The sequence below is a fragment of the Chelatococcus albus genome (genome assembly GCF_030067675.1).
GTDB lineage: Bacteria > Pseudomonadota > Alphaproteobacteria > Rhizobiales > Beijerinckiaceae > Chelatococcus_A > Chelatococcus_A albus.
Genome location: NZ_JASJEV010000017.1, coordinates 1 through 55,739, shown reverse-complemented (window position 1 = coordinate 55,739; position 55,739 = coordinate 1). Strand labels below are relative to the sequence as shown.

The 55,739-nt window shown below is 68.7% G+C and carries 52 protein-coding genes and 2 pseudogenes (1 of these 54 running past the window's edge); 33 read left to right on the top strand and 21 right to left on the bottom strand.

The genetic code is table 11. The features are described from left to right. The 3 genes from QNA08_RS18070 to QNA08_RS18060 form a co-directional block, all read right to left on the bottom strand. Positions 1-473 carry the 5' portion of a carbohydrate ABC transporter permease gene (locus QNA08_RS18070; RefSeq protein WP_283742120.1) on the bottom strand. The gene continues 412 nt to the left of window position 1, outside the view, so 473 of the gene's 885 nt are visible here — the first part of the coding sequence; the start codon lies at positions 471-473; the stop codon falls past the left edge of the window. A gap of 98 nt (positions 474-571) precedes the next feature. Further along, on the bottom strand, positions 572-1,957 hold the full coding sequence (locus QNA08_RS18065; RefSeq protein ID WP_283742119.1) for an ABC transporter substrate-binding protein: 1,386 nt from the start codon (positions 1,955-1,957) through the stop codon (positions 572-574). Between the two features lie 105 nt (positions 1,958-2,062). Further along, positions 2,063-2,830, bottom strand: a complete 768-nt coding sequence (locus tag QNA08_RS18060; protein WP_283742118.1) for an SDR family oxidoreductase — start codon at positions 2,828-2,830, stop codon at positions 2,063-2,065. 145 nt (positions 2,831-2,975) lie between these two features. Between QNA08_RS18060 and QNA08_RS18055 the strand changes: the two genes are divergently transcribed. The 3 genes from QNA08_RS18055 to QNA08_RS18045 are packed head-to-tail and all read left to right on the top strand — an operon-like array spanning position 2,976 to position 5,458. Then, a complete protein-coding gene (locus tag QNA08_RS18055; RefSeq protein ID WP_283742117.1) occupies positions 2,976-4,013 on the top strand; it encodes an L-idonate 5-dehydrogenase in 1,038 nt (345 codons plus the stop codon). A gap of 38 nt (positions 4,014-4,051) precedes the next feature. Next, the gene (locus QNA08_RS18050) at positions 4,052-4,378 is read left to right on the top strand and encodes an EthD domain-containing protein (RefSeq protein ID WP_283742116.1); all 327 of its coding nucleotides are present in this window, start codon (positions 4,052-4,054) and stop codon (positions 4,376-4,378) included. 39 nt (positions 4,379-4,417) lie between these two features. Continuing rightward, positions 4,418-5,458 carry a LacI family DNA-binding transcriptional regulator gene (locus QNA08_RS18045; protein WP_283742125.1) on the top strand — a complete coding sequence of 347 codons (1,041 nt, stop codon included), beginning with the start codon at positions 4,418-4,420 and terminating at the stop codon, positions 5,456-5,458. A gap of 24 nt (positions 5,459-5,482) precedes the next feature. Here the strand turns inward: QNA08_RS18045 and QNA08_RS18040 are convergent, their stop codons facing one another. After that, on the bottom strand, positions 5,483-6,286 hold the full coding sequence (locus QNA08_RS18040) for a helix-turn-helix domain-containing protein (RefSeq protein ID WP_283742115.1): 804 nt from the start codon (positions 6,284-6,286) through the stop codon (positions 5,483-5,485). Positions 6,287-6,443: 157 nt separating this feature from the next. On the opposite strand from QNA08_RS18040, the gene QNA08_RS18035 reads away from it, so the two are divergent. The 7 genes from QNA08_RS18035 to QNA08_RS18005 all read left to right on the top strand — a co-directional run bounded on the left by QNA08_RS18035 (position 6,444) and on the right by QNA08_RS18005 (position 12,705). Further along, positions 6,444-6,818, top strand: a complete 375-nt coding sequence (locus QNA08_RS18035; protein ID WP_283742114.1) for a nuclear transport factor 2 family protein — start codon at positions 6,444-6,446, stop codon at positions 6,816-6,818. Between the two features lie 24 nt (positions 6,819-6,842). Beyond that, the gene (locus QNA08_RS18030) at positions 6,843-7,244 is read left to right on the top strand and encodes a hypothetical protein (RefSeq protein ID WP_283742113.1); all 402 of its coding nucleotides are present in this window, start codon (positions 6,843-6,845) and stop codon (positions 7,242-7,244) included. A 203-nt stretch (positions 7,245-7,447) separates the two neighbouring features. Next, positions 7,448-9,043: an ABC transporter substrate-binding protein gene (locus QNA08_RS18025; protein ID WP_283742112.1), complete on the top strand. Its 1,596-nt coding sequence runs from the start codon at positions 7,448-7,450 to the stop codon at positions 9,041-9,043. A gap of 15 nt (positions 9,044-9,058) precedes the next feature. Then, positions 9,059-10,120: an ABC transporter permease gene (locus QNA08_RS18020; RefSeq protein ID WP_283742111.1), complete on the top strand. Its 1,062-nt coding sequence runs from the start codon at positions 9,059-9,061 to the stop codon at positions 10,118-10,120. A gap of 1 nt (position 10,121) precedes the next feature. Further along, a complete protein-coding gene (locus tag QNA08_RS18015; protein ID WP_283742110.1) occupies positions 10,122-11,054 on the top strand; it encodes an ABC transporter permease in 933 nt (310 codons plus the stop codon). Beyond that, complete coding sequence (locus QNA08_RS18010) at positions 11,051-11,890, top strand: ABC transporter ATP-binding protein (protein WP_283742109.1); 840 nt, start codon at positions 11,051-11,053, stop codon at positions 11,888-11,890. Before QNA08_RS18015 ends, QNA08_RS18010 begins: the two co-directional genes overlap by 4 nt. Positions 11,891-11,919: 29 nt before the next feature. Continuing rightward, positions 11,920-12,705, top strand: a complete 786-nt coding sequence (locus QNA08_RS18005; RefSeq protein ID WP_283742108.1) for an ABC transporter ATP-binding protein — start codon at positions 11,920-11,922, stop codon at positions 12,703-12,705. A 222-nt stretch (positions 12,706-12,927) separates the two neighbouring features. Here QNA08_RS18005 and QNA08_RS18000 read toward each other — a convergent pair whose 3' ends face one another. Further along, complete coding sequence (locus QNA08_RS18000; protein WP_283742107.1) at positions 12,928-13,050, bottom strand: hypothetical protein; 123 nt, start codon at positions 13,048-13,050, stop codon at positions 12,928-12,930. Between the two features lie 342 nt (positions 13,051-13,392). Between QNA08_RS18000 and QNA08_RS17995 the strand changes: the two genes are divergently transcribed. Then, on the top strand, positions 13,393-13,611 hold the full coding sequence (locus QNA08_RS17995) for a hypothetical protein (RefSeq protein ID WP_283742106.1): 219 nt from the start codon (positions 13,393-13,395) through the stop codon (positions 13,609-13,611). Then, entirely contained in the window at positions 13,608-13,826 is a 219-nt protein-coding gene (locus QNA08_RS17990) for a hypothetical protein (RefSeq protein ID WP_283742105.1), read from the top strand. The genes QNA08_RS17995 and QNA08_RS17990 overlap by 4 nt, the downstream gene beginning before the upstream one ends. 26 nt (positions 13,827-13,852) lie before the next feature. On the opposite strand, the gene glnA is transcribed toward QNA08_RS17990, so the two are convergent. Then, entirely contained in the window at positions 13,853-15,280 is a 1,428-nt protein-coding gene (gene glnA / locus QNA08_RS17985) for a type I glutamate--ammonia ligase (RefSeq protein WP_283742104.1), read from the bottom strand. A 438-nt stretch (positions 15,281-15,718) separates the two neighbouring features. Between glnA and QNA08_RS17980 the strand changes: the two genes are divergently transcribed. The 12 genes and pseudogenes from QNA08_RS17980 (at position 15,719) to QNA08_RS17925 (ending at position 27,830) form a co-directional block, all read left to right on the top strand. Beyond that, positions 15,719-16,639, top strand: coding sequence for a helix-turn-helix domain-containing protein (locus tag QNA08_RS17980; protein ID WP_283742103.1), 921 nt, complete (start codon positions 15,719-15,721; stop codon positions 16,637-16,639). A gap of 66 nt (positions 16,640-16,705) precedes the next feature. After that, positions 16,706-17,737 (top strand): TRAP transporter substrate-binding protein, encoded by a 1,032-nt coding sequence (locus QNA08_RS17975; RefSeq protein WP_283742102.1) that lies wholly within the window; start codon positions 16,706-16,708, stop codon positions 17,735-17,737. Positions 17,738-17,770: 33 nt separating this feature from the next. After that, positions 17,771-18,280, top strand: coding sequence for a TRAP transporter small permease (locus QNA08_RS17970; protein WP_283742101.1), 510 nt, complete (start codon positions 17,771-17,773; stop codon positions 18,278-18,280). A gap of 9 nt (positions 18,281-18,289) precedes the next feature. Further along, a complete protein-coding gene (locus QNA08_RS17965) occupies positions 18,290-19,570 on the top strand; it encodes a TRAP transporter large permease (RefSeq protein WP_283742100.1) in 1,281 nt (426 codons plus the stop codon). Positions 19,571-19,580: 10 nt separating this feature from the next. Then, positions 19,581-20,423 (top strand): dihydroorotate dehydrogenase electron transfer subunit, encoded by an 843-nt coding sequence (locus tag QNA08_RS17960; RefSeq protein ID WP_283742099.1) that lies wholly within the window; start codon positions 19,581-19,583, stop codon positions 20,421-20,423. Next, on the top strand, positions 20,417-21,355 hold the full coding sequence (locus QNA08_RS17955) for a dihydroorotate dehydrogenase (protein WP_283742098.1): 939 nt from the start codon (positions 20,417-20,419) through the stop codon (positions 21,353-21,355). Before QNA08_RS17960 ends, QNA08_RS17955 begins: the two co-directional genes overlap by 7 nt. After that, the gene (locus QNA08_RS17950; RefSeq protein ID WP_283742097.1) at positions 21,352-22,632 is read left to right on the top strand and encodes a hydantoinase/carbamoylase family amidase; all 1,281 of its coding nucleotides are present in this window, start codon (positions 21,352-21,354) and stop codon (positions 22,630-22,632) included. Before QNA08_RS17955 ends, QNA08_RS17950 begins: the two co-directional genes overlap by 4 nt. Positions 22,633-22,634: 2 nt before the next feature. Next, a complete protein-coding gene (pyrC, locus tag QNA08_RS17945) occupies positions 22,635-23,699 on the top strand; it encodes a dihydroorotase (RefSeq protein ID WP_283742096.1) in 1,065 nt (354 codons plus the stop codon). A 29-nt stretch (positions 23,700-23,728) separates the two neighbouring features. After that, a complete protein-coding gene (locus tag QNA08_RS17940; protein WP_283742095.1) occupies positions 23,729-24,400 on the top strand; it encodes an orotate phosphoribosyltransferase in 672 nt (223 codons plus the stop codon). A 73-nt stretch (positions 24,401-24,473) separates the two neighbouring features. Then, positions 24,474-24,788: a hypothetical protein gene (locus tag QNA08_RS17935; protein WP_283742094.1), complete on the top strand. Its 315-nt coding sequence runs from the start codon at positions 24,474-24,476 to the stop codon at positions 24,786-24,788. Between the two features lie 670 nt (positions 24,789-25,458). Continuing rightward, positions 25,459-26,172, top strand: a pseudogene (locus tag QNA08_RS19085) (TonB-dependent receptor plug domain-containing protein); the annotation flags it as partial. A 476-nt stretch (positions 26,173-26,648) separates the two neighbouring features. Then, on the top strand, positions 26,649-27,830 hold the full coding sequence (locus QNA08_RS17925; protein ID WP_422679950.1) for a TonB-dependent receptor: 1,182 nt from the start codon (positions 26,649-26,651) through the stop codon (positions 27,828-27,830). Between the two features lie 129 nt (positions 27,831-27,959). On the opposite strand, the gene QNA08_RS17920 is transcribed toward QNA08_RS17925, so the two are convergent. From QNA08_RS17920 to QNA08_RS17895, 6 genes are all read right to left on the bottom strand, one after another. Further along, positions 27,960-28,322, bottom strand: coding sequence for an SPW repeat protein (locus QNA08_RS17920; protein WP_283742092.1), 363 nt, complete (start codon positions 28,320-28,322; stop codon positions 27,960-27,962). A 230-nt stretch (positions 28,323-28,552) separates the two neighbouring features. After that, positions 28,553-28,804, bottom strand: a complete 252-nt coding sequence (locus tag QNA08_RS17915; RefSeq protein ID WP_283742091.1) for a hypothetical protein — start codon at positions 28,802-28,804, stop codon at positions 28,553-28,555. A gap of 33 nt (positions 28,805-28,837) precedes the next feature. Beyond that, positions 28,838-29,302 carry a M35 family metallo-endopeptidase gene (locus QNA08_RS17910; protein WP_283742090.1) on the bottom strand — a complete coding sequence of 155 codons (465 nt, stop codon included), beginning with the start codon at positions 29,300-29,302 and terminating at the stop codon, positions 28,838-28,840. Positions 29,303-29,731: 429 nt separating this feature from the next. After that, complete coding sequence (locus QNA08_RS17905) at positions 29,732-29,935, bottom strand: MoaD/ThiS family protein (protein WP_340322333.1); 204 nt, start codon at positions 29,933-29,935, stop codon at positions 29,732-29,734. Between the two features lie 125 nt (positions 29,936-30,060). Further along, complete coding sequence (locus QNA08_RS17900; RefSeq protein ID WP_283742088.1) at positions 30,061-31,155, bottom strand: WD40/YVTN/BNR-like repeat-containing protein; 1,095 nt, start codon at positions 31,153-31,155, stop codon at positions 30,061-30,063. A 66-nt stretch (positions 31,156-31,221) separates the two neighbouring features. Continuing rightward, on the bottom strand, positions 31,222-31,635 hold the full coding sequence (locus tag QNA08_RS17895; protein WP_283742087.1) for a VOC family protein: 414 nt from the start codon (positions 31,633-31,635) through the stop codon (positions 31,222-31,224). A gap of 94 nt (positions 31,636-31,729) precedes the next feature. Between QNA08_RS17895 and QNA08_RS17890 the strand changes: the two genes are divergently transcribed. From QNA08_RS17890 to QNA08_RS17870, 5 genes are all read left to right on the top strand, one after another. After that, complete coding sequence (locus tag QNA08_RS17890) at positions 31,730-32,176, top strand: MarR family winged helix-turn-helix transcriptional regulator (RefSeq protein ID WP_283742086.1); 447 nt, start codon at positions 31,730-31,732, stop codon at positions 32,174-32,176. 198 nt (positions 32,177-32,374) lie between these two features. Further along, positions 32,375-33,304, top strand: coding sequence for a metal ABC transporter substrate-binding protein (locus QNA08_RS17885; RefSeq protein WP_283742085.1), 930 nt, complete (start codon positions 32,375-32,377; stop codon positions 33,302-33,304). Beyond that, positions 33,301-34,206, top strand: a complete 906-nt coding sequence (locus QNA08_RS17880; RefSeq protein WP_422679949.1) for a manganese/iron ABC transporter ATP-binding protein — start codon at positions 33,301-33,303, stop codon at positions 34,204-34,206. Before QNA08_RS17885 ends, QNA08_RS17880 begins: the two co-directional genes overlap by 4 nt. After that, entirely contained in the window at positions 34,203-35,063 is an 861-nt protein-coding gene (locus QNA08_RS17875; RefSeq protein ID WP_283742122.1) for a metal ABC transporter permease, read from the top strand. Before QNA08_RS17880 ends, QNA08_RS17875 begins: the two co-directional genes overlap by 4 nt. Beyond that, positions 35,060-35,911 carry a metal ABC transporter permease gene (locus tag QNA08_RS17870; protein ID WP_283742084.1) on the top strand — a complete coding sequence of 284 codons (852 nt, stop codon included), beginning with the start codon at positions 35,060-35,062 and terminating at the stop codon, positions 35,909-35,911. The genes QNA08_RS17875 and QNA08_RS17870 overlap by 4 nt, the downstream gene beginning before the upstream one ends. A gap of 197 nt (positions 35,912-36,108) precedes the next feature. On the opposite strand, the gene QNA08_RS17865 is transcribed toward QNA08_RS17870, so the two are convergent. After that, positions 36,109-37,995 (bottom strand): sigma-54-dependent Fis family transcriptional regulator, encoded by a 1,887-nt coding sequence (locus QNA08_RS17865; protein WP_283742083.1) that lies wholly within the window; start codon positions 37,993-37,995, stop codon positions 36,109-36,111. A gap of 267 nt (positions 37,996-38,262) precedes the next feature. On the opposite strand from QNA08_RS17865, the gene adh reads away from it, so the two are divergent. The 3 genes from adh (at position 38,263) to QNA08_RS17850 (ending at position 41,406) form a co-directional block, all read left to right on the top strand. Continuing rightward, positions 38,263-39,783 (top strand): aldehyde dehydrogenase, encoded by a 1,521-nt coding sequence (gene adh, locus QNA08_RS17860; RefSeq protein WP_283742082.1) that lies wholly within the window; start codon positions 38,263-38,265, stop codon positions 39,781-39,783. A 139-nt stretch (positions 39,784-39,922) separates the two neighbouring features. Further along, complete coding sequence (gene adhP / locus QNA08_RS17855; protein WP_283742081.1) at positions 39,923-40,951, top strand: alcohol dehydrogenase AdhP; 1,029 nt, start codon at positions 39,923-39,925, stop codon at positions 40,949-40,951. Between the two features lie 77 nt (positions 40,952-41,028). Continuing rightward, positions 41,029-41,406, top strand: coding sequence for a DUF779 domain-containing protein (locus QNA08_RS17850; protein ID WP_283742080.1), 378 nt, complete (start codon positions 41,029-41,031; stop codon positions 41,404-41,406). Positions 41,407-41,416: 10 nt separating this feature from the next. Here the strand turns inward: QNA08_RS17850 and QNA08_RS17845 are convergent. The 5 genes and pseudogenes from QNA08_RS17845 to QNA08_RS17825 all read right to left on the bottom strand — a co-directional run bounded on the left by QNA08_RS17845 (position 41,417) and on the right by QNA08_RS17825 (position 49,833). Further along, a pseudogene (locus QNA08_RS17845) lies at positions 41,417-42,383 on the bottom strand (enoyl-CoA hydratase/isomerase family protein). 716 nt (positions 42,384-43,099) lie between these two features. After that, positions 43,100-44,539, bottom strand: a complete 1,440-nt coding sequence (locus QNA08_RS17840; RefSeq protein WP_283742079.1) for an FAD-binding oxidoreductase — start codon at positions 44,537-44,539, stop codon at positions 43,100-43,102. Positions 44,540-44,892: 353 nt separating this feature from the next. Continuing rightward, positions 44,893-46,071, bottom strand: a complete 1,179-nt coding sequence (locus QNA08_RS17835; protein WP_283742078.1) for an ABC transporter permease — start codon at positions 46,069-46,071, stop codon at positions 44,893-44,895. 1 nt (position 46,072) lies between these two features. Next, positions 46,073-48,820 carry a ribosome-associated ATPase/putative transporter RbbA gene (gene rbbA / locus QNA08_RS17830; RefSeq protein ID WP_283742077.1) on the bottom strand — a complete coding sequence of 916 codons (2,748 nt, stop codon included), beginning with the start codon at positions 48,818-48,820 and terminating at the stop codon, positions 46,073-46,075. After that, positions 48,817-49,833 carry an HlyD family secretion protein gene (locus QNA08_RS17825; protein WP_283742076.1) on the bottom strand — a complete coding sequence of 339 codons (1,017 nt, stop codon included), beginning with the start codon at positions 49,831-49,833 and terminating at the stop codon, positions 48,817-48,819. The genes rbbA and QNA08_RS17825 overlap by 4 nt, the downstream gene beginning before the upstream one ends. Positions 49,834-49,988: 155 nt before the next feature. On the opposite strand from QNA08_RS17825, the gene QNA08_RS17820 reads away from it, so the two are divergent. Further along, positions 49,989-51,797 (top strand): PHA/PHB synthase family protein, encoded by a 1,809-nt coding sequence (locus tag QNA08_RS17820; protein WP_283742075.1) that lies wholly within the window; start codon positions 49,989-49,991, stop codon positions 51,795-51,797. 720 nt (positions 51,798-52,517) lie between these two features. Here the strand turns inward: QNA08_RS17820 and QNA08_RS17815 are convergent. Genes QNA08_RS17815 through hutW form a run of 3 tightly spaced genes read right to left on the bottom strand, consistent with a single transcriptional unit; the run spans position 52,518 to position 55,034 of the window. Continuing rightward, positions 52,518-53,201, bottom strand: a complete 684-nt coding sequence (locus QNA08_RS17815; RefSeq protein WP_283742074.1) for an NAD(P)-dependent oxidoreductase — start codon at positions 53,199-53,201, stop codon at positions 52,518-52,520. A 1-nt stretch (position 53,202) separates the two neighbouring features. Next, positions 53,203-53,733 carry a heme utilization cystosolic carrier protein HutX gene (gene hutX / locus QNA08_RS17810; protein WP_283742073.1) on the bottom strand — a complete coding sequence of 177 codons (531 nt, stop codon included), beginning with the start codon at positions 53,731-53,733 and terminating at the stop codon, positions 53,203-53,205. Beyond that, on the bottom strand, positions 53,730-55,034 hold the full coding sequence (gene hutW, locus QNA08_RS17805) for a heme anaerobic degradation radical SAM methyltransferase ChuW/HutW (protein ID WP_283742072.1): 1,305 nt from the start codon (positions 55,032-55,034) through the stop codon (positions 53,730-53,732). The genes hutX and hutW overlap by 4 nt, the downstream gene beginning before the upstream one ends. Positions 55,035-55,739 lie beyond the last annotated feature (705 nt).

Sequence of the window (55,739 nt, the reverse complement as noted above, 5' to 3'; positions counted from 1 at the left end):
AGCCGCGGGTCGGTGAGCCAGGGCGGCCCGTCGAAGATGCCGAAGAGGCGGAAGAGCTGCTGGTTGATCATGCCGTTCTCCGGGTTGAGCATGACCCGGAACGACAGGATCGTGGGAATGGAGGGCACCGCCCACGGCAGGATGAAGAGGACGAGCAGCACCCTCACCCAGGCCCTGTCGACGACGAAGAAGCCCGAGAGTGCGAGGGCGATCGCGAGCTTCAGATTCACTGCGATCGTCAGGAAGAGGATCGTGTTGACGGCCGTGCGGTAGAAGATCGGGTCCTGGAAGAGCTTGCGGTAACTCTGCGTGTCGAGCCCCAGATAGAGGCCGTAGGCCACTGGATAGAGCACGAGCCCGAGGAAGACGAGGAGATAGGGCGCGAGCATGAGGGCACCCCAATACGCACGCCCTCCCGGACGGCTCCGTCCGGGCGCATAGGCGGGCGCGCTGCCCAGTGTCGTCACGCTCATCGGCATCCCCTCCGCGGATTGTCGCCGCCCGCCTTGCGGGCGGGCTGGGCCTGCGGGCGGTCCCCCGCGGCCTTCGTCGGGCCGCGGGGGAGAACGCATCACCCGGCGATCTGCTTGATCCGCACGATCATCTCGTCGACCGCCTGCTCGGGCGCGACCTTGTCCTGGATGATCCGGTTGATGGCCTTGGCCCAGACGTTCTCCGCGTTCACGGCTGTGAACTTGTAGTTATAGACGAAGGGGAACGGGATCGTGCCGTCGGAGAACTGCTTGTGCACCACGGCGCGATGCGGGTCCTTGCCGTCCGTCCAGAAGGGGCTCTGCGCGCCGGAGACCGTCACCGGATACCAGCGGCCCACGGAGCCCTCGACGAAGGGCTTCAGGTTCTCGTCCTTCATCATGAAGGCCATGAACTCCCTGGCGCGCTTCTTGTTCTTGGCGTCGGCGAAGATCACGGCCGTCTTGACGGCGGCGAGATTGGGCAAGGTGCCGCCGTCCGGCTTCTTGGGGAAATAGGCGGTGCGGATGTTCTCGTAGTAGTTCTTCTTCGCCTGCTCGCGCTGCTCGGCGGTCAGCGCGGGATTGTTCATGTCGTCGAGATGCTTGGCCGCGATAGAGATCGTGGCGTTGTGGGTCATAGCCGTCGTGCGGTTGTGGAAGTTGACGTTGTTGTCGGGGTCGAGCCAGTTGACGGACGACGGCGGCGTGCAGCCGCGCTGGAAGATCGCGGCATAGGCCTTCACCGCCTTGATCATCGCCTCGCGGTTGGCGGGCTGATCGAGGATCACCCGGCCGCGGTCGTCCACGATCTTGACGTCGTAGGCATTGGCGAAGGTCAGGAAGCTGTAGAAGGTGTCGGAGGCGGCGACGCCGAGCGGGTGACCGATGCCGAAGACGCGCTTGCCCTTGGCGCGCAGGCCGCCCTGCACCTTGTCGCACCAGAAGTCCCAGTAGGCGTCCCAGGTGGCGGGGATGTCCCCTTCCTTGAAACCCGCCTCCTCGAGCATGTCCTTCCAGTAGGTGATGTGCATCGTCTGCTGCTCGACGGGGAAGGCGTAGTAGGCCTTCTTGCCCGTCTTGCCATGCATCAGATAGGTGGTGGCGAGCGCCTGCGGCTGGAAATTCTCCTTCAGGGGCTCGATCACGTCCGTCACGTCCTCGAGCTTGCCCTCCCAGGCCCATTGGCCCGTGGTGCGGAAATCATAGGTCGTGCAATAGCCGACGTCGGGCGGCGTGCCCGCCTCCACCGCGCCGACCGACTTCGTGACGCAGTCCTCCGTGGAATAGAGCGAGAGGTCGACCTTCACCCCGGTCGCCTTCTGGAACTTGTCGATCATCTGCAGGAGCGCGTCGTCTTCGCCCTTGTAGAAGCCCTTGGTGAACCAGACGGTGAGGGTTTCCTGCGCCGCGACGGGGCCGGCGAGGACGAGGCCCGCCGCCGAGGCGAAGCCGAATGCGATGCTGCGGATGGCGTTTGTCGGCATGTTTCCGTTCCCTTCCCTTCTGTATGCGCCGTTTCCGGCTTGTCGTTTCTTGTCGTCGACCCTTGCTCAGCGGCCGTGCCGGCACGAGCCGCCTGCCCTCGGGCGTCAGAGGGTGGCGAGCACGCCCCCATCCACGTAGATGACCTGGCCATTGATGAAATCGGACGCGGCGGAAGCGAGGAAGATCGCTGCCCCCTGCAGTTCCTCCACGCGCCCCCAGCGGCCCGCCGGCGTGCGCGCCTTGAGCCAGGCGTCGAAGCGCGGGTCCTCGACGAGCGCCTGGTTGAGCGGGGTCACGAAATAGCCCGGACCGATGGCATTGACCTGCAGGCCGTGGCGCGCCCAGTCCGCGCACATGCCCTTCGTCAGGTTCTTCACGGCCCCCTTGGACGCCGTGTAGGGCGCGATGGAATAGCGGGCGGCCTCGCTCTGCAGGCTCGCGATGTTGATGATCTTGCCGCGGCCGCGCGGGATCATGCGGCGGGCGACCGCCTGGCCGACGTAGAACACACTGTCGAGATTGGCGCGCATAAGCTCATGCCAGGTCTCGACGGAATAATCCTCGAGCGGCGCGCGCCGCTGGATGCCGGCGTTGTTGACCAGAATGTCGATCGGCCCGACGCCCTCCTCGATGCGGGCCACGCCCGCCGTCACCGCCGTGGGATCGGTAACATCGAAGAGCTCGCCGGACGCTTCGATGCCCTCCGTCCTCAGTTCGGCGACCGCCCCGGCGAGCCGATCGGCATCGCGGCCGTTCAGCACGATGCGGGCGCCCGCGGCGCCGAGGCCGCGCGCGAGCGACAGGCCTATCCCCTGACTGGACCCCGTGACGAGCGCCAGGCGTCCGCTCAGATCGAAGAGTCTGACCGACATCGTTCCTCCCGAAAGAAGACGCCTTCTGTCACGCGCCGCTGCCGCGCCGCGCCGTGCGCTTTCCCTCTTGTGCCCGCGATCATGCATGTTATCGGTAACAAGACAAGAGGCCGGCACAAGAGACGGCCCGCGAGGGGGAGGAGACATGCGCGCCGCAGTCCTGCACGCCGCCAGGGATCTGAGGATCGAGACCGTCGCCGAGGCCGCCCCCGGGGCGGGCGAGGTGAAGCTGCGCATCGGTGCGGGCGGCATCTGCGGCTCGGACCTCTCCTACTACTTCAAGGGCCGCGTCGGCGATTTCTCCTTGCGGGAGCCCCTGATCCTCGGCCACGAGGTGGCGGGCGAGATCGAATGCGTCGGCACGCGCGTCGACGGGCTCGCGCCGGGTGACCGGGTGGCGATCAACCCGAGCCGGCCTTGCCGTTCCTGCGACTACTGCCGCACCGGCCGGAGCAACCTGTGCCGGCACATGCGTTTCTTCGGCAGCGCCGCGATCTTCCCCCACGTCCAGGGCGCCTTCAGCGAGACGGTCGTCGCCCGCGCCGACCAATGCGCCAAGGTGCCGCCGACGATGCCCATGCGCGTTGCGGCCTCAGCCGAGCCGCTCGCCGTGGCGGTGCACGCCGCGCGCCGCGCCGGCGACCTCCTGGGCCGCCGCGTGCTGATTGCCGGCGCCGGGCCGATCGGCATGCTCTGCGCCCTCGTGGCGCGCCGGGCGGGCGCGGCCTTCATCGCCATCACCGACCTCGTCGACGAGCCACTTGCGGTCGCCCGCGCCTGCGGCGTCGACGAGGGAATCAACGTGGCCGGCGAGCCGGAGCGGCTCGCCCGCTACGAGGTCGACAAGGGTTTCTTCGACGTCGCCTTCGAGGCGACGGGGGCGCCGTCGGCGCTCGCCTCCCTGTTCAGGGTCGTGCGCCCCGGCGGGCGGATCGTCCAGCTCGGCATGATGCCGCCGGGCGAGGTTCCGGTGCCGGTCAACCAGCTCATGGCGCGCGAGATCGACCTCGTCGGAGCCTTCCGCTTCCACGAGGAATTCGCGACCGCGGTCGATCTCCTGGCGAAGGGGCTCGTCGACGTCGGGCCAATCCTGTCGGCGGAGCTGCCGGTGAGCCGCGCCGACGAGGCCTTCGCGCTCGCCGCTGATCGCCGGCGCTCGCTCAAGGTGCACCTGCATTTCTGAGAGGCGCGACGCCGCCTCGTCCCATGCGAGAGGATGCCATGTTCACCCGTTGCGCCGTCTTCGAGGGCAAGATTCACGCGGGCCGCGAAGAGGAATTCTTCCGCGTCGTGGAGGAGCGCCTCCTGCCCCTGTGGCGGCAGATGCCTCACGCACGGGCCGTGCGTGTCCTGCGCGCCGTGCGGCCGGACGGCGATGCGCCGCCGATCGCCATGATGCAGGAGATCGACTATCCCTCGCTCGCGGCGATCGACGAGGCCCTCGCCTCGCCGATCCGCACGAAGGCGCGGGCCGAGACGGACGAACTCATGAAGATGTTTGAGGGCCGCTTCTACCACGTGGTCTACAGGCGGGCGGAAGCGGCCTGAGGGGGCTCGATCGTGACGTCCATGCTGCGCAAGCCGACCATGCGCGACGTCTCGCGTCTCGCCGGCGTGTCGACGATGACGGTCTCGCGCGTGCTTGCCGACCCGGAGCTCGTCTCCGAGGAGACGCGCAGCCGCGTGCTCGCCGCCATCGAGCAGCTCGGCTACCTGCCGAACCGGATTGCCGGCAGCCTGTCGTCGCAGCGCACGAACTTCGTCACGGCCATCCTGCCGACGCTCACGAACGTCAACTTCGCCGACACGGCACAGGGGCTGACGGAGGCGCTGCGCGCGGCTGACTACCAACTCCTCATCGGCTACACGACCTACCGCATCGAGGAGGAGGAGCGGCTGATCCGCGCCATGCTGCCGCGCCGGCCCGACGCCATCGTCGTCGCCGGCACGGTGCACACCAAGGCAGCGAGCCAGCTTCTCCTGCGCGCCGACGTGCCCGTCGTCGAGATCTGGGAGACGCCCGCTCATCCCATCAACCATGCCGTCGGCTTCTCCAACTATGAGGCCGGCCGTGCCGCCGCCCGCTATCTCCTGTCGCTCGGCCATCGCCACATCGCCGCCGTGGGGCCGAGCACCACCGGCGAGGCGCGCGATTTCCGCGGCGAGGACAGGCTCGCCGGCTTCGCTGCCGTGCTGCGGGAGGCCGGGATCGGCGGCGGGCTCGTCGTCCAGCACGGCGACGTGCCCGCCTCCTTCGATCATGGCGCGCGGGCGCTCGGCGTCCTCCTCGACCGTGCTCCGGACGTCGAAGCCGTGTTCGCCGTGTCCGACCTCTCGGCCGTGGGCGTGCTGATGGAATGCCACCGCCGCGGCATCCGCGTGCCTCAGGATCTCTCGCTCGTCGGCTTCGGCGATTTCGACATCGGCCGCCAGGTCGTGCCGGCGCTGACCACCATCCGGGTCGACGCCCATCTCATCGGCCAGCGCACCGGCGAGCTGTTGGTGACGCTTCTGGACGAGGCGGCCGCGGGGGCCGAGCCGGCAGTGGTCGACGTCGGCTTTTCGCTGGTGGAGCGCGGCACCACGGCGCCCGCCGCGCCGCGGCGCAGATCCAGGCGAGATCACTGAAGGCGACCGGCCCCGCCCTCGCCCTCACCGCCTCGCCGCGCGCCGCAGCGCCTCGGCGGTCACCGCGTCGGCCGGGAAGAAGGCTTCGATGGCGAGCTCGGACAAGGTGATGTCGACGGGCGTGCCGAAGACCGTCGTCGTGCTGAAGAAGGCGAGCACGCCATCGTCGGTTTCGAGCCGCAGCGGCACGACCACGCCGGCATAGCCGTCCGCCGGCGCCAGCAGGCCGGATCTGCGCGCAGCCGGCGTCGGATAGCCAGCAAGCTCGTGCATGAGAGCCGCGAGCACCGCGTCTCCAGTCAGCTCGATCTGGCGGCGCAGGCGATCGAGGAGATGCCCCCGCCATTCCCCCAGATTGGCGATGCGTGGCGCGAGACCTGCGGGATGCAGGCTGAGGCGCAGCACGTTGACAGGCGGCGCGAGGAGCTCCGGGGCGGCGCCGGCGAGGAGCGGCGGCACGGCGGCATTGGCGGCAACGAGGGTCCAGTGCCGGTCGACAGCGAGCGCCGGATAGGGCTCGTGCCCGGCAAGCACGAGGTCGACGGCACGCCGCGCCGCCTGCAGCGCCGGGGCGTCGAGGGGCCGTTCCGGAAAGGCCGGCGCATAACCCGCCGCCAGCAGGAGCTGATTGCGCTCGCGCAGCGGCACGTCGAGCCGCTCGGCGAGATGCAGCACCATGTCCCGGCTCGGCTGGGCGCGCCCGGTTTCGAGAAAGCTCAGATGCCGCGTCGATATCTCGGCCTCGCAGGCGAGCTCGAGCTGGCTCATGCGCCGGCGCTGCCGCCATTCGCGCAGGTGCTCGCCGATCGGTCGTGCGGATTGCGTCATGTTCCCGACCTTACCGGGGCGCGACAGCGGCTCCAATTACCTCGGAGGTAATCGACCACGGGTCGCAGGCTGCGTGATCCTGCGTCCAGGCAGCGGGAACGTCCGATGCCGGGACGAGCCCACTGCCCCGCATCCCCCGCCCGATATGGAGCCGCACATGACCGCGCTCGACAATCTCGCCGACCGTTACATCGCCGCGTGGAACGAGACCGACGCCGCGCGCCGCCGCGAGCTCATCGCCGGCATCTGGACCGAGGGCGCGCGCTACCGCGATCCCCTGATGCAGGGCGAGGGCCCGTCGGGTATCGACGCCCTGATCGCCGGCGTGCAGGAGCGCTTTCCCAACCACCACTTCCGCCGCACGAGCCCGGTCGAGGCCGTCGCCGACCACATTCGCTTCTCCTGGGAACTCGCGCCGGCCGACGGGCCGGCGCTCGTGAAGGGCACCGACTTCGCCATCGTCGCCGATGGCCGCCTGCAGGCCGTCACCGGCTTCCTGGACGAGGCACCCGCCTCGCCTTCCGACCAGTGAACCGCCAGACGAGGGACCCTCGCCATGTCTTTCTTCGACACGCCGAACTTCCTGCGCCGCGTGCTCTTCGCCGACGCCGCGACGAGCACCATCGCCGGCCTCGTCATGCTCGCCGGCGCCGATGTCCTCGCCGGCCCGCCCGGCCTGCCGGCGGCACTCCTGCGCCACGCCGGGCTCGCACTCCTGCCCTTCGCGGCGTTCGTCGCCGTCGCCGCGGCGCGGAGGCGTCTGTCACGCGCCGCCGTCTGGGTCATCATCGCCTGCAACGGCCTGTGGGCGGCGGAGAGCCTTCTGCTCATCGCCGGCGGATGGATCGTCCCGAACATCTGGGGCCAGGCCTTCGTCGTCGCCCAGGCGCTCGTCGTGGCGCTCTTCGCCGAGGCCGAGTTTATCGGGCTCAGGCGTTCCGCACCGGCCGCAGCATGAGCCCCCTGCCCTCGCACGGCGCGCCGCCCGGGCGCTGCGCCGTGCGAGGCGAGGACGGCGAGGTATGCAGCCACCAAGGGGCTTCGTCCTCACGCATCCGCGCCGGCGGACTCGACATCCCCCGATCCGCTGCGCCAAGCTCGCCCGCTGATTTGCCGCGCGCATCATCCGCGTCGCGGCAGGGGCAGAGGGGAGTATAGCGCATGAAACTCTTGCGGAGCGCAGCCGCGGCGGCGCTGTTTGTCGCCGTGGCGGGAGTAGGTCTTTCGGCTGAGGCCGCGACGCCGAAGGACACGCTCGTCATGGCCTGGCAGATCGACGACATCATCACGCTCGACCCCGCCGAGGCCTTCGAGTTCTCGACCGCCGAGATCAACGGCAACGTCTACGAGCGCCTGATCGGCTACGACTACAACGACGTGTCGAAGGTCTTCGGCGTGGTGGCCGAGTCCTGGACCATGTCCGAGGACGGCAGGACCATGGCGTTCAAGATCCGCGAGGGCAAGAAGTTCGCCTCCGGCAATCCCATCACGGCCGAGGACGTGGTCTTCTCCCTGCAGCGCGCCGTCCTCCTCGACAAGTCGCCCGCCTTCATCATCGGCCAGTTCGGCCTGAACAAGGGCAACGTCAAGGACAAGATCAAGGAGACAGGGCCCATGAGCTTCTCCATGGAGCTCGACAAGCCCTACGCGCCGTCCTTCGTGCTCTACTGCCTCACCGCCACCGTCGCCTCCGTGGTCGACAAGAAGCTCGTGATGGCGCACGAGAAGGACGGCGACCTCGGCAATGGCTGGCTGAAGACGAACTTCGCCGGTTCCGGTCCCTTCAAGATCCGCGAGTGGCGGCCGAACGAGGCGGTCGTGCTCGAGCGCAACGACAATTACTCCGGCACGAAGGCGCCGCTCGCGCGCGTCATCTATCGCCACCTGCCCGTGACAGCGACCCAGCGCCTCCTCCTCGAGAAGGGCGACATCGACATCGCGCGCAACCTCGGCCCGGAGGAGCTCTCGGCGGTCTCGGCCAAGGCTGACATCAGGCTGCAGAAGGCGCCGAAGGGCACGCTCTATTATTTCGGCCTCAACCAGAAGAACCCGAACCTCGCCAAGCCCGAGGTGCGCGAGGCGCTCAAGTATCTCGTCGACTACGACGCCATCGCCGACACGATCATGAAAAACCTCGGCGTCGTGCACCAGGCCTTCCTGCCCAAGGGTTTCCTCGGCGCGATCGACGGCAAGCCCTATAAGTTCGACCCCGTGAAAGCCAAGGAGCTCCTCGCCAAGGCCGGCCTGCCGGACGGCTTCAAGGTGACGATGGATGTGCGCTCCACCCAGCCGATCACCGGCATGGCCGAGGCGATCCAGCAGAGCTTCGCCAAGGGCGGCGTGAAGCTCGAGATCATTCCGGGCGACGGCAAGCAGACCCTGACCAAATATCGTGCCCGCACGCACGACATCTACATCGGCCAGTGGGGCGCGGACTATCAGGACCCGCACACCAACGCCGACACCTTCGCTGCCAACCCGAACAACGCCGACGACGCCAAGGCGAAGCCGCTGGCCTGGCGCAACGCGTGGGACATTCCGGAGCTGACCAAGCGCACGGAGGCCGCGGTGCTGGAGCGCGACGCGGCCAAGCGCGCCGCGCTCTACGGCGACCTGCAACAGGATGTGCTGAAAACCGGCCCCTACGTCGTCATGTTCCAGCAGACGGAGGTGGCGGCCGTGCGCAAGAACGTCGAGAACTTCGTTCTCGGGCCGTCCTTCGACACGAACAGCGTCGCCACCGCGACCAAGAACTGATCCGTGGCCTGTTCCATGGCTACGTCGCAGGCCGTGCAGGGCGGGGACGGGCGTTTCGACGCCCTTCTCCGCCTGGCGAGGGCCGCCGGGCGCTTCGTCGCGATGGTGACGGTGACGCTCGCGGGCCTTCTCGCCGTCACTTTCCTCATCGGGCGCGTGGTGCCGATCGATCCCGTGCTCGCCGTAGTCGGCGACCGGGCCCCGCCCCACGTCTACGAGCGCGTGCGCCAGGAGCTCGGCCTCGACCTGCCGTTCCTGCAGCAGTTCCTCATCTATTGCCGCAAGGCGCTGTCGGGCGACTTTGGCACCTCGGTGCTCACCACCAACCCGGTGATGACCGACATCGCGCGCGTCTTTCCCGCGACCGTCGAATTATCGACCGTGGGCGTCCTGATCGGCATCCTCACCGGCATCCCGCTCGGGGTGCTCGCCGCAGTCAAGCGCGGCAGCGTCGTCGACCAGTTTGTGCGCGTGCTCGGCCTCGTCGGCTACTCCGTGCCCATCTTCTGGCTCGGCCTCATGGGGCTTCTGCTCTTCTACGCCAGGCTCGACCTCGTCTCCGGGCCGGGTCGGCTCGACATCACCTACGACTATCTGGTGACACCGGTCACCGGCATGATCCTCGTCGACAGCATCATGCAGGGGCAGTGGGAGGTGTTTCGCAACGCCTTCTCCCACATCATCCTGCCGGCGGCGATGCTCGGCTATTTCTCGCTCGCCTACATCAGCCGCATGACGCGCTCGTTCATGCTCAGCGAGCTCGCGCAGGAATATGTGACGACGGCCCGGGTCAAGGGCCTCTCGGAGGCGCGGATCATCTGGCGGCACGCCCTGCGCAATGCGGCCGTGCCGCTCGTGACCGTCGTCGCCCTGTCCTACGCGCATCTGCTCGAGGGATCGGTGCTCACCGAGACGGTCTTCGCCTGGCCGGGCCTCGGCCAGTACATCACCCACTCGCTGCAGAACGCCGACATGAACGCGGTGCTCGGCGGCACGCTCATCATCGGCACGGTCTTCGTCTTCCTCAACCTCTTCTCGGACCTCATCTACCGCCTGCTCGACCCGAGGACCCGCTGACATGGCCGAGACGTCCCTCTCGAACCCTGCTGGCCTGCGTGCCTGGCTGCTGTCCGCCGAGCCCGGCTCGCGCCTGCAGGCGCGCCTGGGGCGCGCCTATCTCGGCTGGCGCGCCTTTGCCCGCAATCCGCTCGCCATGCTCGGGCTCGCCGTCGTGCTGTTGCTCGTGCTGGTGGCCCTCCTCGCCCCCCTTCTCGAAACGCATCCGCCGCTGTCCGGCGGCGACCTGCGCACGGAACGCCTGCTGCCGCCTAGCACTGCCGGACACTGGCTCGGCACCGACGACCAGGCGCGCGACATCTTCTCGCGCATCGTCGCGGGGGCGCGCATCACGCTCGGCGTCGTGCTGCTCGTGTCGATCATCGCCATGCCCGTCGGCCTCCTCGTCGGCACCGTGGCGGGCTATTTCGGCGGCCTCGTCGATACGGCGCTGATGCGCCTCACCGACATCTTCCTCGCCTTCCCGCGGCTCGTGCTGGCGCTCGCCTTCGTGGCGGCGCTCGGGCCGGGCATCGAGAACGCCGTCATCGCCATCGCCATCACGGCCTGGCCGCCCTACGCGCGCATCGCGCGCGCCGAGACGCTGACGATCCGCAACAGCGACTTCATCGCCGCGGTACGTCTGCAGGGCGCATCGCCCATGCGCATCATCGCCAACCACATCGTGCCCCTGTGCATGTCCTCCGTCATCGTGCGCGTGACGCTCGACATGGCGGGCATCATCCTGACTGCCGCCGGCCTCGGCTTCCTCGGCCTCGGGGCGCAGCCGCCCTTGCCGGAATGGGGCGCCATGATCGCCACCGGACGCCACTACGTCATCGACCAGTGGTGGGTCGCGGCCTTCCCCGGCCTTGCGATCTTCGTCGTCAGCCTGGGCTTCAACCTGCTCGGCGACGGCCTGCGTGACGTCCTCGATCCGAAGGCGGCGAAATGACCGGCAAGCCCCTGCTCGAGGTCGAGAACCTCAAGGTCCGCTTCCACCTGCGCACGGGCACGGTGGAGGCGGTGCGCGGCCTGTCCTTCACGCTCGGGCGCGAGCGGCTCGGCATCGTCGGCGAGTCGGGCTCCGGCAAGTCGCAGACTGGCCGCGCCATCCTCGGCCTCACGCCGCCGCCGGGCGAGGTGAGGGCGGACCGCCTCGTCTTCGACGGCACGGATCTCCTGACCGCCCCGCGTCGGACGCTCAGGGCGCTGCGCGGCGGCCGCATGACCATGGTGATGCAGGACCCCAAGTTCTCGCTCAACCCGGTCATGACCATCGGCGAGCAGATCGTCGAGGCCTACCGGGCGCACCGCAAGGCAGGCCGGGCCGAGGCGCGGGACAAGGCATTCGCCATGCTCGAGGCCGTGAAGATGCGCAATCCGGCGCGCGTCTTCTCCCTCTACCCGCACGAGGTGTCGGGCGGCATGGGCCAGCGGGCCATGATCGCCATGATGCTCGTCACTGATCCCGACCTGCTCATCGCCGACGAGCCCACCTCGGCGCTCGACGTGACCGTGCAGATGGAAGTGCTGCGCATTCTCGACGAGCTCGTCGGTGCGCGCGGCATGGGCCTCATCTTCATCTCGCACGACCTGAAGCTCGTCTCCTCCTTCTGCGACCGCGTGCTTGTCATGTATGCGGGCCGCGTGGTCGAGGAGATGTCGGCGGGCGCCCTCGCCCGCGCCCGCCATCCCTACACACAGGGGCTGATGCGCTGCCTGCCGACGCTCGCGGCGGACGTCAGACCTCTGCCCACCCTCCTGCGCGACCCGACTTGGGCCGGATGATCTCGAGCCAGACGACGATGAAGGGCTCCATGTTGCAAATTGCCGATCTCGACGTGGTTTTCGGCACGGGGCGCATGCGCGTCGATGCGGTGAAGGGCGTCAGCTTCGCGGTGGCGCCGGGCGAATCCTTCGGCCTCGTAGGCGAATCGGGCTCGGGCAAATCAACCATCCTGCGCGCTGTCTGCGGCCTCGCGCCCGTGGCGGCTGGGCGCATCGCGGTCGACGGCGCGGCCGTGACGAACCCACGCTCCCAGACCTTCTACCGCACGGTGCAGATGGTCTTCCAGGACCCCTACGGGTCGCTGCATCCGCGCCACACCGTCGACCAGATCCTCGCCGAGCCGCTCGCTATCCATGGCCTCGGCAACACCGAGGAGCGCATCGTCGCGACGCTGAAGGACGTAGGCCTCGGCCCTTCCTTCCGCTTCCGCTATCCGCACCAGCTCTCCGGCGGGCAGCGTCAGCGCGTCGCCATCGCCCGCGCCCTCATCCTCGAACCGAAGATCCTCCTGCTCGACGAGCCGACCTCGGCCCTCGACGCCTCCGTGCAGGCGGAGGTGCTCAACCTCCTCGACCGCCTGCGCCGGGAGCGGGGGCTGACCTACGTGCTCGTCAGCCACGACCTCGCCGTCGTCGCCTACCTGTGCGAGCGCCTGCTCGTCATGCGCCACGGCGAGACGGTGGAGGAAACGACGGCCGCGGCCCTGCGCGCCGGCACGGTGGCGAGCGACTACGCCCGCACGCTGATCGCCGCGAGCCGGGGCTTTTCGCGAGGAGAGCCTGTCGCGCAGCCGGCCGGGATTGCGGCTCAGTAGCTGGCGCGGCGCATCGCTCCGCCATCGATCGCGGCCACGCATCCAACCGCTCTGCCGCCGGCAAGGGAAAGGCGCGCAAGGAGGCCACGCTTGCAGCCGCCGAAACGGCTGCAAGCGTGGCAGGTCCACCGTGGCGGCGTGGGGAGTGAGACGCTTGTCCCCGTGGGATCCCATCCGACCGGGCCCTGGTCAGCCGGGCGCCACCAAGCAGTGCCGGCGCATTCACCGGTGCTTCGACGTCACGACGAACCAGCTGACCACGACATAGATGATGGCGGCCGTGAGCATGATCGAACACCGGTACTCCAGCCGCCCGACGAAACTCGCACCCGCGGAGGCCGGCACGCCGGCAACACTGCGTCGGGTTATCGAACAGGCTGGCGAGCGGGCGCCTGTCCCCCTCCGTTCCGACGGGTGCACGGGCGCGGCTCTCGACTACAGACCGAGAGCATCCCCATCGCCCGTCGCACTCGCCGCCTGTCACGCGTGGGCGGGGCGCAACAGGCGCGGGAAGGGCGAATAGGATAACGGAATACCTCGGCATTTTTTCCTGGGGGCGCCGTGTGTTTCGTGCTTTCGCTTGCCGCCTGTTGCCTGACGTCGGTCGGAGCACTCCGCGTCCCCGCGAGGGCCGAGCCCCTCCCCGCGCCCACCGGCCCGGTCCTCCTGCGCATCACCGGCGCGATCATGACCACCAACGAGGGCGACGCATCCGTCTTCGACCGCCCCATGCTCGAGCGCCTCGCGCGCAGGACGATACGGACATCGACCGCCTGGACGGATGGCGAGAAGACCTTCGAGGGCGTGCTCGCGCGCGAGGTCCTGGCCATGGTCGGCGCACAGGGCTCGACCTTCACGCTCAGCCTGCCGCGCGACCTTCCCTTCCGAACGAGTTCCTTCGCATGACGACCACAGTCGAAACCGCCGAGCGGCGGCGCCCCGTCATCCTCTGCGTCGAAGACGAGCCCGACCTGCGCTGCGACATCGTCGAGGAATTCGGCGTTGCCTCGACGGTCACCTTCCACCTGCGCAATCTCTTCCGCAAGGCCCAGGCGAGCCGGCAGGCGGACCTCATCGCCCTCTTCCCGGCGAGCCCCGTGATGCTGCAACCGGAATGGTGAGGCTGGGCTCCGCGGGCTTTCGCCAGTCACACGTCGTAATAGAGCACGAATTCGTAGGGATGGGGCCGCAGCCGGATCTCGTCGATCTCCCGCGCGCGCTTGTAGGCGAGATAGGTCTCGATGACGTCGGGCGTGAAGACGCCGCCTTCGAGGAGGAAGGCGTGGTCGGCCTCGAGCGCGTCGAGCGCGGCTTCGAGCGAGGCAGGCGTCGAGGGGATGGCGGCGCGCTTCTCCGGCGAGAGCTCGTAGAGGTTCTCGTCGATGGGCTCGCCGGGGTCGAGACGCCGGCGAATGCCGTCGAGCCCGGCCATCAGCATGGCCGCAAAGGCGAGATAGGGGTTGCAGGCGGGATCCGGGCAACGGAACTCGACGCGCTTGGCCCTCGGGTCGGGCGAATAGACGGGAATGCGACAGGCCGCCGAGCGATTGCGCTGCGAATAGCCGAGGTTGACCGGCGCCTCGAAGCCCGGGACCAACCGCCGGTAGGAATTCACGGTGGGAGCGCAGATGGCGAGCAGCGCCGGCGCGTGCACGAGGAGCCCGCCAATATAATGGCGCATGAGCTCGCTCGAACCGGCGTAGCCGTCGCCGGCGAAGAGCGGCCGGCCGTCCTGCCAGAGGCTCTGGTGCACGTGCATGCCCGAGCCGTTGTCGCCGAAGAGCGGCTTCGGCATGAAGGTCGCGGTCATGCCGCGCCGGCGCGCCTCGTTCTTCACCACGTGCTTGTAGATCATCACGTTGTCGGCCATGCGCGTGAGTGTCGTGAAGCGCATGTCGATCTCGCCCTGCCCGCCGGCCGCGACCTCGTGGTGATGCGCCTCGACGGCGATGCCGATCTCCTCGAGGATGCGCGCCATGCTGGCCCGGGCGTCGCTGAGGGCATCGGCCGGCGGCGTCGGGAAATAGCCTTCCTTGGCGCGCAGCTTGTGCCCCGGCCCGTTCCCCTCCGACTGCCGCGCATCCCAGTTCGCTTCCCGCGCGGCGATCTCGTAGAAGCCGTAGTTCGTGCCCTGGTCATAGCGCACGCCGTCAAAGACGAAGTGCTCCAGCTCGGGGCCGAGATAGGCGGTGTCGCCGATCCCCGTGCCCGCGAGATAGGTCTCCGCCTTGCGGGCGACGTAGCGGACGTCGCGGCTGTACGGGCTCGCGGCAACCGGGTCCCGGATGTCGCAGATGAGCACCAGGGTCCGCGCCTCCGCGAAGGGATCGAGGAAGGCGGTCTCCGGATCCGGCACCACCAGCATGTCGCTTTCCTGGATCTCCTGGAAGCCGCGGATGGACGAGCCGTCGAAGCCGATGCCAGCAGAGAAGCTCTCGGCATCGAGGGCGCGGGGCGGGACGGAGAAGTGCTGCCAAAGGCCGGGGAGATCGGTGAAGCGCAGGTCGATCATCTCGATCTGGTCGTCGGCGACGACGCGGAGAACGTCGGCTGGGGTCTTGCAGCTGTACGCCATCGGCCACCCCCGGGCGAAGGTCGCGGCTCGCCGTGCCGGAGGCTCGCCGGCGATCGCGGCGCGGCGCACCCGGGCTGCGGACGTTCTGTGCAAAATTACCACGAATCCCGGCTCGGCGGCGAGGCGGCCATGGCCCACCGCGCCTGCCCGCCCCGTGGGCAGTGCAGCCCCGCATTTCAGCAGAAGGGCACATTGACTTCATCGCACGCGCCCATCTAATTTTTTCAACAAGTCTCACGAAACGATACGGGGCGGATCACTCCCGGAAGCACGGCCACGGCCTCGCAGCGGGAGCGCGGTTCGTTTCCGGCCACCATCGGCGCGGACTCTCATGCCTCCTTGCGACGATCTCCCTCCCTGCCGCCCTGGCGGCCTCCCCCGCGCCGAGGCCGAGAGCCGCGCGGGGCGGTCCATCGCCGCGCTGCCGGGAGAGGGCTGATGGCGCCGATGGACGGCAACGAGACGCGCTTCCTGGAGATCGGACGCAGGCTCAGGGCCTACCGCCTGGGGCGCGGCCTCACGGCGGAGCACATCGCCGACCGGCTCGGCCTGTCGCGTGCAGCGATCTACCGGCTGGAGAAGGGCGAGGTCGTGAAGATCGAGACCATCCAGCGCATCGCCGATCTGCTGGACGTCTCGGTCGCCTCGCTGCTCGGCGTCAGCGTCGAGTACTACGACAATGCCGTGGCCTACTTCGAGCGCATGCGCCAGCTCGAGGAGGAGGCCGAGCAGGTCCTGGCGCATTTCTCGCCCTTCTCCTACCTCCTCTCCTCCGACGACTATGCCCGGGCGGTGGCGGAGGCGATCCGGGAATCGACCCCCACCGACGCCGGGGACGGCGCAGCTGCGCGACAGGTCGAGGAACTCATCCGCATCCTGCAGGAGCGGCGCGGCCATGCGGGCCGCCGCAAGCCGCTCATCGTCAGCATCGTCGGCCTGCAGGACCTCGAACGGCTCTTGCGCGACGGCGTCATCGGGCGCTTCGACCTCGCGCCCGAGGTGTGGGCCGAGCGGCGCGCCGTGGCGCGCCGCGAGGTGAAGCGCCTCGCCGACATGATGCGCGAGGAGCCCATGGGTATCCAGATCGGCCTCGTCGAGGAGACCCTGCCGCAGCAGACCTTCCAGATCTTCCGGCAGAAGGGCCGCACCTTCGTGGCGATGAGCCCCTTCCGCTTCGCCGACCACCCCAACATCCGCAACGGCGTCGCCATGGTCACCGAGACGCCCGAAGCCGTGCATCTCTTTGAAGGTCTGATCGGGACGCTCTGGCAGCGTGCGCGCAAGGGCGCCGACGGGGCGAGGCGCCTCATGCGGCTCCTGCAGACGACGGGCGACGGGGCCTTGCGCGAGGCTCCGTAAAAAAAATTAGACATGTCTCAAAAAGTGGATACGCTTTTCTCAACCACCGCACGGAAGGAGCAAGGGATGTTCTCGCGCAGGGGGATCGTCATCGCCGCCGCGCTCGTCATGGCCGGGGCACTGCCCGGCCAGGCGCAGCAGGCGCCGAAGGCGAAGTACGTCGCCAAGATCGGCCATCTGGAAGCCGCCTCGCAGCCGCGCCACAAGGGCCTCGAGAAGGTCGCGGCGCTCGTCAAGGAGCGGACCGGCGGCGAGGTCGAGTTCCAGCTCTTCCCGGCCTCCCAGCTCGGCAACGCGCGCCAGATGGTGGAGGGCACGCAGCTCGGCTCGGCGGAGGGCACGGTGATGCCGGCCGCCTTCCTCGGCGGCTTCAACCCGGTCGTGTCCGTGCTCGACCTGCCCTTCCTCCTGCCGGAGGACCGTGCCAAGTCGCAGGAGCTGCGATCCGGTCCCTTCGGCAAGACGGTGCTCGATTCCTTCGCCAAGCGCGGCCTCGTGGCGCTCACCATCTGGCCGAACGGGCGCAAGAGCATGACGTCGAACAGGCCGCTCACCAGCGTGTCGGCATTCATGGGCCAGAAGTTCCGCGTCATGGATTCGAAGATCCTGATCCAGCAGTTCGCCGGCGTTGGCGCGGCGGCCGTCTCCATTCCCTTCGGCGAGCTCTACACGGCCCTGCAGACGGGCGTGATCGACGGCCAGGAGAACCCGCTCGATACCATTGCCACCATGAAGTACAACGAGGTGCAGAAGGAGCTCGTGGTGTCCAACCACGGTGCCATGGAGGACATCGTCCTCTTCAACCCCGCCTGGTGGAACGCCCTGCCTGCCCAGCACCGCGACGTCATCGCCAAGGCCTTCGACGAAGTCCGTCCGCAGGTCGAGGCGATGAAGGAGGCGGTGCAGACCGAGGCGCTCGAGAAGATGAAGGCGGGCGGCATGACCGTCCGCACCCTGCCCGACGACGAGCGCGCCAAGTGGCGCAGCGCCATGTATCCGCTTGCCAAGCAGGCCTACATCGAGCGCGCCGGCGCTGAGGGCATCAAGGTGCTCGACATCTACGACGCCGAGATGAAGCGCCTCGGCCTCGCAAACTGATCCCGTCCGACCTTGCCACGGAGGCCGCTGCCCATGTCCCGCCGCCCGCTCGACGTGCTGCGCACGCTGGAACGACACGTCATCGGCCTCCTCCTCATCCTCATGTCGGCCGGCTATGTCGTGAACGTGCTCGTGCGCCTCATCGTCCCGTCCTGGTCCCTGCACCTCGTCTGGATGGAGGAACTCGCGCTCTTCGCTCTCGCCTGGCTCGTCTTCCTCGGCCTCGGCATCACCCTCGAGAAGGGTCGGCAGATCGCCATGACCGCGCTCTTCGACAGGCTGCCGGAGGGGCCGCGGCGGGCGCTCGGCCTCGTCATCAATCTCACCGGCGTCGCCTTCTCGGCCTATATCACCAAGCTCGGCTACGACTTCGCGCGCTTCGTCGGTGGCATGGGCCAGACGAGCCCGACGCTCGACGTCTCCATGATCTGGCTCTACGCCGCCCTGCCCGCAGGCTTCGCCCTGCTGACCCTGCGCTATGTCCTTGAAATCGTCGGCCCGGCGAACCGCTTCGCGTTCGCCGACCGCGGCCAGGACCATTGAGACACGGCCATGCTCATTCTCTTGTGCCTCCTCGCTGCCGTGATGCTGGCGCTCGGCTTCGAGATGCTGCTCGTCATGGGCGTGCCGAGCGTCCTCGCCCGCTTCACCGATTTCCCGAACATCCCCGAGGCGGTGATTGCGCAGAAGCTCGTGGGCGGCGTCAATGTCTCGACGCTGCTCGCCATCCCCTTCTTCATCTTCGCCGCCGACCTCATGGCAAGCGGCAGCATCGCCGAGCGCCTGATGACCCTCGTCAAGCGCAACATGGGCCATCGCACCGGCGGCCTCGGCCAGACCACCGTCGTCTCCTGCATGGCCTTCGGCTCCGTCTGCGGCTCCGCGCCGGCGACGGTGGCGGCGCTCGGCCGTTTCCTGCATCCCGAGCTGGTGCGCAACGGCTATCCTGAACGCTTTTCCCTCGGCCTCATCGCGTCGAGCGCCGAATGCGCGCTGCTCATCCCGCCGAGCATCACGCTGCTCGTCTACGCCTGGCTCACGGGCACCTCCGTCGCGGCGCTGTTCGCGAGCGGGCTCGTCGTCGGCATCGTGCTCGGCATCGGCTTCCTCGTGCACGTGCGCCTCGTCACCGCCCGCGAGAACATCGCGCCGCTGCCGCGCGCCACCGCCGCCGAGCGGTGGGAGGCGACGAAGGCGGCGACGCTTGCGCTGGGCATGCCCCTCATCATCCTTGGCGGCATCTACTCGGGCCTCTTCACCGCCACGGAGGCGGCGGCGGTCGCGGTCGCCTATGCGCTCCTGGTCGAGGTCGGCATCTACCGCAAGCTCGGGCTGGCGGACGTCATGCGCGTGGCGGAGCAGAGCGCACTCACCATCGTCGCGGTCTTCATCCTGCTCGCGATGGGCTCGCTCCTCTCCTATTTCGTCACGCTCGCGCGCCTGCCGGACATGCTGCTCGGCCTCCTGACGGACCTGCACGTCAACTGGGTCGTCTTCCTGCTCGCGGTGAACATCGTCTTCTTCATCGCCGGCATGTTCATCGACCCGAACTCGATCATGGTCGTGCTGGTGCCGGCGCTTTTTCCGGTGGCGACCGCGCTCGGCATCGACCCGATCCACTTCGGCGTGCTCGTCTGCCTCAACATCTGCATCGGCATGATCACGCCGCCCTTCGGGCTCGACCTCTTCGTCACATCCTCGGCGCTGAACCGCCCGGTGGAGACGGTGATCGCCGGCATCTGGCCCTTCATCCTGACGAACATCGCCGTGCTGATGGTCATCAGCTACGTGCCGGCCATCTCGACGGCGCTGCCGCGACTGCTCGGCTACTGAGGAGCAAGCCATGCTCGAAGCGCATGCTACGCGGCCCGCCGGGGCCGCGAACGCCCCCGCCGTTTCCGATTGCCCGACGGAGGTCGTGAGCCACGTCGCCGTCAATGCCGAGTACCGGCATCTCGTGCTTCGCGCCGGCGCGCCGGCGACGCTCGCCGAGCCCGGCCAGTTCTTCCACCTGCTCTGCCCCGCGAATGGGGAGGACAAACCCTACCTGCGCCGGCCGATGAGCACATACCGCGCCGACCCGGCGACGGGTACGGTCGAATTCCTCTACAAGGTCACCGGCCTCGGCACGCGGGCGCTCACGGCGCTCGCGTCCGGCGACGAGCTCAACATCCTCGGGCCGCTGGGCGTCGGCTTTCGCCTCGATCCCGCCTGGCGGACCATCGTCGTGCTCGGTCGCGGCGTCGGCCTCGCCACGCTCGCGCCGCTCGCGGAGGCCGCGCACGCGCTGGGCATCGCCGTCACGGCGATTCTGAGCGCGCGGCGGGCCGATCTCGTCATGTCGGCGGAGCGCTTCGCCGCCATCGGCGCGCAGGTCGTGCCGGTTCTCGACAGCGACGGATCGAGTGAACCGGCGCGGGTCGCCGCGCTTCTTGACGGCCTCGCCGAGGCGGGCCGTGCGGATGCTGTCTTCACCTGCGGGTCGAACCGCCTCTTCCGCCTCGCCAAGGATGTCGCGGCCCGCCGCGGCATCGCCGGCCAGGTGGCCCTCGAACAGCAGATGGCCTGCGGCCTCGGCATGTGCTTCTGCTGCGTGCGCAAGTTCGAGGTCGACGGGCGCCTCGTCGACCGGCGCGTGTGCTGGGACGGGCCGGTCTTCGACCTGAAGGAGGCGACGTCATGGTGAAGCTCGCAGTCGACGTCGGCGGGCTTGCCCTCGCCAATCCCGTCATGCCCGCCTCCGGCACCTTCGCCGAGGGGCTCGACAGGGTCTTCGACCTCAACCGCCTCGGCGCCTTCGTGACCAAGACGATCACGCAGGACTTCCGCGCCGGCAATCCGGTGCCGCGCGTCTGCGAGAGCGCGGAAGGGCTCCTCAATTCGATCGGTATCCCGAGCAAGGGCCTCGCCCATTTCATCGAGCACGTCGTGCCGTTCTACGCGCGCTTCTCGCCGCCGCTCGTGGTCAGCATCTCCGCGCCCACGGTGGACGGTTTCGCGGCCATGGCGCGGGCGCTGACGATCCCCGGCGTCGCCGGCATCGAGGCCAATATCTCCTGCCCCAATATCGAGGAGGACGGAAAGTCCTTCGCCATGGAGCCGCGGCTGACCGCCCAGGTCACCGAGGCTCTGCGGCGGGCGACGTCGCTGCCCCTGTGGGTCAAGCTCACGCCCAATACCGGCGATATCGTCGCTGTGGCGCGCGCCGCCGAGACCGGCGGAGCGGACGCGGTTGTCGTGTCCAACACGATCCTCGCCATGCGCATCGACACCGACACCTTCCGGCCGAAGCTCGGCAACGTGCTCGGCGGCCTCTCGGGGCCGGCGATCAAGCCCATCGCGCTGCGCATGGTCTATCAGTGCGCCGCCAGGCTCGGCATTCCCATCATCGGCTGCGGCGGCATCGCCACCGCCGAGGACGCCGTGGAATATCTGCTCGCCGGGGCGAGCGCCGTGCAGGTCGGCACCACGACCTTCGTGCGGCCGACGGCCATGATCGGCGTGATCGACGGTCTCGCCGCCTTCTGCCGACGGCGCGGCATTGCCGACGTCAACAATCTCGTCGGCGCCGTCGCCGACGCGGGCTTTGACGGGCAGGTGGCGGAGGCCGCGTCGTGAACGCGCCCGTAGCCTCCCTGCGGCGCAACACGCGCGACTGGCACGCTTTCGCCGCCCAGGCCTTCAATGACCTGCGCCACCTCGGCTTCGACGGCGTCGGCATCACGCGCCAGGCCTTCGCCGAGGGCGAGGCCGCGGCGATGGCGGCGGTGGCCCGCCTTGCGGAAGCGGAGGGCCTCGCCGTCGCCCGCGACGCCGGCGACAATCTGGTCCTCTCGCTGCCGGACGAGGCCCCCGGGCCCTACATGCTCGTCGGTTCCCATCTCGATTCCGTGCCCCGCGGCGGCAACTACGACGGTGCGGCCGGCGTGCTCGCCGGCCTCATCTGCCTCGCGCGCATGCGCAGCGAGGGCGTCACGCCACCCTGCCCCGTGCGCGTCATCGGCCTGCGCGGCGAGGAATCGCCCTGGTTTGGCAAGCCCTATATCGGCTCGAGCGCGCTCCTTGGCGCCCTGCGAGCGGCCGATCTCGGACTGAAGGAGCGCGGCGGCGCGCGCACGCTCGGCGAGGCCCTCGCGAGCGTCGGCATCGACGTCGAGGGCGTGCGCGAGGGCAGGCCGCTGATCGACAAGCGCAACATCGCCGGCTTCCTGGAGCTGCACATCGAGCAGGGCCCGGTGATGGTGGCGCGCGGCTGGCCGACGGCGGTCGTCACCGGCATCCGCGGCAACATCCGCTATCAGCGCCTCGTGTGCCATGGGCGGGCGGGGCATTCCGGCGCCGTGCCGCGCTGGCTGCGCAGCGACCCGGTCTTCGCCCTCGCCGAGCTGGTCTCGCGGCTCGACGAGCATTGGCGTGTGCTGCTCGAACGCGGCCTCGACCTCGTCGTCACCGTCGGCGTCGTCGGCACGGACCCCGCCGAGCACGCCACCACCCGCATCCCGGGCGAGGTCGCCTTCAGCTTCGAGATCCGCAGCCAGAGCCACGAGACGCTCGAAGCCTTCGACGTGCTGCTCAGGACGGAATGCGCCAATATCGCCCGCGAGCGCGGCGTCACCTTCGTCTTCGACACGAGGCAGGACGCAGCGCCCGCGCGCATGGACGAGCGGCTCGTCGGGCGGCTTCTCGCCGCCTCCCGGCGCCTCGGCCTGCCCGCCGAGACGATCGCGAGCGGGGCCGGCCATGATGCCGCCGTTTTTGCCAACGCAGGCATTCCGGCGGCGATGGTTTTCGTGCGAAACGAGAACGGGTCGCACAACCCGGACGAGGCGATGGAGATCGACGATTTCCTCGCCGGCGTCGACCTTCTGTACGAGACCTTGACCGCAGGGGCATGACCATGGCCGAGACGATCACCATCCGCCGCCCGGACGACTGGCACGTGCACCTGCGCGACGATGCGATGCTCGCGGCTGTCCTGCCCTACACCGCCGAGCAGTTCGCCCGCGCCATCATCATGCCGAACCTCGTGCCGCCGGTGACGACGAGCGCCGCTGCGGAAGGCTATCGCGCCCGCATCCTGGCGGCGCTGCCTGCGGGCAGCGACTTCACGCCGCTGATGACGCTCTACCTGACGGACGACACCGACCCTGCCGACGTCCTGGAGGGGCACCGGCGCGGCCTCGTCACCGCCGTCAAGCTCTACCCCCAGCATGCGACCACGAATTCGCACTTCGGCGTCACCGACCTCGCCAAGGTCGACCGCGTGCTTGCGGCCATGGAAAGGGCGGGCGTGCCGCTTCTCGTGCACGGAGAGGTGACCGACGCCGCGGTCGACATCTTTGACCGCGAGGCGGTCTTCATCGAGCGCGTCCTCGATCCACTCGTCAGGCGCTATCCCGGCCTCAAGGTCACGCTCGAGCACGTCACCACCGAGGAGGGCGTGGCCTATGTGACGGAGGCACGCGAAGGCGTCGGCGCCACCATCACGCCGCACCACATGATCTTCAACCGCAACGCCATCTTCGCCGGCGGCATCCGCCCGCACTATTACTGCCTGCCTGTCGCCAAGCGCGAGAAGCACCGCCTCGCCCTGCGCCGGGCTGCGACCTCCGGCAACCCGCGCTTCTTTCTCGGCACGGACACGGCACCGCACACGCGCCGGGCCAAGGAAGCCGCCTGTGGATGCGCCGGGCTCTTCGTGGCGCCGGTAGCGCTCGCGTGCTATGCGCAGGTTTTTAAGGAGGAGGGCGCTCTCGACAAGCTCGAAGCCTTCGCAAGCCTGAACGGTCCGCGCCATTACGGCCTGCCCCCGAACGAGGGCACCGTTACGCTCGTCGAGCGGTCGCGGTTCGTGGCCGAGGACGTCCATCTCCCGTCGGGCGACGCGGTGCACGTGTTCCGCGGCGGCGAAGAGATCTCTTGGACGATCGAGACCGCTGCCGGCGCTTCGGCCGCCGCCTGAGAGACAACGCGAGACCGAGGCCGAGAGACATGGACAGGAAATTCATCGCTTCCCAGACGGCGCGCATGATGCTGGAGGTCTCGGCCATCCAGTTCAACGCCGAAAAGCCCTTCATCTTCACCTCGGGCTGGGCGAGCCCCGTCTATGTCGACTGCCGCAAGCTCATCTCCTTCCCGCGCCTGCGCCGGCGGCTCATGGACTTCGCCGCCGAGCAGATCCTCGCCGAGATCGGCACCGAATCGATCGACGCCGTGGCGGGCGGCGAGACGGCCGGCATTCCCTTCGCGGCTTGGCTCGCGGACCGGCTGATGCTGCCCATGCTCTACGTGCGCAAGAAGGCCAAGGGCTTCGGCCGCAACGCGCAGATCGAGGGCGACATCCGGGAGGGCGCGCGGGTGCTGCTCGTCGAGGACCTGACGACGGACGGGCGCTCCAAGCTCGCCTTCGCCGAGGCGCTGCGGCGCGCCGGCGCCGAGGTGGCGCACACCTTCGTCGTGTTCCACTACGGCATCTTCAAGGAGAGCACGGCCACGCTCGCCGAGCACGGCATCAAGATGCACGCGCTCGCCACCTGGTGGGACGTGCTCGAGGAGGCGCGCTCGCGCAGCTACTTCGCGGCGAGCACGCTCGACGAGGTCGAGAGGTTTCTCCATGCCCCGGCCGAGTGGTCGGCCAGGCACGGTGGCAAGGCCGACTTCTGAGACCGGCCGCGGCCGGGCGGGAACGTCGGCCCCATCCCAGGGCGGCGCGGCCGCCATTCTTCGCGAGGGAGCGATGACGACGAGCGAATTGCTGGACTGGTTCCGTCAGCAGAACGAGGGCATCCGAACCTATTCCTCCCTGCGCGAGATGTGCGCCAAGGATGCGCGCTCGGGCGCGCCGGATGCCGCGCTGCGGCAGCTCCTCGTCACGGCTCTCGACAGCCTCATCGACCGCTACTACGGCGAGCCCTTCCCGGCGGAGGTCGCCCACGCCGCCCGCGAGACGACGATGAAGCTCCTCGAACAGGCCGCGGCCTATGCCGCAGCCTCGGAGGGCGAGAAGGTGAAGATCCTCGACGCGCTCGCATTCCGCACCATCGCCGAGTGAGGCGCTCGCGGCGCAGCTTTCGGATATGTCCTCGTTCCCGGGCCGCCCCGTCACCGGCCGAGGCTCGCGCCGAAACACCACCATCGTCCCGAGCGACCACGGCCTGATGCGACCCAAGGGGCCACCGCGGCGGCAGTTCCAGAACCGATGCGGGTGATCGCAAGGCGCGGCGGCCCGCTGCGCTCATGCTCCACCGTAATCGGTTCTAGGCCCCGGACAGCCGCTGAAGCGGCTTCCGGGGTGCCAGCATGAGGTTCAGGCGAGAAGCGTCCCCCCGTCATCTCGGCACGGCCTGTCCTCCTCGACCCGGCCGCGCCTCGGGGGCGGCAGAGAAAGAGGTGCCAGCAAAGCCCGCGGCCGCGCATGCCATCATCGGACCGAACGGCATCAGAAATTTAAATTATTCTCATTTCATTATGTTGAACGAATACAACACTTTCGCATTGCAACGAACATTGGACAGAAAAAGACCGGCGGCAGCTTGCTTCGGCGGCTGACTCAACCTAGCACCCGCGCGGGTTGTGATCGAAATCCCTCGTCAGCGACATGTGCCAGCCACCGCCGGGCTTCACCAATATCCCATGCATCAGCGCCACAGCGGTCGCGGCGAAGGCCGCTGGCACGAGAGGCGAAAGCGGATAGCCGTTCCGCAGGGGCGGCTCCCCGGCGCATGCCTGCATGCGCGGACCGGATCCCGACACCATCATGGCCGCGTCAGCCCGCGCGCCGCCAACTCCCCTTCCAACCTCGATCCGTCGACGAACGAGCGCCTCGCGGGAAGCGTCCGCGATTGTGCGGATTGCGCGACCGCCGCCTCGCAGAAGGCGGCCTCCATCCCTCCAGTATCCACGCGTGGGCGGGCCTTGCACCCAGCCGACAGGAGCCAATGATGAGTGACGATCACCAGTCCCGATCCTGCATGACATGCGGGAGGGCCCGCGCCTTGACGGCCGGCTTTCTCGCGACGACGGCGCTCGGCGCCGCGCTCGCCCTGGCAGCGATGCAGCCGGCTGCGGCCGAGGACAGCGTCTCGCGCACGGCCGCGGGCGCCATCGAACTGCCGGCGATCGACGTGACGGGGCTGACCATTGGTGGCGGCTTCCTCGGCCCCCTGCCCCCCGGCTTCTCGGCCGCGCTCAAGACGCCGACGCCGCTCATCGAGACCCCGCAGGCCATCCAGGCGATCCCGCGGGAGGTGATCGAGGAACGGAATCCGCAGCGGTTGAAGGACGTCGCCACGCTCGCGAGCGGCGTCTTCACCCTGCAGGGCGAGGGCGCGCGCGATGATTTCACCATCCGCGGCTTCCCGGCGCTCACGGACGTGTTCAAGGACGGCGTGCGCGACGACGCCTTCCAGCAGTACCGGGACCTCGCCAATATCGAGCGCATCGAGGTGCTCAAGGGACCCTCGGCCGCGCTCTACGGGCGCGGCTCGGCGGGCGGCCTCCTCAACCTCATCACGCGCAAGCCGCCGAGCGATCCCGCGCGCTCGCTCACGCTGTCGGGCGGCAGCTTCGGCTACAAGCGCCTGGAAGGGGACTTCGGCGGGCGCATCGGCGACACGCCGTTCTTCTATCGCCTCGACGGCGCCATCGAGGATGCCGACAGCTTCCGCGACTTCGTCGACTCGCAGCGCCACTTCATCGCCCCGTCCCTTGCCTACCGGCCCTCGGCCGATCTCGAGGTGCTCGGCCAGATCGAGTACCTGCACGACGAACGTACGCCCGACCGGGGCATCCCCTCCTTCCAGGGGCGGCCCGTCCGTGTGCCGCGCAGCACCTTCCTCGGTGAGCCGTTCGACTACCAGCGCGCCGATGTCGTCAACGGCACCGTGGCCGTGACCTATTCGCCGACGACGGACTGGACGCTGCGCAACGTCTTCCGGGTGAGCGATGCCGACATCGAGCAGCTCGGCACGCGCAACGGCACACTCGCGGCGAATGGTCGGGCGCTCAGCCGCAGCTACAATTTCTTCTCCGTACCCCAGCGCAACTACTTCGACCAATTGGAGTCGACCCACCGCTTCGGCTTCCTCGGTGCCGAGCACGTGGTGCTGGCCGGCCTCGAATATGGCCGCCAGGAGCGCGATTTCCTGAGCAAGAACGCGGCCGCGCCGTCGATCGACATCTTCAACCCTGTCCACACGGCGCCGCGCCCGACCTTCACGACGGCCGCCATCGACGCGGCGTTCACGAGCATGCCGTCGGTGCCTATCTGCAGGACCAGATCAAGTTCTCGGAGGAGTGGCACCTCCTCGCCAGCGCCCGTGTCGACCGCTTCGATCAGCACCAGCTCAGCCGCCTCAACGGTCAGGTGCTGCAGCGGACGGACGACACGTTCAGTCCCCGCCTCGGGCTCGTCTACCGACCGCTGCCGCAGCTCTCCTTCTACGGCACGGCGAGCCGCAGCTATCAGCCGACGGGTAGCAGCTTCTTCTTCTCGCAGAACCTCGCCGACCTCAGGCCCGAGCGCACCGACCTCATCGAGGTGGGCGCCAAGACGGACTGGTTCGACGGCCGCCTGCAGGGCAGCCTCGCCCTCTACCGCGTCGACAAGGCCAACGTCGCAACGAACGATCCCGCCCGCCCCAATGTCCGCCTCGCGGTCGGCGAGCAGCGGCATCAGGGCGTCGAGGTGGATCTCGTCGCCAAGCCGCTGGACGGCTGGGATGTGCGGGCCGCCTACACCTACATCGACGCTGAGATCACGAAGTCGAACAACTTCCCTGTCGGCGCGCGCCCAGCCAACGTGCCGCGCCACGCGGCGCAGGTCTGGACAAACTACGAGATCGGTGCCGGGTTCGGCATCGGCGGCGGCCTGACCTATGTCGGCGCGCGCTACGCCACGGCGGACGATACGGTGCGGCTGCCCGGCTATGTGAGGACGGACGCGCGGCTCTATTACAAGCACCCGCGGTTCGAGGCGAACCTCTCCGTCAACAACCTGTTCAACGCCAGATATTTCGAAGCAGCCTCGACCAACTCGCAGATCAGCCCCGGAGCGCCCCGGTCGATCGTCCTGAGCCTGCGCGTGCCGCTCTGACCAGCGGCCCGTTGCAGGCGGGGCCGGCATGGTTGCACCGCGGACGGGCCGTCGGTGGAAGGGAAGCTCGCAATGAAGGAGCCCGCTGTCTCGGCAGCGGACTCCAGTCTCGGGTCATGCGTCCCGTGGTCAAGCGGTGGCATGCGGGCTGTGTCGATAGTCCCAGACCGCCCAGCCCGATGCGGCAACGGTCAGCACGCCCAGAACCACATGGGTCCACAGCGCGCCCATGTTGCTCGCGAAGCCGAGCGCCCAAGGCGACACGATCATCCAGGCCCCGAGCACCACGTTCAGCCACTCCTCCCATTCGGCGAAGGCCGAGAGCGCTGCGATCGTGACCACGGCGAATACCACGGCGACAATCCAGGCGTTCCACGCCGGCATGGTCTCGCCCGAGAAGCCGACGATCCAGGGGGAGAAGAACAGACACGCGGCAAGGACCAGGTTGACCCAGTCCTGGGGTCTTCTGCCTTCCATCAGCGTCGTTGCCATGACCAACCTCCACACGTGAAGATCAACCAGAGCAGACAGATCGCGTGCAGAGCACGCGCTCTTTTTCGATCTAGGCTCGGGCACCGCCCCGTTCAAGGCCGCTCGCGGCCAGGTGCGCGAACAACACTTCGCGAACCGACGACCGGCGGTTGGCGGGAAGGCGGCCCTGATCATGGGAGGCGGCGCACCGGGGTATCGCCGAGCGACCGGACGATGGCGACCCGGCCGGTTCAGGCCATTTCGAGGGAGAAGGCCCAGTCGACCGCCTCCGTCACCACGCCGAGATCGTCGACCACCGGCGCCGTGAAGTGCAGATCGGCGGCGCCGATCAGCACGGGCACCGAAGGTCGCGGGAGGTGCCGCCGCATCTCGCGCCTGAGGGCGATGGAGCCTGCCGCCGTCATGCTCACATGCAACAGCCGCAGGCTGCCGTACTGAAAGCCAGCGCCGCGCCAGGCGGTGATCGTGCTCGCGTCGGCCACTCCCATCCCCCGTCGAATTCCTGTTCCCGCCCATCACGGCGCACCGTCCCTCTCGCAGACCGCCCGCGCGAACAGGCCGTAGCTGTCGGCATTGTAGAGCGTCTGCGTCGGCGACAGGCGGGTGAAAGCCGGCTCATAGCCGGAGGCATGATCGTCCGTGCCGAGCACCAGATGCGAGGACTCGTTCACGATGGTGGAAGCACGGTTGTTGTCATCCGGATCGCCGAAATGCGCCTGGTCGTAGAGATTGATTCCATCGGGCGGCGTGAAGCGGCGGATGGCGCTGACCAGCGGGTTGACGACGCCGATGCCGGTGAGGCCGCTCATCGGCCGCGAGCACATCGAGGGCGGCAGGATGCGCCAGTCGGGCCAATTGAGGCTGGCGCCCTGCACATGGGCGATGGTGCCCCGCGTCTCGCGCGTGTCCTGACGGATGTTGAACTGCGGCGTGCTGACGAAGAAGCTCTGCGCGCAGCGCCATGACAGCCGGCTCTGCACAGGCGGTAGCTCGGTAGTCCCGGATGGCGCGAAGGTCGTGTCCCTGATGGTGGTGTAGCTGACGGATGGGACCGTCGCTTACCGGCGTTGGCCGGGCTGGTCAGGCTGCGACGCCCGGGAGACAGTTGGTCGACTTGCTGTTGCGGCAGGGACTGCTCGACCGGGTCCCGCGACGATCGTTCGAGACCGGCCCCCTCCTGCTGGAGCCGGAGGACACGTCGGGGGACGTCCTGCTCATCGAAACGGGGCGCGTGCGCGTGTATAAGGCGTAGCTGGCGCGCCCGCCGGCCCCGCGGACGGGGGGGCCCCGACGTCCTGGAGTGCAGCCATTCTCTGGGCACCCCGCCGGACTGGCCGGATTGGGCGGCCGCCTTCCGCGGTTGATCAGGCTCATGACATCGGACCGACCCGGTCCGATGTCGCGGCGGTCTAGCCCCCGCTGATTGCCGTCAGGATGAAGACGTCTGCGCCCGGCGCCAGGCGCGTGTCGAGGCTGGCGCGCTCGCCGTCGACAAAGACATTGATGTGGCGCCGGATGGCCGGAGTCGAATCGCAGATCCGGTCGCGCATTCCGGGCCAGCGGGCCTCGAGCGCGTCGACCAGTTCGCCGACCGTCGCGACGGAGAGTTCCACTCTCCGCTCGGCTGTCGGGAAGAGGTTCAGGAGGAGAACCGGAAGCCGGACCAGGACCGGCCGCGGCATCGGCGCCAGAGCCTCTTTCGGCATGACGGCCTCCCTCTGCGGTCGCGCGACGTCAACTACGCCGCCACGACGAGCGTTTCCACGGATAGCACTGCCGGCAGGTGCTGGGCGAGGCAGGTCCAGCTTTCGCCCTCGTCGGCGCTGGCGTAGAGCGAGCCGGAGGTCGTACCGAAATAGACACCGGCCGGCTCGAGGGGATCGGTGGCCATTGCCTGGCGCAGCACGCCGATGAAGGCGTTCTCCTGGGGCAGGCCCTTGCGCTCACCACGCCAGGTTCTGCCGCCGTCCGTCGTGCGCCAGACCGCGGCCTTGCCGTCCGGCACAAAGCGTCCGGCGGTGTCGCCGTTGAGCGGCACGAGATAGAGCGTCTCCGGATCCCGGGGATGGACCGCCGCGGGAAAGCCGAAGCTCGACGGCAGGCCCGCCTCGATGCTCTCCCACTTCCGGCCGCCGTCATCGCTGCGATACATGCCGCAGTGGTTCTGCTGATAGAGGCGATCGGGCATGCCCGGCGCCATCACGAGGCAGTGCACGCACTGGCCGAACTCGGGATAATTCTGCCCCTCCGGCAGAAAGTCAGCCCGCGTCCCCCGGTTCCGGGCCTCCCAGGTCGCGCCGCCGTCCGCCGTGTAAAAGACGCCGGCAGCGGAGATCGCGGCCCAGATCTGCTTCTCGTCCTCCGGGTGGAGGACGAGCGAATGCAGGATCAGCCCGCCGCCGCCCGGCTGCCAGTCGGGCCGCGACGGATGATCGCGCAACCCGGCGACATGCCGCCAGGTCCGTCCGCCGTCATCACTCCGGAACAACCCCGCGGGCTCGACGCCCGCATAGAGCCGCCCCCGGGCTTGGGCGAGGCTCCAGACCGATTTGATGGGTTGCTCTCCGGCCGCGTAGGCGAGGCCGTCGCTCGAATGCGTCCAGGTCATTCCCAGATCGGTGGATTTCCACACCGCCGGGCCGAACCATTCATTGCCGCCGCCACCGTAGATGGTGCCTGTCGCCGGGTCGGCGATCACGTGGTTCATCGGCCACGTCTCGCAATAGGGGCCGCGCAGGTGCCACGACCGCCCGTCGGAACGTTGCCCGGCGTCACTCTCCAGGATGAACGCGCCCTTCTTCGTCCCGAGAAGGACCAATACCTTCGTCGTCATTGTCGCCTCCGACAGTTCGCCGAATGGAATGCGCCTCTACCGCCGGCTCGCGCCACCCAGATGCGGTCAGGCAGGCACGATGACCATCCACGACACACCGAAGCGGTCGGCAACCATGCCAAAGCGCGGAGAGAAGAAAGTCTTGCCGAGCGGCATCTGCACCTGCCCGCCGTCGGCCAGCGCAGCGAACACGCGATCCGCCTCAGCCTCGTTCGGCACCGAGATCGACAAGGAGAACCCCTGGAAGCTCGGCTGCCCCGTGCATCGCCCGTCGGACGCCATCACGGTCGTCTCGCCGATGCGCAGGCTCGCATGCATGATCTTGTCCTCGGACCCCGGCGGAAGCATCCCGGGCGGGGGCGCCTCGGGGGCCTCCTTGTTGCGCATGAGCATCGTCACCTCGGCACCGAGGGCGTTCCGGTAGAATTCCACCGCCTCGGCACAGCGACCGTCGAAGAACAGGTAGGGTTGGACAACCACGGCATGTCCTCCCTCGAATGGCATTCGTTACGGTCAACGGCTCTGAGCCCAACTCGGGCTTGACGAGAAAAGTTGATATCAACATTATTCCGCCATGTCAAAGATGGTCGGCGTTCCCTTTGAAACTACCCAGTTCGTGCGCGATTCCTGCCTCTGCCTCCATGTGCAGCGGGCGGCGCGTGCGCTGGCACGCCGTTTCGACGAAGCCCTGCGGCCGCTCGATCTGACCAACGGGCAGTTTTCGCTGATGATGTCGCTCAATCGTCCCGAGCCGGCCGGCATGGGCGCCGTCGCCTCGCTGCTCGCCATGGACCGCACGACCCTGACGGCCGCCTTGAAGCCGCTGCAGCGCCGCGGCCTCGTGGAGCTGATGGTCAATGCCGAGGACCGACGCAGCCGCCTGATGAGACTCACCCCTGAAGGCCGCGCCCTGCTTGCGAGCGCCGTTCCGATCTGGAAACGGACACACGCGGAGCTTGATCGTCGTCTGCCGGAAGGAGAGGCCGATCGCCTGCGCGGAAGCCTCCAGGCGCTGCTGTAAGCAGCCTCTTCCTCACCCGCACCACGGAAGGGCGAGACGCGGGCCGCCAGATCGCATCGGGAACGGCGGATCCGCCCGGGGCGGGCGTCGCCGGCCGGAAGGCCCGGCTCGGCACACGCAATTGCCAATAAGTTGCAATTGCGATCCCGGCGTGCGAGTTGTTGCAATGCGTTCGCAATTGCAAGGGACAGGCAGGACATGTTCGACCGTTTCAGGCGTCTGGTTCTCGCGGGCATCGCCGGCGTGGCGGCACTTGGCCTCGCGGCCGGCCAGTCGATGGCCCAAGACAACGCCCAGGGGCGATTTGAAGGGAAGTTCAAGGCGGTGACCACCTTCACGGTGATCGCCGACATGGCGCGGAACGTGGCCGGCGAGGCTGCGATCGTGGAATCGATCACCAAGCCGGGCGCGGAGATCCACAACTACCAGCCGACGCCTGGCGACATCCTCAAGGCCAAGGGGGGACAGCTCATCCTCTGGAACGGGCTGAACCTCGAGTTGTGGTTCGAGAAATTCTTCCAGAACCTGAAGGGCGTTCCGGGCGTCGTCGTGTCGAGCGGCATCGAGCCCCTGAGCATCACGGAAGGACCGTACAACGGAAAGCCTAACCCGCACGCCTGGATGTCGCCCAGTGCAGCACTGATTTACGTCGACAACATCCGCGACGCCTTTGTCAAGTACGATCCGAAGAATGCGGAGATTTACAGGGCGAATGCCGAGACATACAAGAAGAAGATTACGGACACGATCGCTCCGATCCGTGCCAAGCTCGACGTCATTCCTGCGGACAGGCGCTGGCTGGTGTCGAGCGAGGGGGCGTTCAGCTACCTCGCCCGCGACTTCGGCCTGAAGGAGCTCTATCTCTGGCCGATCAACGCCGATCAGCAGGGCACGCCGCAACAGGTCCGCAAGGTCATCGACAAGGTGCGCGCCAACCGCATTCCCGTCGTCTTCAGCGAGAGCACGGTCTCGGCCGATCCGGCCAAGCAGGTGGCGCGCGAAACCGGCGCGAAATATGGCGGCGTGCTCTATGTCGACTCGTTGAGCGAGGCGACCGGCCCGGTGCCGACCTATATCGACCTCCTGCGCGTGACATCCGACACGATTGCCAGGGGCCTCACCGAATGAACGCGCCGTTGCGTACCCTTTCCATCCCGCCGTCCCCAGATGGGGAAGGCGCGCTTTCCGTGATGGGCGTCACGGTGACATATCGCAACGGCCACACGGCGCTGCGCGACGCCGAATTCCAGATCCCGACCGGCACGATCACGGCGCTCGTCGGGGTCAATGGCAGCGGCAAGTCGACCCTCTTCAAGGCGATCATGGGCTTCGTGCGGCTCGCCAAGGGGTCGATCTCCATCCTCGGCCGCCCCGCCGCCGCGGCGCTGAAGGGGAACATCGTCGCCTATGTGCCGCAGAGCGAGGACGTGGACTGGAGCTTTCCGGTCCTCGTCGAGGATGTCGTGATGATGGGCCGTTACGGCCATATGAACCTGCTGCGGGTGCCGAAGGCTGTCGACCGCGAGGCAGTGGAGGCAGCGCTTCACCGCGTCGGCATGGGCGACTTCCGCAAGCGCCAGATCGGCGAACTCTCCGGCGGCCAGAAGAAGCGCGTCTTCCTCGCGCGTGCGCTGGCCCAGGACGGGCGCGTCATCCTGCTCGACGAGCCCTTCACCGGCGTCGACGTCAAGACCGAGGAGGCCATCATCACCCTGCTGCGGTCGCTGCGCGACGAGGGCCGGGTGATGCTGGTTTCGACGCACAATCTCGGCAGCGTGCCGGAGTTCTGCGATCGCACGGTGCTGCTCAACCGCACAGTGCTCGCCCACGGCCCGACGGCAGAGATCTTCACCCAGGACAATCTTGAAAGGACCTTCGGCGGCGTGTTGCGCCACTTCGTCCTCAATGAGGGCGAGGGTGGCGGCCGGCGTGCCGTCGACGTCATCAGCGACGACGAGCGGCCTCTGGTGCTCTATGGCGACGGGCACGCCGCGAGCCGGCTGCCCGGGCACGACGGAGGGCGGACCTGATGGCCAGCCTGCTCGAACCCTTCGCCTACGGCTACATGCTCAATGCCATGTGGGTGAGCGCACTCGTCGGTGCGGTCTGCGCCTTCCTCTCCGCCTATCTGATGCTGAAGGGCTGGTCGCTGATCGGGGACGCGCTGTCGCACGCGATCGTTCCCGGGGTGGCCGGGGCCTACATGCTCGGCCTTCCGTTCTCCATCGGCGCCTTCTTTTCCGGCGGCCTCGCGGCCGCGACAATGCTCTTCCTCAATCAACGCACACGGCTGAAGGAGGACGCCATCATCGGCCTGATCTTCACGTCGTTCTTCGGCCTCGGCCTGTTCATGGTCTCGCTGTCGCCGACCTCGGTGAACGTCCAGACCATCATCCTCGGGAACATCCTCGCCATCACGCCGCAGGACACGCTCCAGCTCGCCGTCATCGGCGTCGTGTCCCTCACCGTCCTCCTTGTCAAATGGAAGGACCTGATGGTGACCTTCTTCGACGAGAACCATGCCCGCTCCGTCGGCCTCAACCCCTCGCTCCTGAAGGCTGTGTTCTTCACGCTGCTCAGCGCCTGCACCGTTGCGGCCCTCCAGACCGTCGGCGCCTTCCTCGTGATCGCCATGGTGGTCACGCCCGGGGCCACCGCCTACCTCCTGACCGACCGCTTTCCGCGGCTCATCGGCATCAGCGTAGCGATCGGCGCGCTCACCAGCTTCGTCGGTGCCTATGCCAGCTACTTCCTGGATGGCGCGACCGGCGGCATCATCGTCGTTCTGCAAACCTTCATCTTCCTCGCCGCCTTCGTCCTTGCGCCCAGGCACGGCGTGCTGGCGGCGCGCCGCCGCGCCGCTGAAGCTCTGGAGGCTGCGCGATGACCGCATTGCTCGACACGGCCCTGCTTCCGCTCCAGTTCGATTTCATGCGGAGCGCCCTCCTCATCTCGGTCCTGGTGGCCGTCCCGACGGCGCTTCTGTCCTGTTTCCTCGTGCTCAAGGGCTGGTCGCTGATGGGCGATGCCATCTCCCATGCGGTTCTGCCCGGCGTCGTGGTCGCCTATATCGTCGGCCTGCCGCTCGCCATCGGCGCCTTCGCGGCCGGCATGACGTGTGCCCTCGCCACGGGATTTCTCAAGGACAACAGCCGCGTCAAGCAGGATACGGTGATGGGCGTCGTCTTCTCCGGCATGTTCGGCCTGGGGCTCGTGCTCTACACCAAAATCCAGTCCGACGTGCATCTCGACCACATCCTGTTCGGCGACATGCTCGGCGTCGGTTGGAGCGACATCCTTGAGACGGGCATCATCGCCGCGGTCGCCGCAGGCATTGTCGCCGTCAGGTGGCGCGACCTCCTCCTCTACGCCTTCGATCCGGCGCAAGCGAAGGCCGTAGGCCTCTCGGTCCGGCTACTGCACTATGGCCTGCTCGCCCTCCTCTCCCTCACGATCGTTGCCGCGCTGAAGGCGGTCGGCATCATCCTTGCCATCGCAATGCTGATCGCGCCTGGCGCCATCGCCTATCTGCTGGCGCGCAGCTTCGGCGTCATGCTCATCCTCTCCGCCCTGATCGCGACCCTTTCCTCCTTCTTCGGCGTCTACCTCAGCTTCTTCATCGACAGCGCCCCGGCGCCCACCATCGTGCTGCTGATGACGATCATCTTCATCTGTACATTCCTGGTGTCGACGCGCCGGGCAGCGCGCGTTCAGATGCAAGAGCTCGAGGGGTGAAGGCGCCTTCCTCCTCCATCACCGCGCCCTCGCGCCAACCGCTCGCCGACGTCGCGCTCACCAAGGGCGCATGCGCGGCACGGCAGGTGCCCGTCACGGCGCGAGCCCCCCGACTTGCCCGGTCGGGATGGGGTGGACGAACTCACTGACCTGCCGTCGACCGCGCCGCCGGTCGGGGACCCACCTGTTGCCGCGCTTCATGCGCGACGGCGCTTGTCCCACAGAAGGCGGCGATAGATCGTCGTCCGGTCGATCCCCAGACGGCGCGCGGCATGCGAGACATTGCCGCCGCTCGCCTCGAGCGCCGCCAGCATGGCCTCACGGGTATGTTCGGCGAGCGGCCGATCGATACGATCCACCGGCCGGGCGGCCGCCTCGGGCTCAGCGGGCGTTCCCGTCGCCGCGCTGCGAATGTCCGCCGGCAGCGCCGCGGCTTCGACCGGCCTGCCCCGCTCGGCGAGCACGATGAGGGCCCGCAGGGAGCCGACGAGTTGGCGGAAGTTGCCCGGCCAGTTGTAGGCCGCCAGCAATCGCTCCGCCTCGCGCGACAGCGGGGTTCCCGCCTCCTCGCCGGCGAGCTGCCGCCAGAGGTCGCGCACGAGGCGGATGCGGTCGGGATGGCTGCGCAACGGCTGCAGCGTGACGACATATTGCGCGATGCGGAAATAGAGATCCTGGCGGAAGCCGCCTGTCGCGACGAGATCGCTCAACGGCCGATGGGTCGCGCAAACGAGTGCGAAATCGACCGGCACCGGCCGCCCGCCGCCGAGGGGCGAGATCTCCTTGTCCTGCAGCACCCTGAGCAGGCGGCTCTGCAGGGAGAGCGGCATGTCGCCGATCTCGTCCAGGAACAGAACGCCGCCGTCGGCCTGGCGCAGGAGGCCCTTGTGCCCCTCGCGCCGCGCGCCGGTGAAGGCGCCAGCCTCGTAGCCGAAGAGCTCGGACTCGATCAGCCCCTCGGGCAGGGCCGCGCAGTTGACGGCGACAAAGGGTCTTTCCGCCCGCACGCTCAGGGCATGGACCTGCCGCGCAAAGACCTCCTTGCCCGTCCCCGTCTCGCCCTGGACCAGCACCGGCACGTCCGCCTCGAGGAGCCGCACGGCCTCAGAGAGCGCCTGGCGCACCTCGCCCGTCAGGATCGGCTCGACCTTGTGTCGCGCCGCCGCCGGGCCTCCCCCGCCCCGCCGCGTGCGTCGGGCGGGACCGACAAGGCGGCCGAGGAAGGTTTCGCCCCGCCGGCCCTGAAGGGGCCCGACCTCTCCGCGCGGCGTGGAGCGCCGCAGGAGGCCCGGCAGCGTCACCTCATCGAGCGCCGACCAGTCGAGGCCCATCAGGCCGAGGCCGTGCCGGTTGGCGGCGACGAGCCTCTCCTCCTCGAAGACGAGCACGCCCTCCCGCGCCGTCCCGACGAGTTCGCCGTCCCGATGGAAGCGCAGGATCGTGCAATGCTCGAAACCGTGGTCGAAGAAGCGGTGCTCGATCTGCTCGACGGCCAGCCGCACAAGCCCGAGCGCGTGCAGATGCCGGACGGCGGCATGGCCGGACATGTCGAGCACGCCGGCGAGCGCCCCGCGCGGATCGACGATCGGCGCGGCGGCGCAGGCGAGGATCCGGTGCGGCTCGAAGAAATGTTCGGCGCCGTGCACGGCGATCGGCCGCCGCTCCACGAGCGCCGTGCCGATGGCGTTCGTGCCCGTCTCCGCTTCGCTCCATGGCACGCCGGGGCGCAGGGCGACCCGCGACGCCCGGTCGGCGAAGGCGGCGCTGCCCGCGACGTCGAGCACAAGCCCCGCCGCGTCGGTCAGGATAACGACGCTGTCGGTCCATTCCGCATCCCCCCGGAGCGCCTCGATCTCCGGCCGCGCGAGGCGCAGCAGGCGCTCGTGCCGTTCGTGGAGGGCGCGCAGCTCGCCGGAAGCCATGGGCTCGACCCGCGGCGCCCGGTCCACAGCGAGCCCCCGGCTGGCGCAGCGCTGCCAGGAGCGCAGGATCGGCGTGGCGACAAGCCCTTCCGGCAGGCAGCCTTCATCGAAGAAGCGGCGCCGGGCGGCGAGAATAGTATCCGTTGCCGTTCCCGCTTGCATGGGCGAAATCCTCCGACCGTTGCAATCTGCAACAGATGTTGCATCCGGCATCTTTTCTTGTCGTCATTGTTGCACGGCACGTTCTCCGCCGTCCATAGGCCAAAGTGTTATCATCACAGATTGCCTGCCTATTCTGCGTTCTTCATCAGTCTATTGCGGCCACGCGGCGTGAAAAATCGCGCCCCTTCGCCCGGCGCTGGCACGGCCGCTGCAGGAGGGGGCCGCCTGCCTCAAGCAGCAGGCCACCTGCAATTCCGGGAGGAGACCATGAACAAGCCGGCCTTTCTGCCATCCCAGACGCGCGCGCCCTTCAAGGAACGCTACGGCAATTTCATCGGCGGGCGCTGGGTCGAACCCCTGGGTGGCCGCTACTTCGACGACACCACCCCCATCACGGGCGAGAAGATCACGGAAATTCCCCGGTCGCAGAAGGAGGATATCGAGCTCGCCCTCGACGCCGCACACGCGGCAAAGGACGCGTGGGGCCGCACCAGCGTTGCCGAGCGCGCCCTCATCCTCAACCGCATCGCCGACCGCATGGAGGAGAACCTCTCCCTTCTCGCCGCCGCCGAGACGTGGGACAACGGCAAGCCGCTCCGCGAGACGCGCGCGGCCGACATTCCGCTCGCCATCGACCATTTCCGCTATTTCGCCGGCGCCATCCGCGCCCAGGAGGGCTCGATCGGCGAGATCGACCACGACACGGTGGCCTATCACTTCCACGAGCCGCTCGGCGTCGTCGGCCAGATCATCCCGTGGAACTTCCCCATCCTGATGGCGGCCTGGAAGCTCGCCCCGGCGCTCGCGGCCGGCAACTGCGTCGTCATCAAACCCGCCGAGCAGACGCCCGCCTCGATCCTGGTGCTCGCCGAGCTCATCGCCGACCTCCTGCCGCCCGGCGTCCTCAACATCGTCAACGGCTTCGGCCTGGAGGCGGGCAAGCCGCTCGCCTCGAGCCCGCGCATCGCCAAGATCGCCTTCACCGGGGAGACGACGACGGGGCGGCTCATCATGCAGTACGCCAGCCAGAACCTCATTCCCGTTACGCTCGAGCTCGGCGGCAAGTCTCCCAACATCTTCTTCGAGGATGTGGCGGCGGAGGACGACGCCTTCCTCGACAAGGCGATCGAAGGCTTCGTCATGTTCGCCCTCAACCAGGGCGAGGTCTGCACCTGCCCGAGCCGGGCGCTCGTGCACGAAAAGATCTACGACCGCTTCATGGAGCGGGCGCTCGCGCGTGTCGCGGCCATCACGCAGGGCGACCCGCGCGACCCGGCGACGATGATAGGCGCCCAGGCGTCGAGCGAGCAGCTCGAGAAGATCCTCTCCTACATCGATATCGGCCGTCAGGAGGGGGCGGAGGTGCTGGCGGGCGGGGCACGCAACCTCCTGCCCGGCGAACTCGCAGGCGGCTACTACGTCAAGCCCACCGTCTTCCGCGGCCACAACCGCATGCGCATCTTCCAGGAGGAGATCTTCGGCCCCGTCGTCGCCGTCACGACCTTCCGGGATGAGGCCGAGGCACTTGCAATCGCCAACGACACCCTCTACGGCCTCGGCGCCGGCGTGTGGACCCGCGACGGCAACCGGGCCTACCGCTTCGGCCGCGCGATCCAGGCCGGGCGCGTGTGGACGAACTGCTACCACGCCTATCCGGCGCACGCCGCCTTCGGCGGTTACAAGCAGTCGGGCATCGGGCGCGAGACGCACAAGATGATGCTTGCCCACTACCAGCAGACCAAGAATCTCCTGGTCAGCTACAGCCCGAAGGCCCTCGGCTTCTTCTGAACCCGAGGACGCTGGCGGAGCGCGGGCCGGCCCCGCCCTCCGCCCGCAGCCCGCACCAATCCACGACATGGATCAAGGACGGCCGCGGCACGGTGCGGATGCTGCGGCTGTCGTCAGCGCGAGATTGGAGAGGTTCACCATGCCCAAGACCATGAAGGCTGCGGTCGTGCGCGCGCTGGGCGCGCCGCTCGTCTGCGAGGAAGTGCCCGTGCCGGAGCCTGGTCCCGGCCAGATCCAGGTCAAGATCGCGGCGTCGGGCGTCTGCCACACCGATCTGCACGCGGCCGAGGGCGACTGGCCGGTAAAGCCGCAGCCACCCTTCATCCCCGGCCACGAGGGCGTCGGCTACGTGTCGGCGGTGGGCGTTGGCGTGAAGCATGTCAAGGAGGGCGACCGCGTCGGCGTGCCTTGGCTCTATACGGCCTGCGGCCACTGCGCCCACTGCCTCGGCGGCTGGGAGACCCTGTGCGAGCAGCAGCTCAATACCGGCTATTCCGTCAACGGCGGCTTCGCCGAATATGTGGTCGCCGATCCGAACTTCGTCGGGCACCTGCCGGACGGCGTCGGCTTCGTCGAGGTGGCGCCAGTGCTGTGCGCCGGCGTCACCGTCTACAAGGGGCTCAAGGTCACCGACACCAAGCCCGGCGACTGGGTGGTCATTTCGGGCGTCGGCGGCCTCGGGCACATGGCCGTGCAATATGCCAAGGCCATGGGCCTCAACGTCGCGGCCGTCGACATCGCCGAGGACAAGCTCGATCTTGCCCGCCGGCTCGGCGCCGCAATCACCGTCAATGCCGCGACCGCCGATCCCGTCGCCACCCTCAGGAAGGAGATCGGCGGCGCCCACGGCGTGCTGGTGACGGCCGTCTCGCCCAAGGCCTTCGAGCAGGCGCTCGGCATGGTCCGCCGCGGCGGCACGGTGGCGCTCAACGGCCTGCCGGCCGGCGGCTTCCCGCTGTCGATCTTCGACATGGTGCTGAACGGCATCACCGTCCGCGGCTCGATCGTGGGCACGCGGCTCGACCTGCAGGAGGCACTCGACTTCGCCGGCGCCGGCAAGGTGAAGGCCGCCGTCGCCACCGAGCGGCTGGAGAACATCAACGACGTGTTCGAGCGCATGCGCCGCGGCGCCATCGAGGGCCGCGTCGTCCTCGACCTTGCCGCATGAGGAGCATTGCCCCACGAACCGGCGGGCGGGCTGTTGGCCGGCCCGCCCTTCCCCGGCGAGCAATCGGACTGGACACCATGACGGCCCCTCCCCTTCCCGTTCCCCGCGTGATCGCGACCGAGGCAGCGCTCGACCTCATTGCCGTGCTGCAGGGCGAGCATGGGCCCGTTCTCTTCCACCAGTCGGGCGGCTGCTGCGACGGCTCCTCGCCCATGTGCTACCGCCAGGGCGAGTTCGCCGTCGGCGAGGAGGACGTACTCCTCGGCGAAGTCGGCGGCGCTCCCTTCTACATCAGCCGGCCGCAGTTCGAATACTGGAAGCACACCCAGCTCATCATCGACGTGGTGGCGGGGCGCGGCGGCATGTTCTCCCTCGAGAACGGCCGCGAGCTGCGCTTCCTGACGCGTTCGCGCCTCTTCACCGACGGGGAGGCGGCCACGCTCGGGATGTGCTGAGGGCCGCTCCCTATCCCGGCATCGCGGTGTCGATCACCAGATCGCCGCCTTCCAGGGGGGCGAGAAAGCTGTCGATGACGGCCTCTGGCACCTCTGATCCATGGCCGTACCGCCAGCGCGGCGCCCTGTCCCGGTCGATGATCGCCGCGCGGACGCCCTCCGGGAATTCGCCGCGCTCCATGCACCGCGCGGCGATCCGATACTGCGTCCGCACGGCGCTTGCGATGCCCGGGCGGAGACGAACGTGGCGAATGGAACGCAAGGTCGCGGCGAGCGAAAGAGGCGACCCCCGAGACAGTTGGCGGCGTGTTTCGTCGCGCCAGCGATCATCCGGGAGCCGATCGAGGCTTTCCATCACGGCGGGTATCGTTTCCGCGCTGAAGACGACATCAATGGAGGCTTGCCGCATCTCAAGGCCGCTCGGTCGCCCGATCGGCCCGTCGAATGCGCAGATCACATCGGGATCACCGCTTTCAGCGAAAGCCTTGACAAGGGCGGGCAGCGGGGCCGACGACACGAGGGCGCGCGCGAAGCCGGCATGGATGGCGTCCGCGGCATCGAGCTGCACGCCGGTCAGTCCGATATATTCGCTGCAGCGCCCCGGCGCGCGGGCGAGGATGTCGGCTGATCCCGCGTCCGGCACGAAGCCGACGGCACATTCCGGCGTCGCCACGACCGTCCGTTCGGCGGCGGCGGGATGGTTCGCGTGGGCGGAGATGCCGACACCTCCGCCCATGACGATGCCGTTCATGAAAGCCGCCACGGGCTTGGGATAGGCGGCGATGAGCGCGTTCAGCCGATACTCGATCCGGCAATGGCGCCGAGCACTCTCCAGGTCACCCGCCTTCACGCAGGCCTGAACCTCCGCAATATCGCCACCGGCGCAGAAGGCCCTCCCCCTCCGCGTCGATGACGACCAGTTCGACCGCCGGATCCTCCTTCCAGGAGATCAGTGCCCGCTCGATCGCGAGCACCATCTCGAGCGTCAGCGCGTTCAGGGCGCGCGGGCGATTCAATGTCAGGCGCCCCGCGTGACCATGCGTGCGTATGACGACATCCACGCCCGTCACCCTCGCTCGACGGCCCGGTCAGAGCACCTCCAGAGCGGGGCTCTCGCGTGAGATGGTCCTTCAATGCCGTATAAGGGCGGCGTGACTCAAACGAAACTGCCTCCGGCAAACCCGGCGCGGTTCAGGCTCCTGGGCTAGGCATCTGGGCGTGCCTCGCCGCCGGGAAGGGGCGGGGGCTATCGGAATGAAGCAGGCGCGAACCGCAAGCGGACCGGACGGGCCTCCTGGCCAGTTGCGGTGAGTTGCATCTGTCGCGTCGTTGCCGCGAAGACGGCAGGCGTGCCGCCGACAGTCTTGAGGGCGCGCGCTGCCACTGCCCGTCGCATTGCTGCCTGGCCATGGACATTCCCCTGTCCGCTTTTCGCGGTTGTCTGGCACGTTTACGCAGACCATGACGAGATCACGTCATGGATATTCGACGGAGATCTGCTTTCCGTTTCGGTAACTGTTCTCGAATTTTCAAGACAAAGCGTGCCGAGGCCTCGATTTCGACATGGGGCAGCCCCGCCGTGGCACACCCGCCGACATCGTCGGCGTGGCCGCCGGCCGCACAGCACCCGTTGCCAGCGAGGCTCGACCGGCGCGGAGAGGGGCAGCGTCGGTCGAGCCCATCGTCGCCGGTTCTATGCCGCCAGCAGCTCGGCCGCCGGGCGAATGTTCTGGTTCATCCGGAACAGGTTCGTCGGGTCGTATTTCCGCTTCAGCTGCGCCAGCCGCAGATAATTGCCGCCGTAGGCCGTCTCGACGCGGTCGACCTCGTCGGCGGGCATGAAGTTGATGTAGGCGGTTCCCGCCGCGTAGGGCCTCGTGGCTTCGAAAAGACGCCGCGCCCAGTCGATACAGGCCCGGTCCATGTCCGGCTCGCGCCAGCGGGCATGGACGTTCATGACGAAATGCGCGCTTCGTTGCGGGAAGGCCGTTGCATCGACCGCGATGCGGCCCGCGGCTCCGCCGACATGGCCGACAAAGATCTCGCACTCGGGTCCCGGAAGATTGCGCACCGCTGCCGTCAAAGCCTCGATCGCCGCGTCCGGGAGCTCAGTGAAGTCGTGGCTCTTCCAATAGTTGCGGGCGCCGGGAGCGAGCAGCGGATCGAACGCCTGCTGCCAGCCCGTGAAGGGATTGGGGCCGACGACGTCGACGATCGGCTGTCCGATCGCACGCAGCCCGGCTGTCGCCGCCTGGCCCGCCTCCACGTCGCCGCAGTAGCACATGGCGAGAACCAGCACCTCCTTGCCATGCCAGTCGGCAGGAAGGAACGGCAAGGGCGGTGCTCGTCGCAGCACCGCCCAGCAGGTCAGTTCATCGGGCGCGGCGTCGAGCGCCTGACGGTATTCCCTGAGCACCGCCTCGGCAGCGTCGAAGGGATGCACGACGAGCCCTGACAGGACCTGCGGGCCGAGTTCGTGAAGCCTGAACTCGAAGGCGGTGACCACGCCGAAGTTTCCGCCGCCGCCACGCAGCGCCCAGAAGAGGTCCGGGTTCTCCGTCGCGCTTGCGCGCAGGAGCTGACCGTCGGCGGTCACGACCTCCGCCGACAGGAGGTTGTCGATCGTCAGTCCGAACTTTCGCGTGATCCAGCCGAACCCGCCTCCGAGCGCCAGTCCGGCGATGCCAGTCGTCGAATTGATCCCGGTCGGGACCGCCAGCCCGAACGCCTGCGTCTCCTTGTCGACATCGGCAAGCGTCGCCCCCGGCCCGACCCACGCCCGCCGCGCGGCCACGTCGACGCGCACGGACTTCATGAGCGAGAGATCGATCACGAGGCCCCCGTCGCAAACCGCGTTGCCGGCAATGTTGTGCCCACCGCCACGAACCGCGACCAGCAGCCCGTTATCCCGCGCGAACCGCACGGCACGGATCACGTCCGCAGCCCCGAGGCATCGCAGGATAAGCCCGGGCCTGCGGTCGATCATGGCATTCCAGATTGTCCGCACCTCGTCGTAGGTGGCCGCGCGCTCGTCGAACACGCTGCCGCGCAGCCCCGCGGCGAGCTCCTCGAGGGTCGCGCCACTGATCGTCGTCCTTCCTGCTTCGAGAGTCGTGAGGTTCAACTCGTTCATGATACGCTCCTCCCGAGCCGGCCCCTCGGGGAGATCCTGCGCTCGCGCCTCTCCCGCGACAAGCGCGGCAGCGCGCAGGCCCGCGCGGGACCGTGGTCGCAGGGGCACGGGCTCCGGCCCCGCCGGGCGAGCGGGCTATGCGCGAAGGAAGCGGGCGCCGGTTCTCCGCGCCCGCCAGGTCCGATGCAGCCCCTTCCCGGGTGGCCTCATGGCGCCGGTCGAGCGCGGAGAACGACGGCACGACCGGCTCCAGGCCAGTACGCACCCCGGTGAGCCTGCCCCAGACGCCGCGATCAAGGCCTGGCGGCTCGCTGCTGCTCACCCCGCATCGGGCCCCTGAACGCCCGCCGCGGTCAGGCGTTGAAGACGACACGGCGGAAGCGCTTGAGCGACAGGCCGAAGCAGAAGGCGCCAATGGCGGCGAGGGCGAGGAGCTCGGGCCAGACGATCGCGAGCCCCGCGCCGCGGTAGAGCACCCCCTGCGAGAAGGCGACGAACCGGGTCGCGGGTGAAACCTGCATCACCTGCTGCAGCCACACCGGCATGCTCTCGAGCGGTGTCGTGCTGCCGGACAACAGATTGAGGACGACGAGGACGGGAATGGCAAGGAGCCCGAACTGCGCCATCGAGGTCGAGAAGGTGGCGAGCAGGATGCCCAGTGCCGCCACCGAGAACTGGTAGATGCAGGCGCCGAGGAGAAATAGCGCGAGCGAGCCCGCGATGGGCACGGCGAGCAGCCACTCGACCACGACCGCGAGCGACAGCGAGGCCGCCGCCACGATGACGAGGCCGTTCGCCAGGATCTTGGCGAGCATGATGTCGACCGGCAGCACGGGCATGACGAGGAGGTGCTCCACCGTGCCGTGCTCGCGCTCGCGGATCAGCGCAGCCCCCGTGAGGATGACGGAGAGCATGGTGATGTTGTTGATCACCTGCATCACGGCGGTGAACCAGCTCGAGCGCAGGTTGGGATTGAATCTGGCGCGCACGACGAGGTCGACCGGCAGCGCGGCCGTGCCCTCGGCGCGCCGGAGGAAGGCGGCCACCTCTCGCACGACGATGCTCTGCACGTAGACGGCGCCGTTGCCTGCCTGGGTCATGGCGGTCGCGTCCACGTTCACCTGCAGGGAGGGGTTGCGGCCGGCGAGCACATCCGCTGCGAAGGACGGCGGGATGACGACCACGAAGACGAAGCGCCCTGCGTCGAGCGCGGCGTCGATCTCGCCCGCGCCGATCTCGGCGGGCGCCTTGAAGAGCGGCGGCAGAAAGGCGTCGCGAATGCGGCGCGACAGGTCCGAGCGGTCCTCGTCCACGACGGCCACCGCCATGTCCTCGGCCTCGGTCTTCGCCCCCGTCGCGACGGCGTAGACCGCATAGGTGAAGGCATAGGCAATGAGCAGCACGAGCACGGGATCGGCCTTGATGCTGGAGAGCTCCTTGCCCGCGAGGCGCATGACATTGGCGAGGCGGCGGCCGAGGCCGCGCAGCGCCCCGACTCGCCCTCCGCCCACCGTCTGCGTCCGGGCTTCCATTTCAGGGCTCCTGCTTCGCGAGCGCCGCCCGGGCGGCGACGAGGAACAGCGCGGCGAAGCCCGCAAGCGCGGCGAGATTGGGCCACAGCGCGCCGAGGTGCAGGCCCTTCGTGAAGGTGCCGACGCTGATCGGCTGGTACCAGGCCGCGGGGAAGGCGAGGCCCAGGAGCCGCCCGCCGCCCGACAGCGACGAGACCGGGACCAGGAGGCCCGAGAAGTTCACCGCCGGCACCATGGAGATGACGGAGGTGGCGAAGACTGCGGCGATCTGCGTGCGCGTGAAGGAGGAGACGAGGAGGCCAAAGCCCGTCGTCGCGAGCACGTAGAGGAGCGTGCCGGCAACAAGGACCGGCAGCGAGCCCTTCACGCCGACGCCGAAGAGGGCGAGCGCCAGCACGAGCAGGGTGACGAAGCTCGCGAGCGCGATCGCCACATAAGGCAACTGCTTGCCGAGGAGGAACTCGAGCCGACCGACGGGCGTCGCGCGGAAATTGGCGATCGAGCCCGCCTCCTTTTCCCGCACCACGCCCACCGCCGTCATGATCGCAGGAATGAGCACGAGCATCAGCATGATGACACTCGGCACGATGGCGTAGACACTCTTGAAGGCCTGGTTGTAGCGGAAGCGCGTCTCGACGCCGACCGGCGACGGGGCGCTCGCGTGGCCGAGGCGTTCGCGCGCCTCTTCCTCGAGATATCGCAGGGCGAGCCCCTGGACGTAGCCCCTCGCCGTCTCCGCCCGGAAGGGCATGGCCCCGTCGAGCGTCACGGCGACTTCGGGCCTGCGGCCTGCCGTCAGATCGCGCCCGAAGTCGGGCGGGATCTCGATGGCGAGCGCCAGTTCGCCACTTCTCAACCGCGTCTCCAGCGCCTCTGCCGAATCGATGGGCGCGCGCTCGACGAAATAGCGCGAGCCCGAGAAGCTCTCGGTGAGCCGCCGGCTCTCTGCCGATCTGTCCTGGTCGAAGACGGCGAAGGACAGGCGCTCGACGTCGAAGGAGATGCCGAAGCCGAAGGTGATCATCAGAATGATCGGTCCGAGGAGGGCGAAGGCGAGGCGGATCGGATCACGCAGGATCTCCATCGTCTCGCGGCGCGCATAGGCCCAGAGGCGGCCGGCGTCGAAGCGGCGCGGCGGCGGCGCGTCCGGCGGCGACGCCGCCACCACCGATCTCCCGCCCGCGGCGCCGTGGCGCGCCGGTGGCTCGTCGAGCCGGATGCCGGCCGCCTCCGCGAGATGGGAGACGAAGGCCTCCTCGAGCGAGGCTGAGCCACGCTCCTGCTTCAGGGCCTCGGGCGTGCCCACCGCCAGCACCTTGCCGGCATGCATGAGCGAGATGCGGTCGCAACGCTCCGCCTCGTTCATGAAATGGGTCGAGATGAAGATTGTCACGCCCTCGTCGCGCGACAGGTCGAGGAGGATGCGCCAGAAGGCGTCGCGCGCCACAGGATCGACGCCCGAAGTCGGCTCGTCGAGGATGAGCATCTCCGGCTCGTGGATCACCGCGACCGCGAGTTGCAGACGTTGGCGCATGCCGAGCGGCAGGGCCTCGGGGCGCGCCTCGGCCACCGCCTCGAGGTCGAAACGCGCCAGCATCTCGGCGACGCGCGGGCCGATGCGCTCGCGCGGCAGGTGGAAGAGCCCGGCGTGCAGCACGAGGTTCTGCCGCACGGTCAGCTCGCCGTAGAGCGAGAAGGACTGCGACATGTAGCCGACCCGGCGGCGCGTCTCGAGGTCGCGCGCGTCGAGCGGGCGGCCAAAGAGCTTCGCCGTGCCTTCGCTCGCCGGCAGGAGGCCGGTGAGCATCTTCATCGTCGTGGTCTTGCCGCAGCCGTTCGAGCCGAGGAAGCCGAAGATCTCGCCGCGACCGATGCGGAAGCTCACGTGGTCGACGGCCGTGAAGTCGCCGAAGCGGCAGGTGAGCCCCTCCGCCTCGATGGCGGCGGGCCCATCGGCCGCGAGCCGCGGGCGCGCCGCGAGCGGCGAGTGGCGGGCGCGCTTCTCGGGCGGCAGAAGGGCGACGAAGGCCTCCTCCAGCGTCTGCGCTCCGGCCTGCCGCCTGACAGCGTCGGGCGTGCCGGCGGCGATGACGCGCCCGTCGTCCATGGCAGCGAGCCAGTCGAAGCGCTCGGCCTCCTCCATGTAGGCGGTGGCGACAAGGACGCTCATGTGCGGCCGGCGCGCGCGCATGCCCTCGATGAGGTCCCAGAATTGCCGCCGCGACAGGGGATCGACGCCCGTCGTCGGCTCGTCGAGGACGAGGAGGTCCGGGTCGTGGATCAGGGCGCAGCACAGCCCGAGCTTCTGCTTCATGCCGCCCGACAGCTTGCCCGCCGGCCGGTCGGGAAAGGGGTCGAGCCCCGTCGCCGCCAGGAGCTCCGCGATGCGCCGCTCGCGCTCCCGCCGCGGCTGGCCGAAGAGACGGCCGAAGAAGTCCAGGTTCTCGAAGACACTGAGCGTGGGATAGAGGTTGCGGCCGAGCCCCTGTGGCATGTAGGCGATGCGCGCGGAGGTCGCGACGCGGTGGCCCGCCTCCTGCATGGCACCGCCCAGGACCTCGACCGTGCCGCTCTGGATGCGGCGCACCCCGGCGAGGATGGCGAGCAGCGTCGACTTGCCGACGCCGTCCGGGCCGATGAGCCCGGCCATGCAGCCAGCGGGGATGTCGAGGGTTACGGCGTCGAGTGCCTGCGTTGCGCCGTAGCGGTGCGACAGTCCCGCGATGCGGGCGACGGGCGCGGCGCTCATTGCGGCAGCTTCACGGCAAGATCGGTCGGCCAGCCGGCCTCCATACTGGTGCGCACGAAGCCGAGGCCGCGCACCCCGGTCTTCACCTGGCGCTCGTAGCGCTTGAGAAGGCCGGAATCGATCTGCAGCTTCACCCGGAACATCAGCTTCTCGCGCTCCTCCGCCGTTTCGACAGCCCGTGGCGTGAACTGCGCCTCCGTGGCGACAAAGCTGACAGTGGCGGGGACGACATACTGCGGCACGGGATCGAGGATGATGCGCGCCGCATCGCCGAGGATGACGCCGCCAGCATCGCGCGCCGGCAGGAAGATGGTCATGTAGACGTCGGCGAGGTCGAGAAGGGTCACGACGCGCTGGCCGGCGGCCACGACCTCGCCGGAGCGCACGAGCTTGTACTGCACGCGGCCGCGCCGGGGCGCGACGAGCACCATGTCCGCGAGCACCGCCTTCAAGCGTGCCACCTCCGCCTCGGCTGCCTCGATGGCGCGCCCGGCCTGTTCCCGGGCGGCGAGGGCCGCGCGATGGGCCGCCTCCGCGATCCGCATCCGTGTGCGACGCTGGTCGAGCTGCTGCGCCGTCGCGTGTCCGTTCCTGAACAGGTCCTCGCCGCGCCGCAGTTCGGTGTTCGCGAGGCCGAGGTCGCTCTCGCGCTGGGCGACCAGCGCCTCCGCCTCGGTGCGGGCCTCGCGCGCACGCAGCACCTGCGCCTCGGCTCCGCGCAACTGTGCCTCGTATTCCGCCGCATCGATGCGGGCGATGGCCGCCCCGGCCTCGACGGTGTCGCCCTCCTCCACCGTCACCTCGAGCAGCCGGCCCGGATACTTGGCGGCGACGTCCACCTGCACGGCCTCTATGCGGCCGTTCGCCTTGGCGATCCCCTCGGGCAGGCTGCCTCGGCGCAGGCGGTTGATCAGGCTCTCGAGGCGCGACTGGGCAGGCGCGCTCGCCACGCCGGCTGCGAGGACAAATGCCGTCGCGGCGAGGACCGGACCGAGACGACGGGCGAGGCGCATGGCAGAAGCTCCGTGTGCGAACCGCCGGCACGCTCGCGGGCACGGCCGGGCAGATCGAGGAAACACCGCAGCCGCGGTACGGCATTGATGCAAGTCATTGTGCGGCGCAAAATGACTGGGATCCTGCCCGAGGATGCAGACCGAAGGAGTGTCGCATGCCGAGCACCGCCACCGACGCAAAGACGTGGGCCGCCGGCAGGGCCGAAACCGCTGCGGGCCCTTCACCGGCTGGGGCGACCGGACATGCGGCCGAGGGCGACAATGCACTCGACAGGCTGGTGCATTCCTCCCTCGCCCGCCTCACCGGCGGGCTCTCGCCGGCGGCCCTGGGGGGAGCCTATCTCGACTGGGCGACCCACCTCGCCTTCTCGCCGGGCAAGCAGCTGCAGCTCCTGGACAAGGCCGCTCGCAAGGTCCTGCGCTGGGCAACCCAGGTCGAGGCCCAGTGCCTGAGCTGCGGCAGGGCGGAGCCCTGCATCGAGCCCCTGCCCCAGGACAAGCGCTTCAGCGGCGAGGCCTGGCGGCAGTGGCCGTTCAACGTCATCTACCAGGGTTTCCTGCTCAACCAGCAATGGTGGCACAGCGCCACGACCGGCGTCGCCGGCGTGACGGCGCAGCACGAGGCGGTCGTGGCCTTCGCCACCCGCCAGCTCCTCGACATGGTCTCGCCGTCCAACCTGCCGGCGACCAATCCCGAAGTGCTGGAGCGCACGCTGGCCATGCAGGGCACCAACCTCCTCGCGGGGTTCGGCAACTACGTCGAGGACCTGCGCCGCCTGCTCGCGCGCGAGAGGCCGGTGGGCACGGAGGCCTTCGTGGTGGGCCGCGACGTCGCGATCTCGCCGGGCGCGGTCGTCTACCGCAATCGCCTGATCGAGCTCATCCAATATGCGCCGACGACGAAGCAGGTGCGACCCGAACCCGTGCTGATCGTGCCGGCCTGGATCATGAAGTACTACATCCTCGACCTGTCGCCGGCGAATTCGCTGGTGCGCCACCTGACGGATGCGGGCTTCACGGTCTTCATGCTCTCCTGGAAGAACCCGGACGAGGGTGACCGCGACCTCGACATGGAGGACTACCGCCGCCTCGGTGTCATGGCGGCACTCGACGCCGTCGGCGCCGTGCTGCCAGAGCGCAAGGTGCACGCCGTCGGCTACTGCCTCGGTGGCACGCTGCTCGCGATCGCGGCCGCCGGCATGGCGCGGGACGGCGATGAGCGGCTGGCGAGCATCACCCTCTTCGCCGCCCAGACCGATTTCACCGAGCCGGGCGAGCTGTCGCTGTTCATCAACGAGAGCCAGATCCACTTCCTCGAGGATCTGATGTGGCAGCGCGGCTATCTCGACACGCGGCAGATGGCCGGCGCCTTCCAGCTCCTGCGCTCGAACGACCTGATCTGGTCCTACGGGGTGCGCAGCTATCTCATGGGCGAGCGCGAGCCCATGACCGACCTGATGGCGTGGAACGCCGACGCGACGCGCATGCCCTACCGCATGCACGCGCAGTACCTGCGTCACCTCTTCCTCGACAACGATCTCGCCGAGGGGCGCTTCCGCACCGACGGCAAGCCGGTCGCGCTCACCGACATCCGCGCCCCGATCTTCGCGGTCGGTGCCGAGCGCGACCACGTGGCGCCCTGGCGCTCGACCTACAAGATCCACCTCCTCGTCGATGCGGACGTCACCTACCTCCTGACATCCGGAGGGCACAACGCCGGCATCGTCTCGGAGCCAGGTCGCCCCAATCGCAGCTACCGGGTGATGACCAAGCGGGCCGAGGATCTCTACGTCGATCCCGACACCTTCCTTGCCGAGGCCGAGCACCGGGAGGGCTCGTGGTGGCCCGAATGGTTCGCCTGGCTCGCGGAACGCTCGGGCGCGCCGATACCGGCACCGGCGATCCGGCTCACCGGCCGACCGCCCCTCGGTCCCGCACCCGGGACCTATGTCATGCAGCCGTGAAGAGGACGCAAGGCGAACCCGGCCGGCCCACGAGGACAGCGCCGAGGCGGACTGTCGAAACCAGGACATCTGGCGCATGACGGCCCCTCTGCGCGATCAACGTCCGGCGGCTGACTGCGGCAGAGCTCAGAGCGTCGATCGCCTCAACCAGGGCCATCGAAGAGTGCAGGCCCGACGCTCATGGCTCCCTTGGGAGTCGGGAAGAGATGTTTGACAGCGCGTGAAGGGGGCCCGCCCGTCAGAACCTTTCAGCCAGCGTTGCGGAGACGCCGTGGTTGCGGGCGGTGTCGGCGACCTGTCACCCGTAGGCGAGGACGCGGCGCGCGGCGCCGGAGAGGACGAGGCGCGCTTCGACCGCCGCCGCGTGCCTCGTCCTGCGCCACCGGGCCGACGACAGCGCGGCGCGGTAGTGTCTCAGTTCGAAATTTGAGCCGCGCGCTTCTTGTAAGGGCCGCGTTTCTTGGCCGGAACCTCGGCGTCCATCATCTCGACGATTTGCGCCCGGTCCATGACGGCCGATGGCCGCCCCGTCCAGTTTTCGCCCGACGGACAGGCCTCATGCCGAGGCCTTCGGTTGGAATGGACCGCCAGCATGGGAACCGTCTGCCGTCGCGCCGCGCGATCGCGTGCGGTCTGATGCGGACAACCCGGATGTTCCACGGCCCGGGCGCGTCGGCCAGAACGCGGACGAACGTCTCGGTGCCGGCGCGGGCTGCCCGTTCAGGCGACTGGAGGAGGGGCAGCAGCCCTGGTCAGCGCGAACGCACGGGCGTCGTCGGGGCCGCAGAGCAGGGACCGATCGACAGCCGACAGGACCTTGCGCACCGTGACCTCGGCCGTCAGGCAGGCAAGAAGAAGCGCGGCGAGATCCGCCCGGCCGATGCGGCCGTGCACGCGCGGATCGTCGTAGAGCGCCCCCATGCCGCTGGGATCGCCATCGATCAGCCCGGCCGGCCGCACGATGGTCCAGTCGAGATCGAGACCGCGAAGATGATCTTCGGCCCGGGTCTTCGCATCGAGGACGAGGCCGATCGCCGCGACGAGGCGCAGGGACGCGTAGGGTCGGCTGTCGCCGCACGCGAGCGACGACACCTGAACGACGCGGCGCACGCCTGCCGCGGCGGCGGCGTCAGCGATCGCGATATTGCCGATCTCGTCGACGAAACCTCCTTCACATGGCCCGCCAATCAGCGACACGATCGCCGTCGGCCGCACGGACCGGACGAGATCGAGAACCGCCGGGGCGTTGCCTGCATCCAGGGCGGACCAGGCGACGTCGCCGCCGAGCGCCGCCAGCCGGGCTGGATCGCGCCCGGTGGCATGCACGCTCCAGCCCGCCGTCGCGGCGCGCACGACGAATGCCCGCCCCGTGCGGCCGCTGCCGCCGAACACGAGGAGGCGCATGTCACGATGCCGTAGCGGCGAATTGCGCCGCGAGCGCCTGGAAGGCGCGAACCTGGCTTGCATCCAGCGACCGGTCGGGGCGGCGGCGGACGAAGATCTTGAACATCGCGGCCCCATCCTCGTCGAAAAACTGGATCGAGCAGCTGTCGAGCCCCATGAACGGGCGCCGCACGAAGGCGATCGCCGAGCAGCGGTCGGCCTTGATGTGGCCGCCGATCGGCCCGTCGCCGTGCAGGTTGAAGAAGCCGCGACCAAATTCGCCGCGAGGCACGGGGCCGACGCATTCGAGCACGATGTTCGGCGTGTGGACAAGGAACAGCACATCGCCCCAGGTGGCGATATCCTTGAAGATGTCGGCGAATGCGGTGGCCGGCGCCCAGCTGCAGTTGGCCGAGGGCAGCATGCGCGTGGCCTCGAGCGTCGTAACGCCGTGGTCGCGGGCAAGCGTCTCGATCACGCCATCCGGGTTCTCCGCCAGCCGCCTGGCGAGGCTTGCGCGCCGGTCGTCGGCCGCTTGGGTCGTGTTGCTCATGCTGGAGCTCCTTCAGGTCGCGATTCGGTGGGGACAAGACGATCGAGAACGGCGTGCAGGCCGGTGGCCAGCGTCGTCATCCAGAACGCGCCGGCCCGCGTCGTGCGGAAGCGGCCCGAGCGCATCTCGCCGAGGCCGGCGTCCACCCAGTCCGCCAGCAGGGGGGCGGCCACGCGCAGGAATCCGGGCGCGGCGGCTTCGACCGCCTCGATGTCGAGATCGCCGTCCTCCAGGCCGGAGACGACGGCGGTGCGCGCCCGGTGCAGCACGGGAAGCCGCGACAGCCCTTCGATCGGCCGCCGCCCCTGGGCGACGAGGGCGCGTCGGCGCGCGATATCGACGGTGTTGCGCCACCGGAACCCGTGCGCGTGCCCGCCTGCCCCCGGACCGAAGGCGAGGCAGTTCGCGCCTTCCTTGATCAGGCGGTTGTAGCGATTGCGCTCGCGCGGTGACCTCGCGAAATGCGCTTGCGAGATCTGCCGCCAGCCATGCGCCGTCAGCGTCTCGACGGCATGCGCATAGGCCGTCGCCTGGGCGGGCAGCGGACCGGCCGCCGGCAGTTTGCCGTTGTCGATCGCTCTGGAGAGCGGACCGCCGGGCCAGACGTTCAGGGCATAGATCGACAGCCCGTGAAGGCCGAGCTCGATCGCGGCCTCGACGTCGGCACGCCACACGGCATCGTCCTGGCCCGGAAGGCCGTAGATCAGGTCACACCCGATCACGGCGCGATCGAGACCGACGAGATCCGCCAGAAACGCACGTGCCTCTCTCCCGGACGCCTTGCGCCCGAGCCGCTGGCGCACACGGGTGTCGAAGCTCTGGATGCCGAGCGAGACGCGGTTGGCGCCGGCGTCCAATGCGGCAACCGCCTTCGACAGGCCGAAGTCATGGACGCGGCCTTCAACGGTGATCTCGCAGTCCGGCGCGAGCGGCAGGATGCGTCCGAGGCTTTCGACGAGGACCATGAGATCGTCGGCGTGCAGGGCCGAAGGCGTACCGCCGCCGATGTAGACCGCCTCGATCGGGCCGGATGCAACGAGCGGCGTGCCAGCAACCCGCTCCATCTCGGCGACTACGTCCGCGACATAGGCAGCCGAGGCTTCCGGCCGCCAGACATTCTGGAAGAAGCCGCAGAACAGGCAATGGTTCTGGCAGTAGGGAACGTGGACGTAGGCGACCGTCGGCTCGGTGCGCGGCGTGCCAAAGATGAAATCCAGCGTGGCGTCGATCGCGGCCTCGTCGATCGGCCGGCAACCCTGCCACGGCACGACGAACTGGCGACGCGCGAAGGCTCCGGTCAAGGGGTCGATCCCGCGCCGAGGCGCATAGGCCGTTCGAGGGTCCTCGATGGTGGCGGCAGCGGGCCGTGGCAATGCGCGGGACAAGCCTGCGGGCGGACCGCCCCGCGGAGCTTCCGCCTCCCTGTGGCCGTTGCCACCAGCCGCCTCTGCGTCCCCTCGCGCCTGCGCTCTCACCGGGCGCCCCCGGGGCGTCTCGTCCGGCGACAATGGCCCGCCGCCGCGGCGAGGGTCGGACCACCGACCCTATTCACAGGTCGGCGGATGGAGCGCTCTTCGGCCGGACGGCTCGCCGACCCGGTGAGAGGATGAAGTGCCGCAATTCCAATGGTTTCGAGCGCCATGCATAAACACCAATGCCTGAATGCTGTCGGCTCGGCAGTACTCCGACCCGCAACGCCCCCTCCTTGCGTCAGATCAAATAAAACAAAGTACTTAATTGGAATAATTCTGCCCATGTTTTCTTGGAATAATTCTCAACGCAATGAGCATCGCCGCCCTTCAAGCAAAATGGCCTCGGCCTATGCCGCAACGCTCATGGTTCTCCGACATTCCCCAGCTCCTTGGAGAGATTGCTGGCCGATGGCCGCAGGGAACCCGGTCACGGCCGTGCACGGGCCCGTGCTGCGGCTGTCCAACCCGGACACATGGGTTGCAGAACGTACCTAAGACATGGGTGACAACCTCGGGCCGAACGGGTTGTCGAGG

What these genes read in the sequence shown, in the direction of transcription:
- QNA08_RS17815 (WP_283742074.1), bottom strand. Translation starts at nt 53,201, where the DNA reads ATGCGCCTCCTCGTGTTCGGCGGCAGCGGCCGCACGGGGCGGGCATTC.
- QNA08_RS17960 (WP_283742099.1), top strand. Translation starts at nt 19,581, where the DNA reads ATGCTCGAAGCGCATGCTACGCGGCCCGCCGGGGCCGCGAACGCCCCC.
- QNA08_RS18060 (WP_283742118.1), bottom strand. Translation starts at nt 2,830, where the DNA reads ATGTCGGTCAGACTCTTCGATCTGAGCGGACGCCTGGCGCTCGTCACG.
- QNA08_RS17955 (WP_283742098.1), top strand. Translation starts at nt 20,417, where the DNA reads ATGGTGAAGCTCGCAGTCGACGTCGGCGGGCTTGCCCTCGCCAATCCC.
- QNA08_RS17820 (WP_283742075.1), top strand. Translation starts at nt 49,989, where the DNA reads ATGCCGAGCACCGCCACCGACGCAAAGACGTGGGCCGCCGGCAGGGCC.
- QNA08_RS18030 (WP_283742113.1), top strand. Translation starts at nt 6,843, where the DNA reads ATGTCTTTCTTCGACACGCCGAACTTCCTGCGCCGCGTGCTCTTCGCC.
- QNA08_RS18055 (WP_283742117.1), top strand. Translation starts at nt 2,976, where the DNA reads ATGCGCGCCGCAGTCCTGCACGCCGCCAGGGATCTGAGGATCGAGACC.
- QNA08_RS18010 (WP_283742109.1), top strand. Translation starts at nt 11,051, where the DNA reads ATGACCGGCAAGCCCCTGCTCGAGGTCGAGAACCTCAAGGTCCGCTTC.
- QNA08_RS17920 (WP_283742092.1), bottom strand. Translation starts at nt 28,322, where the DNA reads ATGGCAACGACGCTGATGGAAGGCAGAAGACCCCAGGACTGGGTCAAC.
- QNA08_RS17850 (WP_283742080.1), top strand. Translation starts at nt 41,029, where the DNA reads ATGACGGCCCCTCCCCTTCCCGTTCCCCGCGTGATCGCGACCGAGGCA.
- QNA08_RS17865 (WP_283742083.1), bottom strand. Translation starts at nt 37,995, where the DNA reads ATGCAAGCGGGAACGGCAACGGATACTATTCTCGCCGCCCGGCGCCGC.
- QNA08_RS17975 (WP_283742102.1), top strand. Translation starts at nt 16,706, where the DNA reads ATGTTCTCGCGCAGGGGGATCGTCATCGCCGCCGCGCTCGTCATGGCC.
- rbbA (WP_283742077.1), bottom strand. Translation starts at nt 48,820, where the DNA reads ATGAGCGCCGCGCCCGTCGCCCGCATCGCGGGACTGTCGCACCGCTAC.
- QNA08_RS18015 (WP_283742110.1), top strand. Translation starts at nt 10,122, where the DNA reads ATGGCCGAGACGTCCCTCTCGAACCCTGCTGGCCTGCGTGCCTGGCTG.
- QNA08_RS17935 (WP_283742094.1), top strand. Translation starts at nt 24,474, where the DNA reads ATGACGACGAGCGAATTGCTGGACTGGTTCCGTCAGCAGAACGAGGGC.
- QNA08_RS18035 (WP_283742114.1), top strand. Translation starts at nt 6,444, where the DNA reads ATGACCGCGCTCGACAATCTCGCCGACCGTTACATCGCCGCGTGGAAC.
- QNA08_RS17990 (WP_283742105.1), top strand. Translation starts at nt 13,608, where the DNA reads ATGACGACCACAGTCGAAACCGCCGAGCGGCGGCGCCCCGTCATCCTC.
- QNA08_RS18040 (WP_283742115.1), bottom strand. Translation starts at nt 6,286, where the DNA reads ATGACGCAATCCGCACGACCGATCGGCGAGCACCTGCGCGAATGGCGG.
- QNA08_RS17965 (WP_283742100.1), top strand. Translation starts at nt 18,290, where the DNA reads ATGCTCATTCTCTTGTGCCTCCTCGCTGCCGTGATGCTGGCGCTCGGC.
- adhP (WP_283742081.1), top strand. Translation starts at nt 39,923, where the DNA reads ATGCCCAAGACCATGAAGGCTGCGGTCGTGCGCGCGCTGGGCGCGCCG.
- adh (WP_283742082.1), top strand. Translation starts at nt 38,263, where the DNA reads ATGAACAAGCCGGCCTTTCTGCCATCCCAGACGCGCGCGCCCTTCAAG.
- QNA08_RS17890 (WP_283742086.1), top strand. Translation starts at nt 31,730, where the DNA reads ATGTCAAAGATGGTCGGCGTTCCCTTTGAAACTACCCAGTTCGTGCGC.
- QNA08_RS17870 (WP_283742084.1), top strand. Translation starts at nt 35,060, where the DNA reads ATGACCGCATTGCTCGACACGGCCCTGCTTCCGCTCCAGTTCGATTTC.
- QNA08_RS17840 (WP_283742079.1), bottom strand. Translation starts at nt 44,539, where the DNA reads ATGAACGAGTTGAACCTCACGACTCTCGAAGCAGGAAGGACGACGATC.
- QNA08_RS17835 (WP_283742078.1), bottom strand. Translation starts at nt 46,071, where the DNA reads ATGGAAGCCCGGACGCAGACGGTGGGCGGAGGGCGAGTCGGGGCGCTG.
- QNA08_RS18020 (WP_283742111.1), top strand. Translation starts at nt 9,059, where the DNA reads ATGGCTACGTCGCAGGCCGTGCAGGGCGGGGACGGGCGTTTCGACGCC.
- QNA08_RS18045 (WP_283742125.1), top strand. Translation starts at nt 4,418, where the DNA reads ATGCGCGACGTCTCGCGTCTCGCCGGCGTGTCGACGATGACGGTCTCG.
- QNA08_RS17970 (WP_283742101.1), top strand. Translation starts at nt 17,771, where the DNA reads ATGTCCCGCCGCCCGCTCGACGTGCTGCGCACGCTGGAACGACACGTC.
- glnA (WP_283742104.1), bottom strand. Translation starts at nt 15,280, where the DNA reads ATGGCGTACAGCTGCAAGACCCCAGCCGACGTTCTCCGCGTCGTCGCC.
- pyrC (WP_283742096.1), top strand. Translation starts at nt 22,635, where the DNA reads ATGGCCGAGACGATCACCATCCGCCGCCCGGACGACTGGCACGTGCAC.
- hutX (WP_283742073.1), bottom strand. Translation starts at nt 53,733, where the DNA reads ATGAGCAACACGACCCAAGCGGCCGACGACCGGCGCGCAAGCCTCGCC.
- QNA08_RS17885 (WP_283742085.1), top strand. Translation starts at nt 32,375, where the DNA reads ATGTTCGACCGTTTCAGGCGTCTGGTTCTCGCGGGCATCGCCGGCGTG.
- QNA08_RS18065 (WP_283742119.1), bottom strand. Translation starts at nt 1,957, where the DNA reads ATGCCGACAAACGCCATCCGCAGCATCGCATTCGGCTTCGCCTCGGCG.
- QNA08_RS17980 (WP_283742103.1), top strand. Translation starts at nt 15,719, where the DNA reads ATGGCGCCGATGGACGGCAACGAGACGCGCTTCCTGGAGATCGGACGC.
- QNA08_RS17880 (WP_422679949.1), top strand. Translation starts at nt 33,301, where the DNA reads ATGAACGCGCCGTTGCGTACCCTTTCCATCCCGCCGTCCCCAGATGGG.
- QNA08_RS18025 (WP_283742112.1), top strand. Translation starts at nt 7,448, where the DNA reads ATGAAACTCTTGCGGAGCGCAGCCGCGGCGGCGCTGTTTGTCGCCGTG.
- QNA08_RS18005 (WP_283742108.1), top strand. Translation starts at nt 11,920, where the DNA reads ATGTTGCAAATTGCCGATCTCGACGTGGTTTTCGGCACGGGGCGCATG.
- QNA08_RS17940 (WP_283742095.1), top strand. Translation starts at nt 23,729, where the DNA reads ATGGACAGGAAATTCATCGCTTCCCAGACGGCGCGCATGATGCTGGAG.
- QNA08_RS17900 (WP_283742088.1), bottom strand. Translation starts at nt 31,155, where the DNA reads ATGACGACGAAGGTATTGGTCCTTCTCGGGACGAAGAAGGGCGCGTTC.
- QNA08_RS18050 (WP_283742116.1), top strand. Translation starts at nt 4,052, where the DNA reads ATGTTCACCCGTTGCGCCGTCTTCGAGGGCAAGATTCACGCGGGCCGC.
- QNA08_RS17995 (WP_283742106.1), top strand. Translation starts at nt 13,393, where the DNA reads ATGACCACCAACGAGGGCGACGCATCCGTCTTCGACCGCCCCATGCTC.
- QNA08_RS17825 (WP_283742076.1), bottom strand. Translation starts at nt 49,833, where the DNA reads ATGCGCCTCGCCCGTCGTCTCGGTCCGGTCCTCGCCGCGACGGCATTT.